A 57,671-nucleotide genomic window follows, 5' to 3' on the forward strand; every position below is an offset into this window, starting at 1 on the left:
GTTTTACCCATTTAATAAATAGTTTATATTCGCTAACCAATTTAACTTTAAATGTCATAATAAGACTGGTTACTAGAATAATCCAGAAGGTAATCCCAGTTGCATACCCTGCACCTATTCCACCTAACTTTGGCATACCGAATTGACCAAAAATTAAACTGTAATTTAAAAGAATATTAAAAGGAACTGCTAATACAGTAATAAACATAGTAATACGAGTGTACCCTTGTCCGTCAAAGAAATTACGAATCACATTTGATAGGAATAAAGGAATAATTCCAATAGAAAGACCGACTAAGTAATGGAAGGCAATATGTTGAACACTTTTCTCTAAATCCATAAAAGTTAAGATAGGATCTAGCACAATAGAACCAAGTAAAATAATACTTGCACCAATTACAATAGCTAGATACACTGCTTGATTCACAGTATAGTGAATTTTATGACGTTCATTTGCTCCCATCATTTGTGCGATAATGGGCGTAATGGCAAGCATGATTCCGTTCATTCCTGTAAATATTGGAGCCCAAAGACTAGACCCAATGGCTACGCCTGCTAAGTCATCTGTCCCTACACGACCTGCCATCATTGTATCAACAAGATTCATTGCAGATAAACTAATTTGTGTAATCATTATTGGCCATAGTATGGTTAAAAATAAATGAATCTTTTCTTTTAAAGTGTGTGCATGATACAAAGATATCCCCCCTAGTTGTTAGATGTTTCATTTGGATTAGAAATACCTACCCAAAAAATTTGCCAAGAGGCATATAATTTTTGACTAGCACGCATATCCCCGCCATAAACCATTTCTACCCCAATCGCATCTAATAAAGCGGAAAAAGCCATTGACGCAATACCAGGAGATTGTTTCATCTCTCCTTGATCAAATGCGTGTTGGAAACGTTTCAGGTATAGCTGTTCTACTTGATCAATGTAATCATATAAAGAAGCAATTACTTCTTTATACAAATGACTAGGTGGCAGAAAAGCATTGCGTAACCACAAATTTAAGCGATTATCATGATGAAAACGATACATATAACTCTGCAATGCATCCCATAAAAAAACGTTTAACGGTTTATCAAAATTTGTTCTCAAATAAGTGTCTTCCCTTTTTAATTCAATCGAGAAGGTTTCTTTTAATACTTGTAAAAATAAATCATCTTTGCCTTTAAAATGAGCGTAGATGGATTGTTTTTTTATACCGACTTCTTTGGCAATATCCGCTAGAGATGTTCCTTCATACCCATACGTGGCAAATAAATCAAGTGCAGCATCTTTAATTAATTGATAAGACATAAAACCTCTCCCTTACGAACGTTCGTCAACATATCATAGCAAACTATCTAACTAGTAGCAATAAATTTCACACAAAAAAAGTTACCATGTAGGTAACTTTAATTGAATGCTAGATTAATTGCTAAACATATCATAGTTCTTTGACTAAATGAATAACTTTACTTAAATGGTTAATTTCATAGGTTGGATTTACATCTGTTTTCTTTTTATCTTCTCTATTAATCCAAATATTGCGGATACCAGCACGATTAGATCCTAATATATCTGTCATGAGATTGTCACCGATCATAATAGCTTCCTCTTTCTCTACTTCTGCTAATTCGATGGCATAATCAAAAATGCTAGGATCAGGTTTTCCTTTGCCAAATGCACCAGATATAATGATATGATCAAAATAAGCTCGTAGCTCAGGTGTAATATTTAATTTTTTTTCTTGTAAAGACGGTGCGCCATTTGTTAATAGGATAAGTTGATAATTTTGACGCAATTCATCTAATATCGTAAAGGTTTCTTCATATACAAAGGGATGTTTTTCTCTTTCTTTAACAAACCGTTCAGCTAAAGTAATTGCAAAGGTTTGATCATCTATCCCTAGCTTATTTAAACCAAGCTCCCAAGCTTTTTTACGATAAGTCGGAACAATGTCACGCATTCTTTGAAAATTATCTGTTTCATCATCAAAGGTACCCCATAACCCTTCAAAAGGATTAATCCCTATCAGTTTTGTGAATTCATATGTTTCATACGATGCATAAAGTTCACGTGCTGCTTCTCGTACAGCTTCTTCCAATTTTATTGGATCAATTGCATGCACTTCCTTTGCTACTGCACAGGTTTTTTGAAAAGCAGTTTCTACACTCTTCTTATCCCACAGTAACGTGTCATCAAGGTCAAATATTATTGTTTTGATCATGTTTTAACTCCCTTTGCAACAATTTTTTATCATTATCATAACAGGAGTTTTATTTATTTGCTATCCTCTTTAAGCTTTTGTCCGATAATTCAGATTATGATTTTTCAATGTCTTATCTTTACCGAATAAAAAGTGTTTTTCCATATCCGGTGAGTATGTGGAATTAACTGTTTCTACTCCAACAGCCTCTGCTACTGCTCGAAGCATAGCTGGAGAAGCACCGCAACATAACCCAATATAGTTAACCCCATTATGTTTCGCTTGTTTTGCCCATTCAGCAAGCTCATATCGATTATGATAAAGTGGGTCAAGTGCTGTTGGGAAAGATGTTTCTAATCCACCATGACAAGAACAACCAGCATCTGGTAAATTAAAAAACGTTGGGTGTTCTTCGGTCGTTCGGTAAGGAACTGGTAATCCGGCAACATAACCATCTACATTTGTACAAATTTTCTCTAAATAAGGTTGCATTGTATCTGGCCCTCTAAAGCAATTCATGCCTACAACAAGTGCACCTTTTTCTGAAAGGATACGACAAGATTCTTCTACAGTATAACCATCACGTAAGATATTTTCGCCCATTAGACCGAGTGTGATGACAGCAGGCAAATCCTTTCTTTTAATTTCTTCTAATGCAATTAATGCTTCTTCATGATAGTAGAAAGTTTCTCCATTAATATAGTCAACAGCTTCTTCCTTACACCAGCCAATCATCTCCGCAAACATTGCTCTCACTTTATCTTTTGATGCAGGATCTTCTGGATCAAAAATATTTGTATTTGAAATATTTCCTGCAACCAAAGCTTCTTCAGAAGGATGTTCTTTGGCTACTTCCTTAGCTAATCGAATGGCTTGTCGGTTAAGTGGTTCTAGTAGATCTTCTTTACCAATAATTCTCATTTTCTCGCGGTGCGCATTGTAAGTAAAAGCTAAAACGACATCTGACCCTGCTAACATAAAGTCGCGGTAGGTTTGTTTAAGTGCTTCAGGATTATCCAAAGCCACCTCTGGAACAAAGGATCCTGCCTGTAAATACCCTCTTCTTTCTAATTCAAATAAGTACCCTTCTCCTGCTATCACTGTACCATCTTGCAATCTTTCTGCTAAACTTCGCTTCATCCTATTCCCTCCTGTTAACTTATTCTCATTTATACAAACACGGTTACAGAATGATAACCATATTTCTAACAAAATCACTTTTCTTGAATATTATTAATACAAAGTAGCTACAAAACAAAAAAAACTCTCTTCTTATAAATAAGAAGAGAGGCTATAATCACGTTCTATACTCGCTCTTCTTATCTTCAGTACAAAACTCTGGAATTAGCACAGTACCAACGCGGGCCTGTTGCTGAGGTTTCAAAGGGCCTAGTCCCTCCACCTCTCTGGATAAGAAAATTATTATTAAATTAATAACAGTATATTATAAATGACAGAAAATTTCAACACCTTGTTAAAAAAGTAGCCAGTTTATCTTATGTTCGATTACAATAAAGAAAAGAAGTGCCATGTAAGGAGATAAAATAAATGAAAAGCAAATTAAATGGGAAAAGAATTTATATTCGAGCATTACAAAAGAATGATGCACCTGCATTATTAGAGATAAATAAGGAAAATAGAGAAATATTTAATTGTTATTCGCCTGTTGATAAAGAAGACACATTCTTTACACGCAAAAGTCATGAAGAAATGATAGAAGATCAACAACAGGCCTGGTTAAATGATAGACAGTATGGATTTGGTATTTTTACTAATCAAACAGACAAACTAATAGGTACAGTTAACCTTTTCTTTGTTGAACGTTATACAGCAGAGAAATGTATGATTGGATACGGACTTGATTATAGATATAAAGGAAACGGCTACATGACTGAAGCTGTTCAATTAGCCGTTAGATTTGCCTTTAAGGAAGCAGGTTTTCATCGCATTGAAGCAGGAGTAATGCCAAGAAACACTGGCTCCATTCGTGTTTTGGAAAATTGCGGATTCATGAAGGAAGGTACATTAAGAGATGAACTTAAAATTAATGGAAGATTTGAAGATCACCACATTTATTCTCGATTATCAACAGATATTTGATAAGGATTAGGATGAACAAATATTATTTGTCATGATTCCATCCAATGGTTTATACTAAAGGGTATAGGTAAAAAAGATAGCTATCAATTAATCATATAAAAAAGGGAAAAGCTAGTATGTAGGCACAGCGCAAGGTAGCTGTGCTTTTTCTAAGCTAGCAATTATAGAGGTGTAAAAGTGATGAAGGATGCACAAAAATTTAAAGAAGGAATAGGGTTTGGATTTCTGTATGGACTACTATTCCTTGTTATTATCCTAGTACCAGGAATCGAATTACTAACATTATTTGTATTACCTATACCATTTGTTTTGTACGCTTCACGTTATGGGTATCGCTCTACACTTTTTTTAGGTGGGGTTATCCTAGTTTTATCCGTATTTCTTTCCTTATTTCTGTTTATTGGTACATTACCATTAACATTATTAGCAGTAAGTACTGGAACACTTTTGGGACACGCAATATATCAAAAGCGCCATCCCTATGAAACATGGGCATTAGGATCGGTAGGAGTGACATTCGGTTTAGTTATTATATTTGTGATGATTCAGGTCTTTTCACAGGTAGATTTGATTGAACAATATCAATTAGTTGTTGATGAGTCAGTGAAAACAACCCAGTCAATGGCCGAGTCAACTGGAATCCAATTATCTAAAGATGACATGGAATTAATAGAAAAACAGATGAATCAGATTATTACGCTTTTACCATCTGTATTAGTCTTAGCTGCTATTGTCATAGCTTTTGTAACACAATGGACGAGTTATAAGGTGATTTCGTGGCGTGGTAACAAGCGCTTAGCTTTTCCACCCTTTCGTACCTTTCAATTACCAAAAAGTTTAATTTGGATTTTTTTTATTGCTATTCTTTTGGCATGGTTTCCTTTAGAGGAGACGGGTAGTTTAGCAACAGGTGTTTTAAATACAACGAATTTAATAGGGAATTTACTTTCCTTACAAGGGTTTTCTTTTATATTGTTTTATTGTCATCAAAAACGGCTATCCAATGCATACCCTATACTAATTATTATTTCGAGTGTTATTTTTCTCCCAATCGGTCTTTATATGACAAAAATCTTAGGTATAATTGATATAGGATTTGGTTTAAGGGGAAAAATGGAACAAACAAAGTGAGCTCAGGTCTGGGCGTAGGAGCTGAAAAATAATGCCAGATTTATTTAAGAAGCCAACCTTAAGTTTGCATTTATGGATTATTTATACCTTATCCTTTCTATTATTAGGATTTATTTGGTTTTTCCAGTGGATGATAGGAATTGTGATGACTGTGATCTTGGTGGCTTCACTGTATTATAGTGTACGATCAGAAAAGCATATCTTAAGTGAAACAGAAGAGTATATTTCTACCTTATCTTACCGTGTGAAAAAAGTAGGAGAAGAAGCGCTATTAGAAATGCCAATTGGAATTGTCCTATATAGTGAAGATTACCAGATAGAATGGACAAATCCATATATGAATAAGTTTTCTGAAAGTGAAACCTTTGTTGGTCAATCACTTGAACAATTCTCTGAAGATTTAATTCCAATGATTAAAGAGGGAAAGGAAGACATTTGGATTCACTTAGGTGAAATAGAATTCAAAGTGATAGTAAAAAGAGAAGAACGATTACTTTATTTATTTGATCGTACACAACAAACAGAAATCCAAAATTTATATCACAATGAACAGACTGTACTAGGTATTATTTTCTTGGATAATTATGAAGAAATTACACAAGCAATGGACGATGCATCTAGAAGTCAGATTAACTCAAATGTAACTTCTACACTTAATGATTGGTCTAATGCATATGGAATCTATTTAAAACGGATTTCACAAGAACGATTCTTAGCGGTTATGAACCAACAAATATTACAAAAATTAGAAAAATCAAAGTTTGAAATATTAGACGAAGTAAGAGAATTGGTTTCTGATAACAAGAATGTACCGTTAACCCTAAGCATAGGAATTGGACTCGGTGGCGCATCTTTACCCGATTTAGGTGAATTAGCACAATCAAGTGTTGATTTGGCACTAGGTCGAGGTGGTGACCAAGTAGTGGTAAAAGATGAATCTGGTAAGGTTCGTTTTTATGGTGGTAAAACAAATCCGATGGAAAAACGTACAAGAGTAAGGGCGCGTGTAATCTCTCATGCATTAAAACAACTTGTTCAAGAGAGTGATCAAGTATTAATTATGGGTCATAAATCACCAGATATGGATGCGATTGGGGCTGCAATTGGAATATTGAAAATTGCACAAGCTAACGATATAAGTGGCTCTGTAGTTGTTGATGAAAACGATATTGATACAGGTGTACAGCGGTTAATGGAGGAAATAAAAGAAGATGAAGAATTGTGGTCAAACTTTGTTTCTCCTAATGAAGCACATGATCTTGTAACGAAAAATACGTTGTTGGTCGTTGTTGATACACATAAACCTTCGCTCGTAGTGGATGAGAAATTATTGAGTAAAACAGAGTATGTGGTTGTTATTGATCACCACAGACGTGGCGAAGAATTTATTGCTCATCCAACTCTTGTATATATGGAGCCTTATGCTTCCTCAACGGCAGAGTTAGTAACTGAATTATTAGAATATCAACCAAGTTCTCTAAAATTAAATATGCTTGAATCAACTGCACTACTTGCAGGAATCATTGTAGATACGAAAAGTTTTACATTAAGAACCGGATCCCGTACATTTGATGCTGCATCCTACCTGCGTTCGAAAGGTGCAGATACTATTTTGGTTCAACGCTTTATGAAAGAAGATTTAGATATATATATTAGAAGGAGTCATTTAATAGAGAATACAACCATCTATCGTGATAATATTGCTATTGCACTTGGTGAAAGAGGTCAAACATTCGGACCAGTTATCATCGCACAAGCAGCCGATACATTGCTAACAATGAGCGGAATAAGTGCCTCATTTGTCATATCAGAAAGAGAAGATGGAAGAATCGGGATTAGTGCTCGTTCATTAGGAGATGTTAATGTTCAATTAGTTATGGAAAGCATGAATGGTGGTGGCCATTTAACGAATGCAGCCACACAACTAGATGATACCTCAATAGAAGAGGCCTATGAGCAACTGAAGGAAATCATTGATAATTATCTTGAAGGAGGAGAATAAATATGAAAGTTATTTTTCAAAAAGATGTGAAAGGCAAAGGAAAAAAAGGGGAAGTAAAAAATGTTTCTGATGGTTATGCAAGAAACTATTTATTGAAAAACAATTTAGCAATAGAAGCTACACCAGGAAATATGAAAGCATTAGAAGCAAAAAAGAACAAACAGGAACAATTAGAGCAAGAGGAAATAGATGAAGCAAAGCAATTAAAAGAAAAGTTAGCAAATATGGAAGTTGAATTAAAAGCAAAGTCAGGTGAAAATGGCAGACTTTTTGGTTCCATTACAAGTAAACAGATTGCCGAAGAATTGAAGAAAACACATAAAATTAAAATGGATAAGCGTAAAATTGAATTAGACAATCCAATTCGTGCATTGGGCTATACAAACGTACCGGTAAAATTACATCCAGAAGTGACAGGTACAATTAAAGTTCACGTAACAGAAGTATAATTATACTTCTGTTACGTGGTATGTGAAGGGGGGAATACGTATGAGTGAGTCTTGGGATGAACAACGAACACCACCACATAATATTGAAGCAGAACAAGCTGTATTAGGTGCGATATTTTTAGAGCCAGATGCCATGTCAACTGCTTCAGAATTATTATTACCAACTGATTTTTATCGTGCGAGTCATCAACGTATTTTCCAAGTTATGATGCAGTTATCGGACAAAGGGGAACCCATTGATTTAGTAACGGTAACAACGTCTCTATCTAATGCGAAACAGTTAGATGATGTTGGAGGGGTTTCTTATCTTAGTGATCTAGCTAGTGCTGTTCCAACAGCTGCCAATATTAGTTATTATACAAAAATTGTTGAAGAAAAGGCTTTGTTGCGTCGATTAATTCGTACAGCTACTGATATTGTTACAGAAAGCTTCTCTAAAGAAGATGATGTAGAAGAAGTATTAAGTGAAGCAGAAAGAAACATTTTAGAGGTATCTAATCGCAAGAACAGTGGTGCCTTTAAGAATATTAAAGATGTCCTAATTGAAGTATATGATAATATTGAACAACTTCATCAAAATGATGCAGACATAACAGGTATTCCAACTGGTTTTCGTGATTTAGATAAAATAACTTCAGGATTTCAGCGAAATGATTTAATTATTGTAGCTGCCCGTCCATCTGTTGGTAAGACAGCCTTTGCCTTGAACATAGCACAAAATGTCGCTATTAAAACAGATGAGAATGTTGCCATTTTCAGCTTGGAGATGGGAGCGGAGCAATTAGTAAATCGTATGCTTTGTGCGGAAGGAAATATTGATGCCCAACGGTTACGAACAGGTCATCTGGAAACGGAAGACTGGGGAAAGCTCACGATGGCCATGGGTAGTTTATCAAATGCAGGAATTTTTATAGATGATACACCAGGCATACGTGTGAATGAAATTCGTTCTAAATGTCGTCGATTAAAACAAGAACATGGCTTGGGAATGATCTTGATTGATTATTTACAATTGATTCAAGGTAGTGCTAATTCAAGAGAAAATAGACAGCAAGAGGTTTCTGAGATATCTCGATCCTTAAAAGGTCTTGCAAGAGAATTAAATGTGCCATTAATTGCGTTATCCCAGTTATCCCGTGGAGTAGAATCAAGGCAAGATAAACGACCAATGATGTCTGATTTACGTGAATCAGGAAGTATTGAACAAGATGCCGATATTGTTGGGTTTTTATATCGTGATGATTATTATGACAAAGAATCCGAGAAGCAGAATATTATTGAGATTATTTTAGCAAAACAACGTAATGGTCCAGTAGGTACAGTGGAATTAGCTTTTGTAAAAGAATATAATAAATTCGTTGATTTAGATCATCGTTATCAAGAATCAGATATTCCTCCAGCTGGTGTAGGAGGGTGAAAAACCATCTTGAGTGCATACTCTAGATGGTTTTTTATATTGAGCGTTCTTTAAATAGGCTCTATTATATATGTTGGGGTATGAAAAAAATTAAGCAAAATAAAACACGCAAGCTCCTATATCCTTTACACTTGAATTGACGAAAAACAAACCAAAGGGATAGGAGATGCGTGTATATGCAGTTTAACATGAAATTACCTGGATTAGAAAGTGTCATTGTAACAAAGATGGAGGAGTTGGAGGGAAACTTTTACTTACACGTAAAGTTACCCGTCAGGAAGCACCGTTGTCCAGCTTGTGGGAAGAGGACAAGCCGTATCCATGATTATAGAATACAAAAAGTGCAGCATTTAAAGCTCTTTGAGCGAACCTCTTATTTATTTTATCGAAAGCGTAGATATGTCTGTTCTTGTGGAAAGAGATTTCCTGAGAAGAACCACGTTGTAGAGCGATATCAAAGGCATTCCATCGAATGGAATCAAGCCCTAGGGCTTCGCGTTATTCAGGGAAAAAACTTTAAAGATACTGCGGGGCAGTTCCGAACATCGCAAGCAACAGCGATACGTAGATTTGACCAACTGGCAGCTGCTAGATTAAAAGAGGTGGATACGTTGCCACCAGTAATAGCTATCGATGAATATAAAGGCGATACATCAGAAGGGAAGTACCAAGTGATCGTCGCAAATGGAGAAACAGGCGTCCCCCTTGATATTTTGCCAAACCGTTCGGTACGTACAGTTAAAAAGTACTTAGCGAAAAAGGGATCTCAAGTGAAGATGGTTGTCATGGATATGAGCTACAGCTTTAAAGCAGCCGTAAAAAAAGCCTTAGGAAATCCAATCATTATCGCAGATCGCTTTCACTTTTGTCGGTACATTTATTGGGCATTAGAACGGGTACGAAGACGTGTTCAGAAGGACTTTCATGATTATGATCGTAAGAAGTGTAAACGAATGAAGCATGTTTTCTACAAACGATATGAGGATCTTACGGATAAGCAACATTGGTATTTAGAAAGGTATTTAAGTTTATCAGAGGATTTACGAACAGCCTATGGTTTAAAAGAGGCATTTCGTTCTTGGTTTGATGAAGCGAAGACTGGAACGAAAGATTTAGGTGAGATTAAACAAGGCTTATATCGCTTTTACACCCAAGTAGAAAAGTCAGGCATGGAAGCGTTTATCCAAGCTATTGGTACGATTAAAAATTGGCAACCAGAAGTGCTAAATAGTTTTGCCTTTGGTTATAACAATGGGTTTGTCGAAGGCTTAAATAATCAAACCAAGGTTATTAAACGTAATGCATTCGGCTTTAAACGATATGATCGATTAAGGTTACGTGTATTATTGCATCATCAATATAAAGATTTAGATTTTCAAGTAGGTTAAGGGATAGGAGCAAGTACTCCTACCCCAACATTTGACGTAGAACCTTTAAATAGTAGTAAGCAACCATAAACTCACTAAAAGTCGAACGAATAACAAAAGAAACGTAATAAACGTTCGTTTTATTTGTTGACATATATGCCCCCACTTGGTACACTTAGTTTGGTATTTCATGTGTAAATTAGTATAAAATAATTTATAGATAGTATGTAAGTAAGATAAACGGAGGTAACAAATATGTCATCAGTAGTAGTGGTTGGAACACAATGGGGCGACGAAGGAAAAGGGAAAATAACCGACTTCTTATCGCAAAACGCTGAAGTAGTTGCGCGTTATCAAGGAGGAAACAATGCAGGTCATACAATAAAGTTTGATGGCGTGACCTACAAGCTACATTTAATCCCATCCGGTATCTTTTTTCAAGAAAAAACAAGTGTATTAGGCAACGGTATGGTGATTGATCCAAAAGCAATGGTAGAGGAGCTACAATACCTACATGATAAAGGCGTAAATACGGATAATCTCCGTGTGAGTAATCGCGCACATGTCATTTTACCTTATCATATTAAATTAGATTTATTACAAGAAGAAGATAAAGGAATAAACAAGATTGGTACAACCAAAAAAGGGATCGGTCCTGCATATATGGATAAAGCAGCAAGAACGGGAATTCGTATTGCTGATTTGTTAGATAAAGAAGTATTTCGAGAAAAGCTCGAACAAAATCTTGCAGAGAAAAATCGTCTTTTCACAAAAGTATATGAAACGGAAGAACTAAATGTAGACGATATTCTAGAGGAATATTACCAATATGGTCAAGAAATAGCTAAATATGTAACAGACACATCCGTTGTATTAAATGATGCACTTGATCAAGGTCGTCGTGTTTTATTTGAAGGTGCACAAGGGGTTATGCTTGATATTGATCAAGGAACGTATCCTTTTGTCACATCTTCTAATCCAATCGCAGGAGGAGTTACGATTGGCTCTGGTGTTGGCCCTTCAAAAATTGACCACGTTGTAGGTGTATCAAAAGCGTACACAACACGTGTTGGTGATGGTCCATTCCCTACAGAATTACAAGATGAAGTAGGCGACCAAATTCGCGAAGTTGGTAAGGAATATGGAACAACGACTGGACGCCCACGTCGCGTCGGTTGGTTTGATAGTGTCGTGGTTCGTCATGCGCGTCGCGTAAGTGGGATAACCGATTTGTCTCTTAATTCGATTGATGTGTTAACTGGTATTAAAACCTTAAAAATCTGTGTCGCTTATAAATATAAAGGAAAGATAATGGAAGAGTTCCCTGCTAGTCTAAAAGTCCTTGCAGATTGTGAACCAGTCTATGAAGAGTTGCCAGGTTGGACAGAGGATATTACCGGTGTGACAAACTTAAGTGAATTACCGGAGAATGCACGCCATTATATCGAACGTATTTCCCAACTTACGCAAATACCTTTATCCATCTTTTCCGTTGGTCCAGATCGAACACAAACAAACGAGATAAGAAGCGTGTATAGCTAATCTAATTGTATATCTAACAAAAGGCCTACTATTTAGTAGGCCTTTTGTTATGTTTGCAACTACAATATAAATTGTAATATAACAGGTGATTTGTGGTAAAAGGCTTGGGTAATAGTGACGAAAATCACGGAAATAGGCCTAAATTAGTATATTTTTGGAAGTAATGATACAGTTTTATTACAGTATATTTAAAAGGGTTTAAAAGTATGTATAATCTATGATAGCCTATAATAGGTTTAAATTTAATAGAATGAAAGAGATTTCGTTGTAGGAGGACTAGGGACGATGCGGAAGAAAGAAATAGTAGCAAATGGTGAAGGATTAAAATCAATGAGTCTACTAAAAAAGACAGCTATTACAACTATACTTGGTGTGGGTTTAACACTTAATGTAGCAAGTGCAGACATCGGTCTAGATACTATTTATCATGTTTATCTAGATGGAGAGCACGTTGGAACGGTTGATAACAAAGATATTATTACTTCCTATATAGATGATCGAATTGTAGAAAAAGAAAACGCAAATGATTCGTATTCCTATGCTGTGAAACAGGAAATCTCTTACATACCAGAGCGTGTGTTTAATCCAAACTCAAACAATGAAAAAGTGCTAGATATAGTCCAAGATGATATTTCAATTCAAGTCAATGCATATGAATTACAAATTGGTGGCGATTCAGCGGGCTATTTTAAGGACGAAGAAACAGCCAGACAAGCACTTTATGAATATAAAGCAAAATATGTTGATAAAAAAATTCTAGATCAATTCAAACAACAAGAACAAAAGAATGAAAAAGAGTCAAGTGATAAAGAGAAAGAGCAATCAGGTGAACAAGAACAAACACTTGCTGTAGGAGACTCTACTACATTAGACGTAACTCTATCAGAAAAAGTTTCATTTGAAAGAGAAATAGTAAAAGAAAAAGAAGTTTTAACAGTAGACAAAGGTGTTGAGTTACTTGAAAAAGGAACATTAGAGGATAAGTTACATGAGGTAGAAGAAGGAGATGTCCTCGGTACAATTGCTCAGCAATATGATTTAGACACAGATCAATTATTAGAATTAAATCCTGATCTTTCGGAAGATTCGATTTTACAAATTGGTCAAAAAATTAATGTCACAGCTTATGCTCCTTTTGTAGATGTTATTGTGAAAAAAGAAAAAATGGTCGAAGAAAAGATTTCCTACAAAAAAGAAGTGCAAGAGTCAGATCGGCTGTACAAAGGTGATTCTAAGATAAAACAAGAAGGACAAGAAGGTAAAAAAGAAGTACATTATGCATTAGAAATAATTAATGGAAAAGTAAACAAGAAAAAAGTAGTGTCTGAGGAAGTTACAAAGGATCCAGTAAAAGAAATTGTAGTCAAAGGTACAAAGGTAATTCCTTCTAGAGGTACAGGGAACTTTACATGGCCAACCGTAGGTGGATATGTTTCAAGTCATATGGGACCTCGTTGGGGCTCTTACCACAAAGGAATGGATATTGCGGGTCCAAGCAATCGAGCTATTTTGGCAGCTGATAATGGCACTGTAGTATCTGCTGGTTGGGACAATGGCGGATATGGAAATAAAATTGTCATCAATCATAATAATGGATATAAAACGATTTATGCGCACTTGTCTTCCATTAGTGTTAGACCAGGTCAAACAGTAGTAAAAGGCTCAAAGATTGGAGTTATGGGTACTACTGGAAATTCAACCGGTGTACATTTACACATAGAAGTGTACAAAAATGGCGCGCGTATCAATCCAGCAAGTATATTTTAATTAAATAAATAATTATAAAAAAGAAGACCCTTGTTGTAGAAAAAGCAACAAGGGTCTTACGCATATAGCTAACAGTAATAAAATATGCTAAGCTCCAATAATCAATGTAATGAAAAGACATTTTTGTTAAAGTACGATAGAATATAACTAACGTATGTATGTCAAAGGAGGCTACAACAAATGAGTCAAAAAATATTAGTGATCGATGATGAAAAACCAATTGCAGATATATTAAAGTTTAATTTAGAAAAAGAAGGCTATGAAGTGATTTGTGCTTATGATGGAGATGAAGCCATACGCTTAACAGATCAAGAGAAGCCTGACTTACTTCTACTAGATATAATGTTACCTAATCGTGATGGCAATGAAGTATGCCGAGAGGTGCGCAAAGAGCATAACATGCCAATTATCATGCTGACAGCAAAAGATTCTGAAATTGATAAAGTGCTTGGATTAGAATTAGGTGCAGATGACTACGTGACAAAACCGTTTAGTAATCGAGAAGTCATTGCACGAGTAAAAGCTAATTTAAGAAGACAGCAGCAAATACCAACTGATCATGCAAAATCAAACAAAGATATTCAGATTGGTTCACTGGTAATACATCCAGATGCTTATACCGTAACAAGAGAAGGAACGTATGTTGAATTAACGCATAGGGAATTTGAATTATTACATTATTTGGCGCGACATATTGGCCAAGTAATGACTCGTGAGCATTTATTAGAAACAGTTTGGGGATACGACTACTATGGTGACGTCCGAACCGTTGATGTAACCGTAAGGCGTTTACGAGAGAAAATTGAAGATAACCCAAGTAATCCATTGTGGATTGTTACTAGAAGAGGTGTTGGTTATTATTTACGTAACCCTGAACAGGAGTAGTAAGTAACTATGAAAAAGGTTAAAATTACACAATCAATTCAGTGGAAGATAATTATGATTATGATTTTATTACTTCTACTAGCATTCCAAGTGATTGGTGCATACTTTGCTAAACGATTGCAGCATGAATTAGAAACAAACTTCATCAATAATATCGATGATCGTTTAGAGGTATTAACCTACAATGTCAAAGAAGCATTGCAAGAAGAGAGATCGGAAGATGAAGATGGTAGTGACTTACAGCAAGATATACAAAATATTGTTGATTTGTATGGGAGAAGTGATTCCTATTCCACATTACAAGTAATTGATCGTCAATTTCGAATTATTGGAGCAAACACACAGCAAGAAGATATTGGGAAGATAATAACAAGTGAGAACACCCTTATTCGTAATGCCATTTTGTATAATGTTGATACAGAGACAGTGCAACGTGATGCACACACAGGGGATCGGCAGCTAATTCGAGTGGTTCCTATCTATGATAGAGACCAGTCTTTAGGGGTTATCTATTTAAAGGCTTCCATGGAAGAGGAAGTTTATTCCCAACTAGATAATATCAATAACATTTTTTTAAATGGGGCATTGATCGCCATTGTTATTACTGCTATCTTGGGGGTGCTTGTTGCTAGATCAATTACTAAGCCAATTACTGAAATGCGTAGACAAGCAATGATCATGTCGCAAGGTGACTTTAGCAGAACCGTAAATGTATATGGCAACGATGAAATTGGACAGCTAGCTACTACCTTTAATGATATGAGCAGTAAAATTAGACTAGCAAATCATAAGACGGAAGAGGAACGTAGAAAATTAAGTACGGTCCTATCGAATATGTCTGATGGAGTGATTGCTACAAATGAACATGGCAAGATAACATTAATGAATGAACCAGCTTCCATTTTGATTGATCGATCATTCGAAGAGGTGAAAGGTGAATCAATCATTGATGTATTACAATTAGAAGAGAACACAGTTGATTTATTAGAATTTCAAGATGCTGGTTCAATAACCATTGATTTTAGTGATGATGAACAATTCTTTTTAATTAAAGCAAACTTCTCTGTGGTACTAGATGAACAAGAACAATTTACAGGTCTAATTACTGTTATAAGTGACGTAACAGAACAGGAAAAAGTAGAAAAAGAACGTCGAGAATTTGTTTCTAATGTATCACATGAACTTCGCACACCATTAACCACGTTGCGAAGTTATTTAGAGGCGTTAACGGATGGTGCCTGGGAAGATAAAACCATTGCACCACAATTTCTAGAAGTAACACAAAAGGAAACAGAACGTATGATTCGATTGGTAAATGATCTTTTACAATTGTCAAAAATGGATTACAAAGAACAGTCCATGCATAAAGAGCGTGTCAACGTTATTCCATTTTTCCATCATGTATTAGATCGCTTCGAAATGAATAAACAGGAATCTATTTTAATAGAGCGACATATTCCAAAAGATAGTCTGTTTTTATGGATGGACAAGGATAAAATTATCCAAGTAATAGATAATGTTATTTCAAATGCTATTAAGTATTCGCCAATGAATGGGACGATTGTTTTTCGAGTCATGAAAGAAAGACAACGCATGAAGGTAAGTATAACCGATCAAGGTCCCGGTATTGCACGTGATAAGCTCGATCGTATCTTTGACCGTTTTTATCGGGCGGACAAAGCACGATCTAGACAGCTTGGTGGTACAGGATTAGGACTTGCGATTGCAAAGGAAATTATTACTGCTCACCACGGCCAGATATGGGCTGACAGTGTGGAGGGAAAAGGGACAACGATTGTATTTACGTTACCGCTTATTAATCGAAAGCGGGGTGGAAAGAATGAAGTTTAAATCATGGACAACAATTATTTTAACCTTTTTAGTCGGATTAAGTTTATTATTAACTGCAGCTATTTGGAACTATCAGCCGAGTTATGATCAACTAACTAATGAGGAAGATGTGATTGAAGCACAACTGAATGGAGAGACCCAATCAAAAAAGCAAACCATTCAACCTTCTCAAATCATTTATCATGTAGAAGGACAACCATTACGTTTAGAGTATAAGGAAGACGAAAAAGAATTGTATAATAAAATGCAAACCTGGTCCATATTTGACTTTAGTGCTACGACGATGGAATATCACTCAATTGATAAAATACAAAATTTAGTAGAGGTTATTTTTCCTACAGAACTACCGAATGAAATACTAAAGGATTTGTTTGTGGTAGATGATGAAATCATTCCAAATGGTAGTTTTGATCGAATGTACATTAAATTATCAAACAAACAGGAGGATACACAATTATTATTTGCAAAGGCTGATACTGGTATGGCCATTCGTGCTAGTATTCAGAATTATGGTCAAATAGTAACGTATTTAAATAATTATAGAGACAACAATACAACAAGCAACTATGTGATTTTTGAAAATAGTAATAATGAAAATGTTTATTTGCCAGAAACAGTGAATTTATCATCTTACTTATCTTCTTATAAAGAGATAGAAGTTGATCCGTTTATCAACCTATTATTCAAAACACCTTCTTCAGTGAAAAGTTCTTTTCTTAAAGGAGGCGCAATGATTTATACAGATGGAACAAGAGAGTTAACACGCGACGCCAATCGTATCAGCTTTACTGATCCATCTAATGCGACCAAAATAGATGATAAATCCATTAGTGTTTATCAATTATTAGATCAAGTGCACAATAATTTTATGAATACGCATTTGGGCTTTACTGCAACAGAGCCATTTCGCTTTGTTTTATCAGATTTATCTACAACAGCAAATACGAATATGGTTAATTACACGTTGAGTTTTAAAGGATATCCAGTATATCAAATAGACTCGCTTACGAAGATTTCAGTTCAATGGCATGATCAAAAAATTCACAAGTATACACACCCAACCATTCAATTGTTGGATATTCGAGGACCAGGTCAGCAATCTAGTGTACTGAATGCTTCTAACGTGATATCTATTTTACAAGGTGAAAATTACAAAAATCGCATGATATATGATGTTGCAATTGGCTATAAGCTTGAACAGCAAACTGGTAAACAATTGTACAAATTAACGCCGACTTGGTATGTGCAAGGAATAAGTGGTTGGGAACAACTAGAAGTCCCGGAGCAATGGATGGGGGGAGAAAATAATGCAGTGGGATCAAACTAAATTATTGTTTATTATTTGCTTCCTTGTCCTAGATATATTTCTTATTCAACAATTGCTAACCAAAGAAGATTATAAATATAGTGAAGAATCATCAACAGAAGAAGAAATTGCTTCTAATATTGAGGGGCTAAAGGAAAATGTTTCAGATGAATCATTTGAAGCCCCGTTGATCTATGCGATGAATAAATCATATTCAGAAAGTGATATTACTAGTCTAGAAAAACTCAATAATCAGCAACAAGTAATTGTAAACAACTATTTATTAATTGGACGATTTAAAGAGCCAGTACCGATTAATTTGGAAGATGAATCTTATCAAGAAAAATTAAATGGTTTGATTTTCAATAGCCAGTCTTACACCTTTTGGGGAAAAGATACAAGTAAAGACATTTTAATTTTCTTCCAACAAATCGAGTATCCCATTTTTTATAATAAAAATGCTTTATTATTAATTCAATTAAATGATAATGGAGAAATGATTCAATATGTGCAAACAATGATGGAGAAGGAAAAAGATGATCAACAAGATCCAGAAAAATTAAATTCGCAAATGAATGCAATTTCGACGTTATTTCTAAAAGAAAATTTAATAGAGACTGGCGATAAAGTAACAGACGTTAATTTAGGCTATCACAATTTAATTTCTCTTCCAAATGGAGAGCAAGTATTAAATCCAACTTGGAATGTAGAGGTAAATGAAACAGAAGACTATTTTGTCAATGCTATTGAAGGACACAATTATCCACGTAACAATGATTTTATAGATACAACATATCATGAGTTTATTGACGAAATGCAAGCATCAGAACAAAGTAGCTTATTGTTTCTTCAAACCGAGGATGAGGATGAAGAAGAGGAATTGTATGAAACCATAAAACAAGGTTTATTAAACATCGGGAATACAATAATTGGAGTGGGGAATGAATGACGTTACGTTTTTCAGTATTAGCATCAGGAAGTACCGGAAATGCATTTTATATTGGAACAGATAAAGAAAATATTTTAGTCGATGCAGGATTAAGTGGGAAGCAGATGGATCGTTTATTAACAGAAGCGGGTATTAATCCAGAAACGCTCTCTAAGATACTTGTCACACATGAACACAGTGACCACATTAAAGGATTAGGTATTATGGCAAGAAAGTACAATTTGCCGATCTATGCCAATGAAAAGACATGGAAAGCAATGGGGGACTCAATAGGTAAGCTAACACTAGACCAAAAATTTATTTTTAACATGGAAGAGACAAAGATTTTTGGTGATATCGATGTTACATCATTTGGTGTATCTCATGATGCCGCTGAACCAATGTTCTATACATTCCATCATAATGGAAGAAAAGTTGCTATCGTCACGGATCTTGGCTATGTATCTGAACGAATTAAAAAGACTGTGGAAGACGCCAATGCGCTTATTTTTGAGGCGAATCATGATGTTTCTATGTTACAAATGGGGCGTTATCCATGGAATGTGAAGCGTCGAATTCTTGGTGATACGGGACATGTTTCTAATGATGATTCCGCCTTGGCATTAACAGACATCATCGGTGATCATACGAAGCGAATTTATTTAGCTCATTTAAGTAAAGATAATAATATGAAGGAATTAGCTCGAATGTCTGTAGAAAATCATTTAACGGAGCAAGGTTTTCCGATAGGCGATCAAATTGAAATTCATGATACTGATCCTAATAATCCAACACCTTTGTTTGAAGTCGTTTAAAATTCTCTCAATGAGGCACACTATCGATAAACAAGATAGTATAGAGAGGAAGCGTTATGCGTGGTATACGATGATCAGTATCAACCGAAAAATACCGATCAAAGGAAACAAAAAAGAAAATCGTGGGTTATGCCAAGTTTATTAGGTGCGCTAATAGGGGTCGTATTATTTGTTGCTTTCTTACCTAGTTTGATTCGACACGATATTTTGCCATACCAAATCATTTTACCTGAACCAACCTATCAACGTGAACATACAACGAACACAGATGATACGATATCATCGATAGTAAAACCAATGAGTGTGGATATTTCCACACAGATTACAGAAATCGTTGAAAAGGTGGCCCCAACCGTAGTAGGTATTGAAAATATTCAATCGGCTTCGATCTTTTCAGAAGGAGCTGGAAGAGAAGCGGGCACTGGTTCAGGAGTAATTTATAAGATTCAAGACGATAAAGTGTTTGTTGTAACTAATTATCATGTAGTAGATGGAGCAGATCAAATCGAAGTTATTCTATCTGATGATTCGCGTTTACCAGCAAAATTACGTGGTAGTGATCTTTTTATGGATTTAGCTGTACTTGAAATGGATAGAGGATCAATTGAACATGTAGCAACATTAGGTGATTCTGACCATGTAAAGGTTGGAGAACCAGCAATTGCAATTGGTAATCCACTAGGGCTAGATTTATCAGGTTCTGTTACACAGGGAATTATAAGTGGCAAGCGACGAGCCATTCCCCAAGATTTTAATGGAGATGGACGAGCAGACTGGCAAGCAGAAGTTATTCAAACCGATGCTGCCATTAATCCTGGTAATAGTGGTGGTGCATTAATTAATATGGACGGGCAATTAATTGGAATTAATTCGATGAAAATAGCCCAATCATCTGTGGAAGGAATTGGATTTTCTATCCCGATTAATGATGCGATCCCTGTAATAAAGGAATTAGAGAAGAATGGTCGAATGTCACGTGCTTTCCTAGGAGTGGAAGCATATTCGCTTGAGGATATTGCGCAAGTAGAATGGAGTCGAAGCTTAAAGCTACCTAGCGATGTAACTAGTGGAATCTATCTACAAAGTATTGAAGCAAGATCTCCCGCATCAGAAGCTGGTTTAACAACCTATGATGTCATTACCGCATTAGACGGTGAACCGATTAGGAACATCATTGATTTGCGAAAACATCTATATCAGAAAAAAGAACCAGGCGATAATATGGTGGTTACGTTTTATCGTAATGGAAATAAACAGGAAGTAACAGTGAAACTAGCTGCACAAAAACAATAATAAAACGAGCGGTAAAAAAAGCCGCTCGTTTTATTATTGTTTTTACATATATTAACATAATTAAAAAATTAACCCTTTAATTTACACAGTAAATCTAATAATAATTCACTATTTAAAGTAAGCGAGGAATTTTATAATGAATGAAAGGGCTTTCAAATATCAAACCTTTAGAAAGGAAGGATAATATGAGGAGAAAACGAAATAAGTTTTACAACCGTATGTTATCTGTATTAGCCACTTTCATGTTAGTTAGTTTATTGGGAGTGAGTCAAGTAAAAGCCGAAGTAAATGGAGATGGAACAGATGTCGTAAATGAGAACTATGCGGACCAACTTAGTCTTAAGCCATTAGCACCGGCCTTTAATGTGGAAACATTGCTGAAATGGTCACCTGAAAATGACCCTGATGCAGAATTAAACCGGGCTAGTGTCCCTTTAAATCAAAATCGTTTTAAAGGGTCGCAGGTTAATCCACTAGCCAATCCGAAAGCTGGTATTACTTCTGCTTCCATTACAACATGGAATCATGATAAGGCAAGCTCTGTAGGAAGTAATGAATTCAATGTATACGCCTTTGATAACTGGCAATTACTAGATTCATACATTTATTGGTCAGGTACAAATGAAGGGATTTTTGCCATTCCAACACCGGATATCGTTGATGCCGCACATCGAAACGGTGTGCCAGTCTATGCAACGCTTGGTTTCCCATGGGGGAGCTCTCCTGAAGGGGTTGCAGAAATAGAAGCATTTACACAGCAGAAAGCAGATGGAAGTTTTCCTGTAGCAGACAAAATGATTGAAGTAGCGCAATATTTTGGATTTGATGGCTACTTTTTTAATCAGGAAACATACGGTGTTAGCAAGGAGACAGCAGTACGCATGAATGAAATGATGCGTTATATAAAGCGAAACGCACAACTTAATGTAAGCTGGTATGATGCACAAGATAACAATGGTGTTATTAACTACCAGAATGCTATTAATAGTAAGAACGACATGTATGTAAAACCAGCGGAAGATGGAGTATATGCCGTTGATGAATTCTTTTTGAACTATAACTGGACAACAAGCAAAATTAAAACCACCGTTGATACAATGAACGGTCATCAACGTAATCCTTTTGATGCCTATGCAGGTTTTGAATTACAACAGAATGCTTATAATACAAAAGTGAACACGGATGCACTATTGGATGAGAACAAGCAGGCTAAGGTATCCATTGCACTTTATACACCAAACTCAACCATGGGGATCGCAAAAGATCCAGCTGATTTCCATGAGAAAGAAAAAATTCTGTGGACTGGGCCTCAAGGTGACCCTACACTAGCTGATGATTCTGCCGATTGGAAGGGGATGGCACGCTTTGTGACCGACTCGTCCGTTATTAAGGAGAAGCCGTTTACAACTAATTTTAATAGTGGACACGGAAAACAATATTTTATAAATGGGAAAATAGCCAGTGAACGAGAATGGAATAACCGCTCCATTCAGGATATTATGCCTACTTGGCGCTGGTGGGTTCGCAATGAAGGAAGTAGAATCAATGTTTCTTATGATTTTGATAAGGCCTATAATGGTGGTAATTCATTAGCATTCAGTGGTCCACTTGATCCTGGTTCTATCAATGACACCATGCTTTATAGCACGAAATTGTCTGTAACTGATGCTACAAAGGTCCGTGTTGTTTATCAAAATTCAACAGGCACAGACGTATCACTTGGTGTGGCGTATAGTGAGGACTATGCACAGGATAAGATGAAATATTATTCTTTACCTCATTCAGACTCCGATTGGAAGACAACGGTTGTTGATCTTGGAAAAGATGCTGGTAAAACAGCCTATGCGTTAAGTTTAAAAGTAAGTAATGCTGAAAAAATAGATGACTATTCGATCCATTTAGGTCAGTTGTCCGTCTATGATGAAAAAGCAGCAGCTTTAACAAAGCCTGCAGATGTAAAAATTATAAAGAAGATGCCTAGGACAGCGTTTGAGGCAGAAGCACGCTTGAGCTGGGCTGACAATGAAAATGACAACGACTTATACTATGAAGTTTACCAAGAAAATGCTGATGGAGTAGAAACACTTTTAGGTGTAACACCGAATAACTATTTCTACACGCCGAATATTACACGTACCACTAAAAATGCTACAGCTAATAATATTACCTTGCTAAAGGTGGTACCGGTCAATCGTGATTATGTGCGTGGAGAAGCCGCTGCAGTTCCGTTTAATTGGGGTATGGATACAGATGCAACAGAAATAGAGCAAAACCCTACTTCACCTAATGTTGCTCTTGATGCTAAAGTAACTGATGTGTCAGCGGAAAACGATGCAGAGCCTGCTGTTAAAGCATTAGACGGGACAGCAATTGGTAACAGTAAGTGGTGTGCAACCCATATGGAAAGTGGTTATATGAGCATTGATATTGGTGAAAAGAAAACGATTCGTCGCTGGCGCGTAGAACACGCAGAACATGGCGGGGAAGCAAGTAACATGAATACCGTTGATTTTGAACTCCTTTATAAAGATGATAGCGGGGAGTGGGTTAGTGCTAAAAGGATTACGGATAATACAAAAGCTGTAACCGACATTATTTTAGACCAGCCTATTACAGCAAGAGAATTCAAACTACAGATTCATGATAGCGGGAATTCTCCTTGGGGTGCTATCCGTATTTATGAGTGGCAGATGTTTGAAAATGCTGCTCTTCCTAGAACAGAAAATATTATGATGCATTTTGTCACAGCAGAAAATAATGCTGGAGCCCAAGATCAAGTTAGCATTGATAGAGTTAAAAAGGATGAAACGGTTCGTTTATATAACTCCCTAGATGCAGCGGATGTTTTAGCAGAAACAACAGCTGAACAAGATGGTACTATTACCTTTGATCAGATCGATTTTGGCAATGCTGAATCTGGAAGGATTTACTATACGGTTCAAACTGAAGGTCAAAGAGAAAGCCTAAGATTTAGTGTGGCTTATCTAAGTGAAGAGGTAACAAAGGTCGTTCATCAAATTAACAATTTGCCGAATGTGAACGACTTAACCATTAATGATAAGCATATGGTTAAAGATTGCAAAGTGGCCTATAATAAGCTTCATCCTACACAAAGAAAACAAGTCACCAACCATGACCGTTTAGAGCAGGCTATGGAGCGTATGCAGCAGTTGAAAAAGGAATCATAGAATTTCCCAAAGCTTTATTTTTTTAAGAGAGGTTAGTCCTACGTAGCAGTTATACAAGAAAGGACTAACCTCCTTGCTTACATAAAATCAATGAACTAATTTAATATCGAGTGTAATAACTTTATGACTTACTGTTATTCTATTGCTAGTCAATACAGTTTTTTTTATTGTAGTAATAAAGAAATGAAAGGAAGAAATAAAAGGTATAAAAAAATGATAGCGTTTTCTTATTTCGTATAAATGATTAAAGGAGGGAAAGTATCATGAAAAAAACAGCCCATATTATTTCCCATTCTCATTGGGATAGGGAATGGTATTTACCTTTTGAGCAGCACCGGTATTACTTTATTAAACTGATGAACCATTTAATTGAACAATTTAACCAGAAAGGTAATGCATTTAAATCTTTTCATCTTGATGGTCAAACGGTTCTATTAGAGGATTATTTCGCTGTTCACCCAGAAAATAGAGATATTGTAAAACAATTAATTGAAGAGAAGAAGCTCTACATAGGTCCATGGTACATCTTACAAGATGCTTTTTTAACTAGTTCTGAAGCAAATATCCGGAACTTGCAGATTGGTCTCAGTGATACAAAGACCTATGGCCATGCATCAAAAATTGGTTATTTCCCTGATACATTTGGTATATATGGTCAGGCACCTCAAATTCTAAAACAAGCAAACATTGATACAGCAGCTTTTGGTCGAGGTGTTAAACCTACTGGTTTTAATAATACTGTATCAGATACAACAAATTTCGAATCGCCATACTCAGAGATGGATTGGCAATCTCCTGACGGTTCAAAAGTGTTAGGAATTCTTTTTGCTAATTGGTATTCCAATGGGAATGAAATACCAGCTGATAAACAAGAAGCAAAAGCATTTTGGGATAAAAAGTTACAAGATGCGGAGAAATATGCATCGACCAATCAATTATTATTTATGAATGGCTGCGACCATCAGCCGCTACAAAAAAACATTCCAGATGCAATAGAAACAGCGTCAGCGCTTTATCCAGATTATAGGTTTAAGCATTCAAGTTTTGACGAGTATATAGAGGCATTACAAGACTCCCTTCCCGATCGACTTCAAGTCATTGAAGGGGAGTTACGAAATCAGCGGACAGATGGTTGGTCTACCCTTGTTAATACGGCATCAAGTCGAATTTACTTAAAACAATGGAATAATTATTGTCAAAGCTTACTAGAAAAAGTTGCAGAACCACTTGCAGCGATGAACTTTTTGGCTGGCAATGCCTATCCACACAAATACATTCAATTTATGTGGAAATCATTGATGAAGAATCATCCACATGACAGTATTTGTGGTTGTAGTGTTGATGCGGTGCACCGAGAAATGGTTACTCGTTTTGAAACGGTAGCACAAATGGGAGATGTGTTTATAAAGGAAAAAGCTAAGGAGCTTTCCAGAAATATTGACACGTCTAATACACCAGAAGGCGGTATTCCTCTTATTGTTATCAATACAACTGGATGGAAGAAAAATGATGTCATTACAAAGACAGTTGATTTAGATAAAGTGTATTTCTCACAAATGCCGTTTGAAGAAATACCAGTTTATCTCCAGAATAAAACAACACCAGGATATAAACTTGTCGATAGTGAAGGTAAAATAATAGATTATCAACTAGACGACCCTACTATTGCATTTGGTTATGATTTACCAGATGATCAGTTCCGCCAACCCTATTATGCTAAACGAGCTGAACTGTCATTTTTTACAGAAGATATCCCGGCTTTTGGCTACAAAACATTCTACCTTGTGCCATCAGAGGATCCGATGCAACGGCCAAGACAAAATAAAATGGTAACAGAAAATCATGATACGGAGATGGAGAATGATTATGTACATGTAAGTTTTCATGCGGACGGTAGTTATGATCTAATGAACAAAGTAACGGGTGAGTCCTTCCATCATCTCGGCATATATGAGGATACTGGAGACATTGGTAATGAATATATGTACAAAGAGACTGAGAGGCATCCCGCAATCACAACAAAAGGTGTGAAGGCTGAATTTAAGTTTTTGGAACGAAGTACACTTAGATCAAAACTGGAGGTTACACAAACATTAACTATTCCAGTTTCTGCGGATGATCAATTAGCCACCGAACGAAATTATTTAATTTGGCATAAAGAAAGAGAAGCGGGCAGATCAGAAGAAGTGACAACACTAACACTTCGAACCGTTGTTACCCTTACAAAAGGGATGAAAGGCCCATCCTTTAAGCTAATGGTTGATAATCAAGCAACAGACCATCGTTTACGTGTGTTATTTCCTACAGGTATAGAGACAGAAACACATAAAGCAGATAGTATTTTTGAAATTGTTTCTCGTCCAAATACACCCGAAAAAGAATGGGAAAATCCAAGTTTTTGTCATCACCAACAACGATTTAGTAGTTTAGCAGATAATCAAAAAGGATTGACAGTCGCAACAGATGGCCTACATGAATATGAAATCCTAAAAGAAGATGGCACCATTGCATTAACCGTCCTTCGCTCGGTTGCTGAGCTTGGAGATTGGGGAGACTTCCCAACACCTGAGGCACAATGTCAGGGATTACAAACAGCAGAATGGCAAGTGCTTCCGCATGAAAAAGATGTCATACAGTCACAAGCTTTTGTTGATGCGTATCAGTTCAAAGTTCCACTAGTGCCGGTTCAGGAAGGTATACATGAAGGCGTATGGCCAGAGAACCATCAATTTGTAAAAACGGAAGCAGATGGGCTTGCATGGTCATCCATGAAAGTAGAAGAAGAACGAGAAGATGTAATGATACGTTGGTTTAATCCAGTAGAGAAGAAGTTACCTTTACATGCTACTATCAAAAACTATCAATCTTTTAAAAGTTCCATTCTAGAAGAAAAAACAAATCAAGAAGATGAGCTATATGAAGTAGGAAAACATGAAATTATTACACTCGGTTTTCATAATAAACACTAGGAGTGAGGGAAATGACAGGAAACATTCCAGCATCCATGCAAAAAATTATCAATCATGTGAAAGACTTTTTTCCGGGCGATGAGAAATTGCATCAGATGTTTGAACAATGCTTTGTTAACACATATACTACGACATTAAAAAAGCAGGAGGATGGTAAGACCTTTGTCATTACAGGAGATATTCCAGCAATGTGGCTTCGAGATTCGGCTGCACAGGTTCGACCTTATTTATTAGCGGCAGAAGAGGATAAAGAAATAGCGGATTTGCTCGAGGGTGTGATTCGTCAACAGTTTGATTTTATATTACATGATCCATATGCAAATGCATTTAACGAGAGTGCAAACGGTAAAGGGCATCAAGCCGATCAAACAGAAATGACACCACATATTTGGGAGCGAAAGTATGAAATTGATTCATTATGCTATCCGATCCAACTGGCATATCTATTTTGGAAATCAACAGGACGAACTGCTTTTATAGAAGAAACGCTTAAACAAGTAATGGAAAATATTCTACATGTGTGGAGAACAGAGCAGGACCATGAAAATCTATCTGCGTATCGCTTTTCGCGTACTGATGTTCGTCAGTCTGACACCTTAATTCGGGATGGGAAAGGTGGGCATGTTGTATCAACTGGTATGACTTGGAGTGCTTTTCGTCCAAGTGATGATGCCTGTACCTATGGTTATCTCGTCCCGGCAAATATGTTTGCAGTTGTTGTATTGGGCTATGCTGCAGAAATGGTTGACCAAGTACTAAATAATGAATCATTGAAAGAACAGTGTTTGGAAATCCGTGATGAAATGAAGCAAGGGATCGAGACATATGGCAAGCTCCATCATCCCATTCAAGGAGATATGTATGTATATGAAACGGACGGAAATGGTCGTTTCAATTTAATGGATGACGCTAATGTTCCGAGTCTTCTAGCTGCTCCTTACTTAGGCTATCTTACTTATGATGATACGGTTTATAACAATACACGTCAGTTTCTATTAAGTAGAGAGAATCCGTATTATTATGAAGGGAAAGATGCCAATGGTATTGGAAGTCCCCACACACCTGACCATTATATTTGGCATATTGCACTTGCAATTCAAGGAATGACAACAACAGATGAAGCTGAAAAACAACGTATATTAGCTTATTTTAAGAAGACAGATGGTGGAACTGGCTATATGCATGAAGGCTTTAACGCTGATAGCCCAGAAGAATTTACTAGGGATTGGTTTGCATGGGCAAATAGCATGTTTAGTGAATTCGTATTAAGTTTAACTGGAAAAGCTGTAAAAGGAAGTCCACTCGATCAACAATTAATAAGAAATAATAGCAACTAGACATAAAGCAAGCCATTCAGACTTGCTGTTAAAAAAGGGGAGAATACAATGAAAAAAGTACCTTGGATGATCGTCGTTTGTGAATGGATATGGAAAGGAATATTGGCTAATTGGTACTGGTTTGCTTTTACAATCTTAGGATTGGGGGTTTTTGGCTTTTTCCCTGCGTCAATTGCCTTATTTTCTGTTGTACGGAAATGGATGAGAAACCATACAGATGTACCCGTGTTCCAGGAATTTAAGCGTGTTTACTTTAAGGAATGGAAAAGAAGTAATAAAATTGGCTTCGTTTTCTATGGAATCGCCCTTTTCCTTTATGTTGATATCCAAATTGTAGATCAGTTAATGACAGGCTTTTTAGCAAGTTTCCTTTTCATTTTTCTATGTATTCTCTTGTTTATATTATTATTGGCTGTTGGTTATTTCTTTGCAATTTATGCACATTATGAACTATCAAATAAAGCTTATATTAAGCAATCCTTTTTGTTTGCACTAACTAGTCTACCTACTAGCCTTTTAATTATAATGGGTCTTTCACTGATTGGTTATATGATCAATGAGAATCCAGGTCTGATACCGTTTATTTCTGCAGTTGTACCTGCGTTTTGGATGATGCGAGTTTGTTTAAGTCGATTTACCGCTTTTGAAAAACGAACACAACAACCTGAATAACACTGTAATTTAAAACACATAACTGGAGTAATATGTAATTATACATTATTCAAGTGTATGTCATATTTCGATGGAAATGAATAAAGTTCATATCGAGTTACCTTGAGCGCATGGCGACGACTCCTGCGGGAAAAGCATGCGTCTTGAGACCCCACAGGAAGTGGGTTTCTTCCGAGGAGGCTCAAGCCATGCCCGCGGAAAGCGTCCGCCAGCAGTGAAAGGTAACGGAATTATCAAGCAATGAATTTGCAAGTGAGCAATAACCATATCAATAGGCTGAAAAAAATTAAAATATATTATAAAAGGAGGAATGAGGATGAAACTGAACATAAAAGGAGATATATCTTCTGTAATAGAAGGCTTGCAGATTATAGCTAATGAGCTAAATATTGAACTTTCAACAGAAGGTCACCCCATTCAAGTTAATAATAAAAAAGATTGCTTAAGCGTTGCTAATCAAGATGATCAAGGAGCAATCACTTTTGATAAGCCAATTCACTTTTTTCGAGCATTAGGCATATGGTTAGAGCAATTTAAGGAAAAAGGTCAATTCTCTCTATCAGAAGAGGTACAGTTTCATATGTCTGGTGTGATGCTAGATGCATCACGTAATGCAGTTCCGACTGTTTCAGATATTAAAAAGTTGCTACAAAAAATGGCTATTATGGGATTAGACAGTCTAATGCTATATACCGAAGATACATACGAAGTAAAGGAACATCCCTATTTTGGATATATGCGAGGACGTTATACAACAGAGGAGTTAAAAACGTGTGATCATTATGCTAGCCAGTTAGGAATTGAAATGATTCCATGTATTCAAACATTAGGTCATTTACGCGAAGCAATAAAATGGAATTACGCATCTAACTTTAAAGATACAGACGATATATTATTAGTAGATGAACCGGAAACATATACGTTTTTGGAAAACTGTATAAAGGCGACTGCTGAAGCGTTTAAAACAAATCGTATTCATATTGGCATGGATGAAACCTTTCAACTTGGGCTTGGTAAATATTTAGAAAAACACGGATTTGAGAACCATATTACTATTATGAACCGCCATCTACAAAAGGTAGTTGCACTTACAGAAAAGTACGGTTATAAACCAATGATTTGGAGCGATATGTATTCCCCGTTATTTTCAAAAGATAGTAACTACCGTGATGAAAACGGCCAAATTCGATCGGATATTCTTGCTGGCATTCCAGATGTAGAACTTGTTTATTGGAATTACTATGATAACGAACAAAAAGTCTATGAAAATAATTTTAAGCATCACAAGGAACTAGGCCGTACGCCTATTTTTGCCGGTGGAGCATGGACTTGGAATGGTATTGCACCGAACTATGGCAAGGCTGTTGCTACCACGGAAGCTTCTATGAGAGCTTCTAAAAAAGAAGGGATTAATGAGGTTTTTGTGACGCTTTGGGGGGATAATGGAGCAGAAACACCGTTTTCTACTGCGTATCCAATACTTCAATTGTTTGCTGAACACACCTACAATAAGGAGGTTTCATCTGAACAAATAGATAGACGTTTTGCCTTTTGTTGTGATGGAAAATTTGATGATTTTATGATTTTAAAACAATTGGATGAAACACCAGGTGTGATGAAAGATAATATGAATATATCTATGACGTCTAAAGTGACATTATATCAGGATATTTTAATAGGTTTATATGATGAAAATATTCGCGGACTAGAACTTGGAGAACATTATAGAAATCTAGTACCAGCAATTGAAAAAGCAAAACAGAATAACCACAAATGGAAGCGCTTATTTGAATTTTATGAGCAATTAGCACGTGTTTTGAGTGTTAAGGTGGAAATTGGTCTTCAATTAAAAGAAGCTTATGATAAAAAAGATTATGAACAAGTTAAATCATTTCTATCTAAATTGGACTGGATTCAAACCAATGTGGATATACTTCGCAGATTGCACCGTGACATCTGGTTTGAAGCGTATAAGCCATTCGGCTGGGAAGTAATTGATATTCGTTATGGTGGCATCATAACAAGGATTGATTCTGTGAAATATCGTATAAATCACTGGCTAGAAGGAAAAATTGAGCGTTTGGAAGAGCTAGAGGAAAAACGTTTGCCTCATGATGGTCCATGGGAAATTGTAGACGGATTAGTCGGAGGTAATATTTACCATAGAATTGTAACAGCTGGTAATTTCTCTTTATAAATAAAAGGAACTGGGGTGAAATCGTGTTTTTAACCCAAAGAAAATTTGAAGCACGAATTAACGAATTAGAAGGATATCGCTATCGTGATTGTTTTCATATTAATTATTTTTATACACACGATGATGAAGGTGACATTGGCAAATATCCACCCAAAAGTTACGATGAAAAAAATCGTATGGAAGTAGGTGACTATTGGAAAGGACGGGATCGATATCTATGGTTACGAGCTGATATAGATAGTCACTTACAATTTAAAGACAAACAAATCGTTGGACTTTTCTCATTTGGTAAGACCGGCGGAGGAAACAATGCTGGTTTTGAATCATTGTTATTTGTGAACGGCAAACCATATCAAGGTGTTGATTCCAATCATGAAGAAGTTCTCTTTAATAAAGAAATCAATACAACCCCACTTCAATTAGATTTTAGACTGTGGTCTGGTCTTGAAGGTGGAGGTGTTCCAATTGAAAATGAATTTAAATTGCAAATGGCGAAAATCGGCTGGTTAGATAAACAGGTAGACCAGCTTTATTACACGCTACTAGCTGCTTATGAAGTATTAACGGAAAGTAATGAAAGTGATGCGCATTATTCTATTTTAAAGAATATGATTCAAGATGCACTGCAGATTATTAATTGGACTGATCCAGGTAGTAATGCATTTTATACTTCGTGTTATAAAGCAGAAGCTAATTTAAGTCAAGCGGTTCAAGCCATCGAGAAGCAATCAGATATTACCATTCACGCGGTCGGACATACCCATATTGATGTGGCTTGGTTATGGCGATTAAGAAATACAAGGGAAAAATCAGCCCGTTCCTTCTCAACAGTATTACATTTAATGAAACAATTTCCTGACTACTTATTCTTGCAAACACAGCCGCAGCTTTATCAGTATATAAAAACTGATTATCCTGAAATTTATCAACAAATAAAAGAAAAAGTTGCGGAAGGTCAATGGGAAGTGGGTGGGGCGATGTGGCTAGAAGCTGACTGTAATATCCCAAGTGGAGAGTCACTTGTCCGACAAATCGTGCACGGGAAAAACTTTTTCAAAGAGGAGTTTGGTGTCGACTGCCAATATTTATGGTTACCAGATGTTTTCGGTTATAGTTGGGCATTGCCACAGATTTTGCAAAAAGCAGGCATTAAGACAATGATGACCACAAAAATTAGCTGGAATCAATATAATCGCATGCCTCATGATACCTTTTACTGGAAAGGGATGGATGGCACAGAGATCTTAACCCATTTTATCACTACACCAGAACCTTGGAATGATTCCGACTCTTGGTTTTATACGTATAACGGTTTTATTACAGCAAAAACAGTAAAAGGGGCCTGGAATGGTTACCGTGATAAGGATCTATCTAAAGATCAACTGCTTTCTTACGGATATGGTGATGGCGGCGGTGGTGTGAATCGTCATATGCTTGAAATGCGTCGTAGGTTTGATCAATTACCAGGTATGCCAAATGTTAAGACATCAACAGCAGGTCGTTTTTTCGACAAACTACATGATAATGTAGAACAATCAACAGGTTATATTCATAAATGGGATGGTGAACTTTATTTAGAATATCATCGTGGTACATACACAAGTCAGGCGTTTATTAAAAAAATGAATCGCAGACTTGAACTTTTGTATCGTAGGGTAGAGTTCTTAACATCCTGGCTATCAGAGGATAAAATTTTAGAAAGTAATAAACAGCTGAAAAATGGGTGGGAAATAATATTACGGAATCAATTCCATGACATTATCCCAGGTTCATCGATTCGTGAAGTGTATGAAGATGCAAAAGAAGAGTATGTGGAAGCGCTCCGATTGGTAAAGGATCTGGAGTCAAACATTATTGAAAGCGAAATGGAAGAGGCAGACGATTCGGTTGTTATCTTTAATACAACACATCAAACAGGGAAAAGAAATGTGTTCATTTCGGAGTTTACCAATGTCGATGCTGGCGTGTGGAAGGATGATAATGGCAATGTATTGCATCATCAAAAGCAAGAGAATGGCTGGCTCGTTGAAGTTGATCATTTACCGTCTTTTGGTGTAAAACAATTGTATTTTGAACCATTGCATACGGCAAAAGAGTCACCAGTTAGCTTTACCTATTGTGATAGAAAACTAGAGACACCGTATTATCTGGTCAAATGGAACAAAAGTGGTCAAATTACAGAGATTTATGATAAAGAGGCACAGCGCCAAGTGTTAGCTGATGGGTGTAAAGGAAATGTGCTACAAATTTTTGAAGATAAACCGCTAGCTCACGACGCGTGGGACATAGATATTTTTTATCAAGAAAAAATGGAGGAAGTTAGTGATATTGCTTCGTTTGAAGTGGTAGAAGCTGGACCACTGACCTTTAGTGTACTTGTCACTTGGACATATCATCGCTCTACTATTTCTCAGGAAATAATTTTTTATCATAATGACCGTCGCATTGATTTTAAAACAGCTATTGATTGGAGAGAAAAAAGAAAATTGCTGAAAGCTGCATTCCCGGTTGATATTCGAGCAACAGAGGCTACGTATGATATTCAATATGGTAATGTGAAGCGTCCTACGCATTGGAATACAAGTTGGGAGATGGCTAAGTTTGAGACTGTTGGGCATCAGTGGGCTGATTTATCAGAACCAGATTACGGTATTAGCTTGCTGAATGATGGTAAATATGGATATGATATAAAAGAGAATATGATGCGACTAACTTTATTAAAAGCTGCGATGCATCCAGACCCAGAAGCTGATCAAGGACAGCACTCCTTTACTTATTCTCTATATCCTCATGTAGGCGATTGGCGTAAAGCAAAGACTGTAGTAAAGGCTTGGGATTTAAATGACCCTGTATTAACTGTGAAAGGAAAATGGGCGGGTAATCAATCCTTTATTGAAACAGATGCAGATCATGTTTGGATTGATGCAGTTAAACCCGCATACGATGGTAATGGTGTGATTGTTCGTCTGCATGAATATGAAGGACGTAGAGGTAATGTACCTATTTCCGTTCGGAAAGATTTCACATCATGGGTGGAAACGGATTTAATGGAAACACCAACAGCAGAAGCATCCGACTCACCTATTGAGATAGAAGTAAAACCTTATGAGATTAAGACAATTAAAATATTCCTTTAAAAAGTAATATACTCCCCTTAAGGTGGCAGATTAAAAAATAAAAATCTGTCGCTATAATAAGGGGAGTTTTTTGTGTGAAAGAGATTGTTTAAATACATGAGTAAACGTAAAATTTAGTGGCATATTTTTAAAAATGGAAAAATGATAGATCAAAATTTTTCATTTCTAAGATTTTTGCAGCTAATCCTAAATTAATCAACTATAAAATAGCGCTTACAAGGTTTAAAATATAAATATGAAGGCGCTTACATACCAATTAACTACTTTATCTACTTGTTGAGTGAAAAACGATTATATCCTAATGATTACTGGTAATTATGATTGGATTAATGGAAACATGGATATGTTGAAATCAATCTAATGTAGCAGTGAATAGTTTGTTACATTTAAATAATCAAAATGCCGAAATTCTATCAGATGTGAAGGAGGAGAAACATGAAAAAAATTGCACGCGATATATACACAAATCGAACATGGCTTCTTATGGTTTTACCGGGAACGATTTGGCTACTTATATTTGCCTATCTACCAATGTTTGGGCAAGTATTAGCTTTTAAAAAATTCCGGATAGATCCAGACGGCTTCTTTGCAAGTGTTATTAATAGTGAATGGGTGGGTTTTGAGAACTTTAAATATCTATTTAGTACAAATGACGCTTGGATTATTACGAGAAATACACTTGTGTATAATACTATCTTTATTGTATTAGGGCTTGTATTTGCAGTAGCAACAGCTATTTTACTTAGTGAGATGTTGAATAAAAGGTTGTCCAAATTTTATCAGACTTCCATTCTATTCCCTCACTTCATCTCTTGGGTTATTGGAAGTTACTTTGTTTTCACTTTTTTAAGTGCAGATTATGGGTTGTTAAATTATGTACTAGGATGGTTCAACATTGATCCTGTCTCATGGTATAGCGAACCAACATATTGGCCATTTATTATCGTATTTATGAGTCTGTGGAAGGGTGTCGGTTATGGAAGTATCGTTTATTTAGCATCTATCGTTGGAATTGATCGAACGTATTATGAGGCAGCCATGATTGATGGTGCATCCAAATGGAATCAAATTAAGAACATTACGATCCCAATGCTAAAACCGTTAATGATTATCTTAACAATTATGAATATAGGTAAAATATTTAATTCGGATTTTGGTTTATTTTATCAAGTACCAAGGGATTCAGGCGCATTATACTCCGTCACAAATGTAATTGATACATTCGTTTATCGAGGGTTAATGAATTTAGGTGATATTGGCATGAGTACAGCGGCAGGTCTTTATCAGTCAGTTGTTGGCTTTATTCTTGTTATTATCACGAACTATATTGTAAGAAAAATTGATGAAGAAAGTGCCCTGTTTTAATTGGCACTATGCTTTCTAAGAAGGGGGGAACGGCCACCTGGCCTTTCATATGTCAAAACTTGCTAACGACCAAACACCGATTGAACATTCACATTCATCAGCAATAAAGAAAGGAGGTCGGACCAAGACCATGAGGAAAAAATATCGAGATCCTCAACATCTACACCCATTCGTAAATAAAATTATTACTGTATTGTTAGGTATTTTGGCAATTGCATGTATATTCCCGTTCATTTATGTTGTTATTATCTCTTTAACTAGTGAAGAAACTATTGTGAAAAATGGATTCCAGCTCATACCAGAGGCTTGGAGTGGTGAGGCATATCAATACTTATGGAGTATGAAAGGGCAGTTGTTTCGGTCTTATGGTGTAACAATTTTTGTTACTGTTGTCGGAACAGCCATTAGTGTATTAATGATTACTTTTTATGCATATGCCATTTCAAGGCCGCAATTTAAGTACCGACGATTTTTTACCATGTTTGCTTTCTTTACCATGCTTTTCAGTGGTGGTTTAGTACCAATGTATATTGTCGTAACCCAGTTCCTTGAATTAAAAGATACGGTGTGGGCATTGATTCTACCACTGACGATGAATGCTTTCTATATTATTATTATGAGGACATTCTTTATGAAATCTGTATCTGAGTCGATTCTAGAATCAGCCCGCATTGATGGCGCTAGTGAGTGGCGAATCTTCTTCCAGATTATATTCCCACTTTCATTACCAGGGATTGCGACAATTGCATTATTTAGTACACTTGGCTATTGGAATGATTGGTTTCAAGCGCTACTTTATATCAATGATCCTGATTTAGTACCGCTTCAATCGTTACTAATGAAAATAGAATCAAATCTCGAGTTTATGAGAGAAAATATGGACGTAGCTAACATGCAACAAAGTTTGTTTAGCACGATCCCACAAGAATCAGCAAAAATGGCTATGGTTGTAATTGCCACCTTACCAATTGCGGTATCGTATCCGTTTTTCCAAAAGTACTTTATAAGCGGACTTACTATTGGTGGCGTTAAAGAATAAACAACAAAAAAGAGGAGTGAGGAAATGAAGAAGAAGTTGGGGGTTTTATTAGCGTTATTCGTATTAATTGGTATGGTACTTACTGCGTGTGGTGATGAGAAAAGCACAGCAAAAAATGGAGAAGACGGGGAAACATATGAAATTAAATGGTATACCGTTGGAACGCCACAACCAGATACAGAGAAAGTATTTGAAGAAGTGAATACGTATATAAAAGATAAAATTAACGCTACAGTAGAAATGACACAAATTGACTGGGGTGATTGGGATCAAAAATCTCAAGTAATGATCAACTCAGGTGAACCATTCGATATTATTTTTACAAATGGAACAGACTATATTCAAAACGCACAAAAAGGTGCATTTATAGCAATTGATGATATGTTAGATGATGAAGGAAAGGATCTTAAAGATACCATTAATCCAACGCTTTTAGAAGGGATTAAAGTTAACGGTAAAATATACGGTGTTCCTTCTAATAAAGAGGCAGCAAGACAAACCGTCTATACATTTAATAAACGTCTAGTAGAAAAGTATGATTTCGATATTTCAAAGGTTAGTAAGTTAGAAGATCTTGAACCAATGTTGAAAGTGATTAAAGAAAATGAGCCTAGTATTACACCGATGGCAACATTTAATGCTTATCTACCATATGATTATATCTTTAATCATGAAATGCCGTTTGCAATCCCATTCGAAGGGGACACAGATAAAGTAATTAATCATTTTGAATCTGATTTAACGATGGAAACATATAAAACGATGCATGAATATTTTAACGCTGGATACTTGAAACAAGATGCAGCGACAAGTAAAGATAGTTGGCCAATGGATGTAGAAAACTGGTTTGTTCGTATGGGAGATTCTCAGCCATATGCTGATCTACTATGGAGCCGTGCAGCTAAGTATGATGTTGTTTCCGTTCCTGCTGAACAACCTGTTACTATTAATGACTCTGTATCTGGTGCCATTCAAGCGATCTCGGCAACTTCAGACAACCCAGAAAAAGCAATGGAATTCTTAAATCTACTTAACACAGATCCATACCTTCGTAACCTTGTCGATAAGGGAATCGAGGATGTGCACTATACAAAGAATGAAGATGATGTCATTCAAGATCTACCAGCACGAATTGAACGTTATAACGTACCAACGTATTCTTTAGGAAATCACTTTATCTTGTATCTATATGAAAATGATCCTAAAGATAAGTGGGATAAATTCCAAGACTTTAATGAATCTGCTACAGAAGCACCAACACTTGGGTTCCATTTTAACAGTGATCCGGTTAGAACAGAGCTTGCAGCCATTACTAATATTTCTAATGAGTTTTACCCAGCATTGGCAACAGGTTCTGTAGATCCAGAAGAATATCTCCCTAAGTACAATGAAAAGTTAAAAGACGCAGGGCTTGATAAAGTGTTACAAGAAATCCAAAAGCAATTTGATGAGTGGAAAAGTAAGCAATAACAATAGATGAAAATCAGGCTGGGTGAAATATACCAGCTTGATTTTATTTCAAGTTTATTTGTAGTAAATGGTAACCCAGGCTCATATGTTATTTAAATGTATTATGCTATGATTAAAAAAAATAATGTTGAATTTGAGGATATCAATATGAAAATGTGGAGAATGGGGCTAGGACGCTTTACGCATAATGTGTTTAATCGATTATTTTTAATATCTTCTATTACGATCGTTTTAACTGTCATTATATTAATTGTTACAATAACAAACTATTATTCAGACATTATCATTCAGAAGGAAGTTAATATCAATACTCGAACAATAGAAAGAGTAGAAGATTATTTGTCAGATAAAGATTTAGACATAAAAAAGTCGATAAGGGGTTTGTACATGAAAGAGGGGATGATTGATCACATTTCCTTTGCTCTTCATAATGGTTATGTTAAATATTTAGAATATCGTCTTGATCAATTCTCAAAAGATAACTCTTTTGTACCCGATAATATTGAAACGTATTTTAATAGCTATTTTAGCCAAGATAGTGATTTAAATGCTATTAGTCTACATTCCTTAGAGGACCCTACCATTGAATATTTATTAGTTAATAATAACATTCGCTGGCATAACAGTATTGTTGGTAACGATATGATTTTAGACACATTAATTGCAAAGGCCATGCCAGAGCCTAAAAAGGACAGCCCATTAAATCAACGTAAATTAAAAAATACAATTACGATAAAAAGAGAAATTAACAATCCAGTTACCCTTCAACGAATTGGTGAAATTTCGTTTTATTTTTCAACCAATCGTATAGACAGAATTTTAGAAAAGCGTCAAGGGATATCGACCTCTTTCTTTTTGCTTGATGCAAATGATGAAATCGCTTATTCCCTTAATAAAGGGGTACCTTTGGGTATTCTGAATCAAATAAAACATGAAACAAATGAAACGGAATTAAAGTGGAAAAACGAAAATTATTATATCAATACAATTGCAAACAAGGGAGATTATACGTACATAAGTGTGATCCCTGATAAAGGTTGGGCAAAGTTATCGATCATAAGAGGAACCATGTGGCTTGTTATTATCTTGCTGATTATTATTGCCATTTTAATCTCCTATTCCATTACATTTAACTATTCTAGGCGAATCCAAACAATTGTGTCTGTTATTCGCCAAGTCGAAGAGAGAAATCTAGATGCAAGAATCCCTGAATCAAAACATAAAGATGAATTATCAGAAATAGCCGTTAACATTAATTCGATGTTAAATGAATTAAATAATTATATTGATCAATTTTATTTACTTCATATGAAGCAGCAACAGGCAGAATTAAAAGCACTTCAGGCACAAATCGATCCGCATTTTTTATTTAACACACTGGAAGCAATACGAATGGTTGCCATTGTTGAGGGATCACAGACATCTAGCAAAATGATTTTCCATTTATCAAAATTATTCCGCTATTCGTTAGAACCAAGAGATACCGTTCCATTATACACGGAAATCGAAAATGTGAGCCAGTACTTAAAATTAATGCAATTTAAATATCCTAATAAATTAGACGTACACTTTGATGTTCCTAGTGATGCAAAACAAACACTCGTGCAGAAGTTGATTTTACAGCCAATTATTGAAAATTATTTTGTTCATGGTTTTAAGAAGGATCGATCGGATAATGCGTTGGTCATACGTGTGGATAACTTTGATGATATGATAAAAATTATTGTTGAAGATAATGGTAAAGGAATAACAGAAGAGCAACTTGAAAAAATTGTTCAATATATTGAATCTGAAGAAAAAGAAGAAGTGAGATCCATCGGCTTAAGAAACATCCACCAACGATTAAAGCTGAAATATGGGGATCTATTTGGTCTTACGTTGCAAAGTAAAGAAGATAATGGAATGGTTGTGACACTATCAATACCTAAAAGAGGTGATAGCCATGTATAAAGTACTTATTGTCGATGATGAATCAATGATTACAATGGGAATGCAAGCATTATTAAATTGGGAAGACTATGGATTTGAAATTGTAGCAACTGCAGAAAGTGGAGAACAGGCGCTAGATTTTTTAATGGATAACACCATTGATCTACTTATTACCGATATCTTAATGGATGAAATGACTGGTTTAGAGTTGATTAAAGAAGCAGCAAAAGTTCAGCCACATATTAAAAGTATTGTATTAACCGGTTACCAAGAATTTAAATATATTAAACAGAGCTTGTTATTAGGTGTTGAAAACTATTTGGTAAAACCCGTAGATGAAAATGAATTGGTTACGACGATTCAAAATATCGGACAAAAAATGAATGCTATAAATAGTAAGAATCAGTCAGAGCAGTCCTTTACATTAAAAGATAATACACTATGGCAATTTTTAAATGGAGAAATTGATAAACATGATTGCCTGGAAAGATTGTCTTTATATAACGTTCAGTTTGAATATCCTTTTTTTAATGTGTCCATTTTAAGCTTTGAAAATTATCACCATACACAAACAACGAAAGACATAAGAAATTATATTGAATCTAACTATACAGCTGCTTGTCTTTATAGTCCAAACCAAGAATTATTAATTATTTTTGAAGGTTCCAGCGAAGAACAATTATTTTATTATAATCAAGCATTAGTGGATTATTTAAAAACAGAACAAAATAATACAGGCTTCTTTTATTTATCGATGGGAAAGTCAGTGAACACAATGGAAGGAATTGAGGATAGTTTTACAAATGCAATAGAGTGTAGTTTGCTTGAATTGTATTCACATCCCAATGTCCTTATTTCAGAGCGTTTCGTAGTAGACAAACAGGATGAATTGAAGAAGCAACAAGCCTTCAAGGATGATATCGTTAAGCAACTGTTGCAACCAGATGGTGATTCGATAAAGGTGATCGACGATTTCTTTCAAGATTTAATTAAGCATTCCAAGTATATCTCTCCACAAGTAGCCAGGAGATATACATTTGATTTTATTTCCTGTATTCATTATTCACTTAAAACGGATGATCTTTCCTATTATACAGCTTCTGTGGAAAAAATAGCTTATAGTCAAGACGTCGGTCAACTAAAAGAGATTTTAAAAGAATACTGTCATGAATTAATGCTATCTATTCATCAGCAAACGAGTGAACGAAGTCCAATTGTTCAAAATGTGCTGGATTATATTCATACACATTATAATAAGGGGATTTCGTTAAAAACATTAGGTCAACAATTTCATGTGAATGCAATTTATTTAGGGCAGTTGTTTCAAAAAGAATTGGGTGTTGTCTTTTCTGAATATTTAAATCGTTATCGATTAGAAAAGGCAAAGGAATTATTGAAAACAACGCATTATCGAGCTGGTGAAATTGGAATCATTGTTGGTTATTCGGATACGACTTATTTTTATAAACAATTTAAGAAAAATGTAGGGGCAACACCAAGTAAATGGCGAAAGATATGAATAGATATAAGCATGATTAGGAAAAGAAAAAGGGAAGTTATTCACAGGTGAATAACTAAAAATACGGATATAATAAGGGATTTGATAAGAAATGGTGGATAACCCCTTAAAGTTATTCACACCCTGTGCATAAACTTGAGGATAACTTTCTATATTTAGTAGCGAACAATTGATCTTATACAAAATAGCCAGCTAGCTGTCTGTTAATATAACTAAAAATAGTGGAAATCCTGTTAATAACCTGTTTACATCTGTTGATAACCCCTTGTGCAGGATTGCTGTGAACAAAACTGTGGACAATTGTTATGCATAAACAACTAATTTGTTCATCGTGCATTTGTAGTATGCTGTGATAGAATATAGAGGTAAAAGATATAAAGGAGGATACGTATTATGTATCAAGAACCGTTATTCCTACAACCTGTTTTTAAAGAACGCATTTGGGGTGGTCAAAAGTTAAAAACAGCGTTTAACTATGATATCCCATATGAACATACAGGAGAAGCATGGGTAATATCTGCACACCCAAATGGCCCAAGTCAAATAAAAAATGGTGAGTTAGCTGGCAAAACACTATTAGATGCATGGGAACAATATGGAGAGCTTTTTAATAAATCAGTGGATAACAATGAAGCTTACCCATTATTAATAAAAATATTAGATGCAGATGCTGATCTATCCGTTCAAGTACATCCCGACGATACATATGCACGTGAAGTAGAAGATCAGCCTTATGGAAAAACAGAATGTTGGTATGTACTATCAGCTGATGAAGATGCAGAGATGATTTGTGGACATCATGCACAAACAAGAGATGAATTGAAACAAATGATTGCAGATGGAAATTGGGATCACCTCTTACGTCGCGTTCCAGTACAGGCTGGTGATTTTATTTATGTTCCTAGTGGTACTATTCATGCAATAGGAAAAGGTTTGGTCGTTCTAGAAACACAACAAAGTTCAGATATTACATACCGAGTGTATGATTATGACCGAACAGATGCAGAAGGAAACACACGTGAATTACACTTAGATGCTGCGATTGAAGTAACATCTATCCCACATGAAACACCAGATTATGATCAAAAGGTAGAAGAAATAGAAGGGCTGACTGCAAAACGTCTAGTAACAGAAAAGTATTTCACAGTATATCATTGGGACCTAGATGGTGAAGTAAATCAAACACGCACAGTTGATTTCTTACAAGTAAGTTTAGTCGAAGGACAAGCTACCCTTACAATGAATGAGAAGACCTTTGATATTAAAAAAGGAGATCATTTTGTTATTCCTGCAACGATCAATGATTTTCATTTAAGTGGAAAAGCAGAATTTCTTGTATCCCATCCAACAACATAAACAGATTAAAACTACGTCCTGTACTAGGCGTAGTTTTTTTGTTAGGTAGGAAATGTATCATCGTGACTCATGTGGATAACTTGTGATGATATGATGTAATTGATTAATCAATTATAAAAATGAAGATGTGGGTGCCAAAATGGTTTAATCGTTCACTGGAGTTAGAAAAAAAGTGTGAGTGTACGAAAAAGTGGATATATCGAACACTCGGGCAAGGAAAAAAAGTACGTGTGTATGAAAAAGTGGATATATCGAACACTTGGGCAAGGAAAAAAAGTACGTGTGTACGAAAAAGTGGATATATCGAACATTTGGGCAAGGAAAAAAAGTACGTGTGTACGAAAAAGTAGATATATCGAACGCTCGGGCAAGGAAAAAAAGTACATGTGTACGAAAAAGTGGATATATCGAACACTCGGGTAAGAAAATAAGGCACGCGTGTACGAAAAACAAAATTTATCGTTCATTCATGTTGAAAAGTATCTTACATCTGGACGAAACCATAACTATTTGTACGAAATAATATATGTAGCTCCTTATATAATCTAACAATGAAAATTTTTTAACCCAATCACGCTAGAAACTGCTACAATCTAGATGCACTGTGATTAAGCTCATTGTATAACATACGATTTTTATTAATAATGGCACCAATAGTTTTTACTATAGTCAATGCACAACAACTGTAAGCGTTCTCCTTTATAAATTAATATGTTAAACTGTATTTCTAGATAACCCAAGGACATACAAGTAGCTTAACAAGACGTACATAATAGTCATAATAGATCAAAATGCAAAGGTGTGGCATCATGACTCAAGAAAAATTACACGGCATAGTAATGGAAGTAAATAAAAAACAGTATATTATTTTAACCGATGAGGGTGATTTTAAAAAGATAAAACGAACAAATGAATATGTCCCTCAAATTGGTGAAAAAATTACTGTTTCGACATTAGATGTGCCAACAAAAAAACAACGAATCATTTATATGCCTCGTATCGTTGCACTAATAGCGATCATTTTTCTTATAGTAACTGCGGTTACCTTTTTTACTGCTCGTCCAACAGAAGCCTCATATGCAATTATGTTAAAAATTAATCCAAGTGTTGAGGTAGTCGTTGACAGCAATTTAGATGTGCTAGAAGTACACCCTTTAAATCAGGAAGCAGAACAATTATTACAAACGATAGGTAAAGACTATACAACATTATATGATTTTTCACACCAATTTATCCAACAGAGTATTGTATCTGGATTTTTGAATAAAAATGGAAACATTGCTAGTTCAATTGTCTCGCTAAATGAAAAAGAAATTGCGTTTGAACAACACTTACAGGATGAGCTTGCTAGTCAGGTAGAGACTGAGTCCGTTCAAGCAAATATAGAAATAAAAGAATTATCAAAAGATGCGTATGATGCGTTAAAGGAAAACGTTGAACAAGTCAATGGATGGCAAAAGAATGGTAAGGAAAAGAAACCAAAGGAAAATCCAAGTACATCGAAAAAAACAGAAAATAATAAAGCGAAAGAAAAAGATAAACATAACTCAATTGACAAGAAGCAAAAGCAAAACAAAGATAATCCATCCAATCAACGCGCTATCGATAAAAAGGATAAAAACAATAAATTAAATAAAAATAAACCAGATCAATCAAAAAAATCTGCCAAGCCAAATAAAGAAAAACGTAAAAATCAAGAAAATTAATAAACTAGCACACCATATGTTTTATCATATTGTTAATCTATCTAAATAAATAACCGAGTGATAATTAGATGATCCCTTTATCACTCGGCTTTTATTTTTTAATTGATTACTTTAACCCAAAATTTGATTAATTAGCGACAATTCATCTTTAGTAAAAGAAGTATTGTCTAGTGCTTTTACATTCTCTTCAATTTGACTTACACGACTAGCGCCGATCAGTGCAGATACAACCGTTTTTTCTTGTAGTACCCATGCAAGTGCCATTTGAGCAAGGGATTGTCCACGATCTTTTGCTACCGCATCTAATTTCTTTACTTTTTCTATGACATCCATCGAGATGTCTTTTTCATTAAGAAAAGGAATATGCGCTTTTGCTGCACGAGAATCATCTGGAATGCCTTTTATATACTTGCTCGTTAGCAATCCTTGTGCTAATGGTACAAACGCAATACATCCAGCCCCTCCTTTTTCTAACACATCCGTTAATCCATCTTCAACCCAACGATTTAGCATGGAATAGGCAGCTTGATGAATAATAAACGGTGTACCTTGCCGTTGTAAAATCTCAATTGCTTTTTCTGTTTCGCCTGCAGAATAGTTAGATATGCCAACATATAATGCCTTACCTTGACGAACGACCAGGTCAAGTGCAGCCATTGTTTCCTCTAACGGTGTATCCGGATCAGGACGATGATGATAGAAGATATCAACATAGTCTAATTGTAAACGCTTTAAACTTTGGTCTAAACTAGAGATTAAATATTTCTTTGAGCCCCAATCGCCATAGGGACCATCCCACATTTTATAACCTGCTTTGGTTGATATGATTAATTCATCACGGTAAGGTTGAAAATCTTTTTTTAAAATATTGCCGAAATTTTCTTCAGCTGATCCTGGTGGAGGTCCGTAATTATTTGCTAAGTCAAAATGTGTGATGCCCAAATCAAATGCCCGTTGAAGCATGGCACGTTGATTTTCAACCGCATCAGTTCCACCGAAATTGTTCCATAATCCAAGAGAAATAGCTGGGAGTTTTAATCCAGAATGACCAACACGATGATATGGAACCTGTTCGTATCGATCTGTTGCTGCAATATATGTCATGTGATCCATCTCCTTTTTAAAGGTGTACTACATTATTAATTCAATAAAAAAATAGAATCTCCTTTATTTCATCTAAAATAAAGAAGATTCCATGACGAAAGATTAATAGCCAACTTCAACGGCAGCATTAACAATATACATGAGATCATTTTTATCATCTTGTTCTTCTAATATAATCCCACTAGTCGTTGCCATACCACCATCCACAATTTCGACTGTAACTGTTCCGTATGGAATTTCTTTACGAATTGTTTCTATATCAACGTTTTCTTTATCCGCAGGAACAGCTAGCTTAACATTCACTTTCATATTGTCTAGCGACTTACCAGGTAAATAATCTTTTAACCCAGGCATGGAATTATAGTGAATCGCATTTTCTACTGCACGGACGGACGCCTTAGTCACATTTTGTCCATGTGTATCAATCCCGACACCAGTTTCTACAAAAATAATATGTTCCATGTGAATCCTCCTTCGTTTATGAGTATGTTTGTCCTCTATTATACTATTGTTCAAAAGTGATTTAAAATATCATACTTCTGTTAAACACACTAAGCAAAATCAATTTTTATTTCCTAGGAAATACCCTAAATCGTTTTTCGGTTCATTTTTGCTTATCTTATGATTTAGTAGAAAGACATCTACTCCATTCACAAATCCTTCTTAAACACATAGCTAACCGAATCATACCCCATCTTTTCCTCATAAAAACGATGTGCATCTGTTCGTTGTAATCCAGATGATAGTGCCACTGCTTGATAATGACGTTCCTTTGCCCAATCTTCCACATAACTTAGTAGCATATCACCAAAACCCTTAGATCGCTCATCGGTCGTGGTAACTAAATCGCATATCCAAACAAACCGACCATAGTAGAGCGTAATCATCGGTTTAAAACCAATGACAGCTGCAATCTTTCCTTTATAATATAGTGCAAGCATTTGATATTGATGTTTCACTTGTGACTCTTGCACCAACGCTAAAAACTGTTGTTCATCCAAATGCCCTCGAAGCTCTTGTACAATCGGAAATGCCTCTTTAAGCTCTTCTTCCGTTTCCAATACTTCTATCGTTATTTGTTTAATAAACAATCACCTTCCCGTTGTTTTGTTAGTGCCTATTTTACCATATATTGTTTGATGGACATATAAAAAACGCACACAACATAGCGGTGCTACATTGTGTGCGTTCTAAAATGATCATCAACCCTGATATGCTTTATTTTCCTGCAATCATTAATCCGAATTGTGCTAATAAGGCACTTCCAACATACGTACCAACAAAGACAAATACGGCAACAATCGCAACTTTCCAAGAAGTTTTTCGTAAATCAACTAAACGATCCGCCACGGAAATACCAGCAAAAGTTAAGATAGGCGTTGTAATTGAAAGGAAATCAACTGCTTGAATCGCTGTAACGAAAAAGTCAAAAAGCAAACACATAATTAATGAAGTAATCGATACCCAACCAAGAATAGGGAAATTTCGAATAAAGCTAATTTTTGATTTACTTAACAGATTAGAAATACCGATACCAATCATGGAAAATAACCATAGACTTGCAAGCCCGGCAATGGTCATGCCAGTAATTGGTGTACTATTTGGATATTTTAATACTTTGAGTTCTTGTGTGAATAAAATTAATCCGACACTGAGTAGTAGTACAAGTGCATATTTAACGTATTGGTTTAAGCCCTTCTCCATTATCGATCACCTCTTACCAAAAGTTTATACATGAATTGTTGCAACGGTACCGCTAAGAAAATCATGGTGAAGGTACCTAAAAAGCTTGTTAATAATTGACTTGCAGCAGCATAGGATAAAATGGTACTTTCCATTTCAGGTAATCGAGCGACTAGTGTAGAAGAAGCACCAGTCATCATACTACTTGATCCCACACCAGCAGCCATTGCTAAAGCTTCTGGACGTAGACCCATGTCAAGTAAGATTGGCGCAAAAATACTGAAAAATAATGCACCAAATAATGTTCCAATAATATATAAAGACAGTATACCGCGTCCCTCTTTCGATTCAAGGGTGTATTTTTCAGAGATATAAGCCAATTCACCTTCACGGCCAATTCCAAGTGTCGCACCAATTGCTTCACGACGTAGTCCAATCCAAACGGCAATTGGTAGACCAATCAAGACAGTACCTAAATTACCAAGTTCTTGAATGATAAATACCCAACCAACTTGCAAAATGTCTTTAATTTGTGGCGCAACATCTGCACCGTATCTTGCCATAAGTGGAAGCATAATAAAAATAAGATACTTACTAGCAAAGCCAACATTCTCTTTACTGTAGATTTTTTTCATAAATCCAACACGAAACACTTTAATAGCTAAAAACATGGTAATTAAAATGGCAAAAACTAACGGAAGCAAAGTAATGGAAATTGATCCAATCGAAATCGTTTGAAAACCAATCCATTCAGCAGCCGTAATAACAAGTACAGCATAGACTAATAATAAAATAAAATTCCCCTTCATTCTCTTATCCCCCTAATTCTCTTGTTGGTTTGTAATTGATGTAATTAAATCTACATACTCTTGATACGTTCTTCGATATAGCTTTTCTTTGTCTATCTTTCCATTCATTTCATCTAAAACCTCTGCTAGAAATGCTGGAAACAGACTATAAATAAATGTCGGATCCACATCAATGAAATCATCGCCATGAATCGTACCAGTAAAACCACTATAACCAATTTGAATACAAGGCATCATATAAGATAAGTCACCGATATCTCCAGCTGCACTGATTGCATTGTTATTCATCATCTCATCAATCGTGTTGTTCTTTTCAAAAGCAGCTGCCACAAATGTGGATAAATAATGATCTTGTTTGAAAGGTAAATATCCCATTTGAGTATCAATCGCAACCTCACCCATTAATGCTTGGGCAGATCCAGTTGCAGCGGCATCCAATCGTTTCGCTACTTCCTTCATATAACCAACGGACTGTGTGCGAAGATCTGTCCCAACGGTAATATGATTTGGAATCACATTGGTAGACATATCTGAATCCATCACAATCGGGTTAATGCGCACTTGTTCTTTTTCATCCAGTTGTTGACGAGATAGTCCTACTGCTGTATTAAACAAAGTAGAGATATTGTACGCATTCACAGAAGAAAATGGATCAAAACCGGCATGTGTTGCTTTCCCTTTAAAATGATACTTTTTATATAAGAAACCAGCCAAATCACAATTGATTTCAATGGTTCGCTTATCGAATTCTCCACCAATGGCATGTACACAAATAGCCAAATCAATGTCATCGAACACACCTAGTCGCATTGCCTCAGGTTTACCACCATAATATTCAATGGTTCCTTCCTTACGAAGCTGTTCTCTATACGGTAAATCTAAATATTCCTCCGCTGGAACAAAAATAAAGGACAGGTTGTAATCAAAGTTTTCATATTCCTTACTTTCAAACAGTTGTTGATACAATGCCAGTGCAATAGCAACCTGTGTGTAATGGCCACAGTTATGTGCAGCACCATTCTCAGGATCTGCTCGGAAATGAGACGGTGCATATACCGCATCAAGCTCTGCAATGAACGCAATGTGGAGTGCTTTTTTTTCATTTCCTAAAGTCGTTCTGAAACCCGTCGTACTAAAATCACTTAGTTCGATATTGGGATTTACTTGCTTTAGATAATGGATAATTTGTTCTCTTGTTTTTGTTTCTTTATAACCTAATTCAGGATTCGCATAGATCTGATCTGCTATTTTTTTGATTGTGTCATATTGCTTTGTGAAATCCATTAGCGTCACCTCGTTTTATTTAAAAGATAATTGCTAAACTAATAGTACTATTTATATCATCACTCGACAAAGATCGTCAACCCATTTTCGAACTTTGAATTAAAAAAATCAATATAATGTTCGGATTTTAATAATTTTGTCACTTGTTTAATTGAAAAATTAGGAAGAATATACGGTATAAGGAACATTTAGACAAGTTATTCAATTAGTGGATCTTCAGCTCGTCTTTCACATCCGTTTATCTTATATTAAAATAAGTGGCATATATTAGAATATACAAAAAGATAATTGTTAATCATGCTAATTTCTACAAAAACAATGAGTAAGTGAGGGGAAAGAGATGAAACGTTTAGCGGTATATTGTGGGTCTAGTGAAGGAAATGATCCGATATATATGAAGGAAGCGCGTAAATTAGGAAATTGCTTAGCTGATGCAAACATTGGGCTAGTATATGGCGGTTCTAATGTTGGTTGCATGGGTGCTGTAGCAGATGGTGTGCTAGAAAATGGCGGAAAAGTTATTGGCGTAATCCCTGAAAAACTAAAGAGTGTAGAGATTGCCCATGAAAAGCTGACAGAACTACATGTTGTTGAAACGATGCATCAACGAAAAGCAATGATGGCTGAATATGCAGATGGCTTTATTGCCCTACCTGGAGGAACAGGTACATTAGAAGAGTGGTTTGAAGTATTCACTTGGGCACAAATTGGCTATCATCAGAAGCCATGTGCGCTACTTAACATCAATCAGTATTATCAACCAATCATGACATTGTTTGATCATATGGTCGAACAAGGTTTTGTCAAACAAGCTTATCGAGAGTTAATTGTGATGGAAAATAACCCGGAACAATTGATTGATCGGTTAAAAAATTATCAAGGTAAGTACATTGATAAGTGGTCATAAACAATTAAAATATTATTCACAAAAACGTCTCATGTGCTTGGATTGCACGATGGGATGTTTTTTAGTTGATCTATTTCTCTAGCAAAAAAAGAAATGATTCCAATAAGTTGTGGGAATCATTTCTTGTGTTCGTTCATTTTCTTATTTTTTATATCAAATTTAAATAGCGGTTGCGCTAATTTCTACATCAATATTACCACGGGTTGCTCTGGAATATGGGCAAACCTGATGAGCAGCTTTCACTAACTCAACTGCTTCCTCTTGAGATACACCTTCAATCGTAGCATGAATTTTTGCAGCTAAGCCTAATCCATCATCATCTTTCCCAATACTTATTTCAGCAGTCACATGAGAAGTGATTTTTTTGTTTTGTTCGTCAGCAACCAAATGTAAGGCACCATCAAAACAAGCCGCATACCCAGCTGAGAATAATTGTTCCGGATTGGTCGTACCCGCAGCTTCTGTCCCCCCAAGCCCTTTTGGCATAGAAAGAGCTAAATCTAACTCCTGATCTGAAGATTTAACTGTACCTTGGCGACCACCTTCAGCCGTTGATTTTGCAGTATAAAGCGTATTAAACAAGTAAATAACCTCCTGTAACTATTTTAATTTTACACAATTAGATTGTACACAATTTAATTGCTAAAGTCAAACGATCTTTTTTTTGTTATAATAACGAAAGGAGTGATGAACGATGACAGACCAACTATTAAAATTAGAAGATCAATTATGCTTTTCGCTTTATGCGACAACACGTGAAATAACCAAACGCTACCGCCCGCTATTAGAAGAACTGCAAGTGACTTACCCGCAATATCTTGTGTTATTAGTGCTGTGGGAAAAAGACGGGATTACCGTAAAAGAGCTAGGCAAACGGCTATATTTAGATTCAGGCACACTAACACCTATGCTGAAGCGGATGGAGGAAAATCAGTTAATTGTTCGAAAACGATCCGCGGCTGATGAACGAAGCGTGGTTGTTACATTAACTATCAAAGGGAAAGAAGCAAAAGAACAAGCAGCCTGCATCCCTGCTCGTTTATTAGAAAATGTTGACGCCGAACCAGAAGAAATGGAACAAGTAAAACAAACCTTAATGAAAATGCTACATTCCTTACACGAATTAAACGAAAAAGGACAATAAGTACAGGGGGAAATGTGCAGGAATCACCGGAGGACAAGCCTATGAATATTACCATTATAAGTGTCGGAAAATTGAAAGAAAAGTATTTGAAACAAGGCATTGAGGAATATGTCAAACGACTACGGAGCTATGCAACGATTCAACTAGTTGAAGTACCTGATGAAAAAGCACCAGAAAATCTAAGCGAAGCACAAATGACAGAAGTAATGGATAAAGAAGGAGAACGCATCCTGGCCAAAATCAATGCCGATAGCCATGTAATAACATTAGAGATTCAAGGTAAACAACTCACATCAGAAGGACTGGCACAACAACTGGATCAATTAGCTACACACGGAAAAAGTAAGGTAACATTTGTAATTGGTGGATCACTTGGATTAAGTGAAGCCGTACGGAAACGAAGCGACTTTGCCTTGTCTTTTTCTAAGATGACCTTGCCGCATCAGTTAATGCGGTTGGTGTTGGTGGAGCAGGTGTATCGGAGTTTTCGGATAAATCGGGGAGAACCGTACCACAAGTGATGGTAAACAAGAAGGTTGAGGTAACTGTGCAAGATGTTCAATGGTCTAAGTATTTATCAAACAATGGACAATAAACATTTAATCAAAACTAGGGGGGATCTAATGGAGAAACTATACAAAACAGTTCTTTACTTGTTGAAATGTAATTATGAAAGAGGTAATTGGAGTAGTGGCTTAGAAGATAAAGAAACAAATAAAGTTATAACTTCGATAGCTAAACACCCGGAATTCTCAGAGATAATAAACATTGAAGACGCAGAGGAATGGTTAGTACAAATATTTAGTTGGTTAGAGTTTCATAAGAAAGAAGATTTTAGCATAGATGATTCAAAGCAAGTTCTTGATTTACTCAAAGATAATCTTCAATTGAATGTTAAGGAGTATTGGGTTGTCTTTCCATTAGTAAATGCAACTTTGAATGATACTATTCGCTTAAGTGAAGATATATACATCATAGGAGGGGAAGATAAGGTATATCAATTGCATGATATAACCAAATTGTCCTTTTATGAGCTTGAATCAAGGTTTGAACATACAATGAATTCTAGATCACCTATCTTTCTATCACATCCATTACTTGCTATAAAAATTACACATCAATATTCTAGTGTTAATCATATTGCTTCTGACCGTGCTTTTTATGCAATTAGCGTGTTAAATATACTCTATAGAGCTTATATTTACCCAGAATATGAAAACTCCAGAATGCATTTAGCAATAAAAAAATTTGGTGAAAATAAAAGCATGTCAAAAAACATAGACACATTAAACTACCATATAGCAGTCCATGGCGAGCAAAACTGGAGACATATACCTCTTAATTTTAGTTACCACTGTAGGTTTAGTTTAGAATGGCTAAAGAACCCAAAATATGTGGAACGGTTTGTGAAACTTTATCATTGGACAAGAGAAAGTGATAATTTAGATGAGTTAGACTTTCGCTTCTTAAGAGCGCTAAAATTTTTCATGAAGTCAATCAACAATGGGAAAAAAATAAATTCGTTAGACAGTGAGTCCGATGCAGTTTTATATCTCAATATTGCTGCTGAAGTATTATTCTTGAAGAAACACGAGTCGGATAAGAAAAAGAAGTTGAAATTTCACTTGAATCACTTGGTAAGTTTAACTGATAAAGACCAAACAAGTGCTATTGAAAAGATATGTAAATCTAGAAACGATTTTGTACATGAAGGGCTAGAATATAGAGAAGATTATTTTTCTAGAAATGAAGTAGATCCTTTTCTTACTGATGCTAAGGGTGATACCGACTTAGATGTATTTAATAAAATAATCTCTGTCATTATCAGTAAAGCTGACCTTTACGTTGAGTATGCGAATGATAATAAAAAGCATAGTAACTATACCACTAAGCAATCATGGTTTAACTTGTTAAAGGATAGCTATGAAGGTTCACAATATCTTATTAAAGGTATTTAAAAGAAATCATTTCTAGCTGTCAGCGCTAAGAAACAGTGGGAGTTGAGAGGGTTTCCAGGGCAGTTAAGGGAGATGAACGGTACCATAAGTCATGGCAAAACAAAAATGTTAAGTTGTTTTAAGCTGTTACGCTAAACCAATTCGTTAGTAGTAAAGGAGATAAAATGAGTAAAACAATCAATATATTACAACGAGACGAAAGTGTAGCTTATTTATGTGAAAGGGATCCAAATCTATGTAAATTAATAAAAGTAGTTGGTGATCTTTCAATAACTCTTAAACAAAATTATTTTGAAGCACTAGTAAAACAGGTTATAGGTCAACAATTATCTATAAAGGCAGCTAGAACTATATTTGGTAGGGTTAAGACTCTTTGTGAAACTATAGAACCAAAGACTTTAGAGTCTATTAACGATGAGCAGTTGAGGGCTTGTGGTGTATCCTATAAAAAAATAGCGTATATAAGAGATTTGAGTAGACAAATTTTGGAAGGGAAGATAGATTTATATAGTTTGGTTAATCAAACTAGTGAAACTATAATTAAAGAACTGACAAATATTAAGGGAATCGGTAGATGGACAGTTGAAATGTTTTTAATTTTTTCATTAGGTAAAGAAAATGTTTTTTCATATGGTGATATTGGATTAAAGAGGGCTATAAATTGGTTATATCAAGATAGTAAAAATATAGATAAGATGGTAGAGAAATGGGCACCTTACAAAACAGTCGCTTCATTGTACTTATGGGAAATTGTAAATAGAAATTATATTAATGAGTTTGAGGATATTGATTCATTATATAATTTCAATATTAATGAAAAAGAGTTATAATACGGCGGCTCCAGATATTAGGATATCTAGGTAGAAAAAATTCTTATGTATCTTAGAGTTGAAAGTAGGCATGAGTTGGATTAGGCCATTTACTTGTCCTATCTTTTATAAAAAAGCTAAACTCAAATATAGTAAGTAATGAAACTTCATTTAGATAAATCGTAGAATTAATCATACCACGGGTGATGAATAAAACGTAAAATTAGCATAAGCAGAGATTTAGAAAATTGATCTAAAACCAAATATTGGATTTCGCTATTAATAAATGGTATATTTAACCTGATAAGTATTTACTAGAATAATTATAGGTTAGAAGGTGACTGAATATTAGTACTTCCATACCAGTGTTAGAAAAAGCAATTTTAAAGGAACTAAAAAATAATAATTTAGCTGTTTTTGCAGGGGCAGGATTATCAAGAGGTTCCGGCTTTGTAGATTGGAAAGAATTATTGAGGGATATTGCAGATGAATTAGAACTTGATGTTGATAAAGAAATGGATTTAGTTTCTGTTGCTCAATACCACTATAATGCTAATGGTAGGCAGACAATTAACGAAGCAATTATTGAAGAGTTCCAAAGAACATCTGAAAAAAATAAAAATATGGATATATTGTCCAGGTTGCCTATTAATACTTATTGGACGACTAATTATGACTCAATTATTGAGGATACATTAAGTAGCGTTAAGAAAGTAACTGACGTGAAAATAAGCCAAAGTCAAATGAAAAATTATAAGCCTGATAGAGATGCTGTAGTTTACAAAATGCATGGAGATAAGGAATTTCCAGATGAGACTGTCATTACAAGAGATGATTATGAAAGATACGATAGTGACAGACGAATGTTTACCACACAACTAAAAGGTGAACTAATTTCAAAGACCTTTTTATTTATTGGTTTCAGTTTTGAAGATCCTAATTTAGAGCAAATATTAAGTCGGATTAGGGTTGAATTGCTTGGTAAAAGCCCAAAAAACCATTATTGTTTCTTTAGAAAAGTTAACCAATCAGATGAACGGTATAAGAATAGTGATGGATCTTTTAATGAAGAAGAATTTAAGTATGACAAGGTCAAACAGGATCTAAAGGTTAAAGACTTAAAAAGATACGGTATTAATTCAGTACTTATAGATGAATATGTAGAAATAACTAGAATACTTGAGAATATAGAAAAAAAGTTCAAGATAAATAAAGTTTTCATATCGGGAAGTGCAAAAGAATATGGGAAATATTCAAATGAAGAGGCAAAAAACCTATTGCACAACCTCTCCAAATCATTAATTTCTAGGAATCACCATGTTATATCTGGATTTGGTCTTGGAGTTGGGAGTTATGTAATAAATGGCTCTTTAGAAGAAATATTTAATAATAAAAATAAAAGAACAAATGATTATTTAACTCTTCGACCATTTCCACAAAATGAATCAGGCGGGAAAACACTTAAAGAATTATGGACCGAGTATAGAAAAGACATGATTAATGATGCGGGTGTTATGTTGTTCTTGTTTGGTAACAAGGAAAGTGATGGAAAAACTGTTGAAGCAAATGGTATGATTGAAGAATTTCAAATAGCAAAAGAGCTAAACAAATTTATCATACCTATAGGGTCTACAGGTTATGCTACTGAGAAAATTTTTAATGAAGTAAAGAAAGACTTAAAAAAGTATTGGTACTTGAAAGAATCTATTAATATATTAGAAGTTGAAAAAGATGAGAGTAGAATAATCGACGAAATTCACAAAATATTTGAAAAAATAAGGAGGAGTTTATAATGGCGAGAAAAGTATTCTTTAGCTTTCATTATGAAAAAGATGCTTGGAGAGCAGGTCAAGTGAGAAATTCAAACATAACTCAGGAAGTAAAAGGGTACCTTGATGCTGCTGAGTGGGAAGAAGTTAAGAAAAAAGGTAACAAATCAATAAAAGACTGGATAGACGGACAACTAAAGGGTACTTCTGTAACTGTGGTACTTATTGGTCAAGAGACTTCACAAAGAAAATGGGTTCAATATGAAATTGAGCAGAGCTTAGAAAAAGGTAATAAACTGTTGGGAATTTATATACACAGGCTCAAAAACCAAAAAGGTGAAAAAGCAACTCGGGGAGATAATCCACTTGATAATTATACTGTAGAAGTTGATGGAAAAATAAAGAAGGCTTCTAATGTATTTAAAACTTATTTCTGGGATCTAGATAACGGCTATGAGAATTTTTCAGATTGGATTGAAGAGGCTGCAAAGATTTCTTACAAGTAAATTATTATTCAAACACCATTATGTATAATGGTGTTTTTTTAGGTGTAACTTATTGGTACTTCCACATTACATAAAATGACTTTTAAGATTTCGCAAGCTGTATGCTATAATGTTTTAAGTTACATTTAGGAGGTGTCGTTTTGGCGACTGGAGTAACTAGTAAGAATAAACCTAATAATAATGACATAGATACTAGCTTTACCATTCAATATAATGGAAAGAAAGATATAAATGAGATTTTAGGAGATGCAAAGTCACCCGAATACAACAGTAGGCTGAAGATAGAAAGAAACAACCAAGAATCAGCTTGGACAAACCAACTATTCTTCGGAGATAACCTTGAAGTTCTTTATGATTTATTATATCAGAAGAATATGGCAGGGAAAGTGAAACTTATCTATATTGATCCCCCATATGGGACTAACTCTTCTTTTCAGTCTAGAAATTTAGATGACGCTTACGATGACATTTTAGTAGGTGCTCAATATTTAGAGTTTATGAGAGAAAGGTTAATACTTCTTAGAGAATTACTCTCACCGGATGGGTCTATTTATGTACACTTGGATGAGAATATGGCATTTCCAATAAAACTAATAATGGATGAAGTTTTCGGAGGTAAGAATTTCCGGAATTGGATCACACGTAAAAAGTGTAATAGAAAAAATTACACTAGAAAAAAATATGGAAATATCTCTGATTATATATTATTCTATTCAAAAAGTGATAAATACACTTGGAATAGGGCTTATGAGCCTTGGACAGAAGAA

Annotated in this window: 46 protein-coding genes and 1 riboswitch (2 of these 47 cut by a window edge); of the genes, 35 read left to right on the forward strand and 11 right to left on the reverse strand. The window is 35.4% G+C overall.

The window, feature by feature from the left end; genetic code table 11:
* From BN1058_RS00295 to BN1058_RS00310, 4 genes are all read right to left on the reverse strand, one after another.
* Positions 1 to 697: the 5' portion of an MATE family efflux transporter gene (locus BN1058_RS00295; protein WP_090851178.1), read on the reverse strand. The gene continues 674 nt to the left of window position 1, outside the view; only the first 697 of its 1,371 coding nucleotides appear in the window; the start codon lies at positions 695 to 697; its stop codon lies off the left edge, out of view.
* Between the two features lie 11 nt (positions 698 to 708).
* Complete coding sequence (locus BN1058_RS00300; RefSeq protein WP_090851181.1) at positions 709 to 1,302, reverse strand: TetR/AcrR family transcriptional regulator; 594 nt, start codon at positions 1,300 to 1,302, stop codon at positions 709 to 711.
* 130 nt (positions 1,303 to 1,432) lie between these two features.
* Positions 1,433 to 2,215 carry an HAD family hydrolase gene (locus BN1058_RS00305; RefSeq protein ID WP_090851184.1) on the reverse strand — a complete coding sequence of 261 codons (783 nt, stop codon included), beginning with the start codon at positions 2,213 to 2,215 and terminating at the stop codon, positions 1,433 to 1,435.
* Positions 2,216 to 2,284: 69 nt separating this feature from the next.
* Positions 2,285 to 3,334 carry a homocysteine S-methyltransferase family protein gene (locus BN1058_RS00310; RefSeq protein ID WP_090851187.1) on the reverse strand — a complete coding sequence of 350 codons (1,050 nt, stop codon included), beginning with the start codon at positions 3,332 to 3,334 and terminating at the stop codon, positions 2,285 to 2,287.
* 176 nt (positions 3,335 to 3,510) lie between these two features.
* A riboswitch (SAM riboswitch) is annotated at positions 3,511 to 3,611 on the reverse strand.
* Positions 3,612 to 3,742: 131 nt separating this feature from the next.
* Here BN1058_RS00310 and BN1058_RS00315 point away from each other — a divergent pair.
* From BN1058_RS00315 to BN1058_RS00450, 27 genes are all read left to right on the forward strand, one after another.
* Positions 3,743 to 4,294, forward strand: coding sequence for a GNAT family N-acetyltransferase (locus tag BN1058_RS00315; RefSeq protein WP_090851190.1), 552 nt, complete (start codon positions 3,743 to 3,745; stop codon positions 4,292 to 4,294).
* A 180-nt stretch (positions 4,295 to 4,474) separates the two neighbouring features.
* The gene (locus BN1058_RS00320) at positions 4,475 to 5,425 is read left to right on the forward strand and encodes a YybS family protein (protein WP_090851195.1); all 951 of its coding nucleotides are present in this window, start codon (positions 4,475 to 4,477) and stop codon (positions 5,423 to 5,425) included.
* Between the two features lie 31 nt (positions 5,426 to 5,456).
* Positions 5,457 to 7,427 carry a DHH family phosphoesterase gene (locus BN1058_RS00325; protein WP_090851198.1) on the forward strand — a complete coding sequence of 657 codons (1,971 nt, stop codon included), beginning with the start codon at positions 5,457 to 5,459 and terminating at the stop codon, positions 7,425 to 7,427.
* Between the two features lie 2 nt (positions 7,428 to 7,429).
* Complete coding sequence (gene rplI / locus BN1058_RS00330; RefSeq protein ID WP_090851201.1) at positions 7,430 to 7,876, forward strand: 50S ribosomal protein L9; 447 nt, start codon at positions 7,430 to 7,432, stop codon at positions 7,874 to 7,876.
* Between the two features lie 40 nt (positions 7,877 to 7,916).
* Positions 7,917 to 9,293, forward strand: a complete 1,377-nt coding sequence (gene dnaB, locus BN1058_RS00335) for a replicative DNA helicase (protein ID WP_090851204.1) — start codon at positions 7,917 to 7,919, stop codon at positions 9,291 to 9,293.
* Between the two features lie 170 nt (positions 9,294 to 9,463).
* Positions 9,464 to 10,681, forward strand: a complete 1,218-nt coding sequence (locus BN1058_RS00340) for an ISL3 family transposase (RefSeq protein WP_090851207.1) — start codon at positions 9,464 to 9,466, stop codon at positions 10,679 to 10,681.
* Between the two features lie 234 nt (positions 10,682 to 10,915).
* Entirely contained in the window at positions 10,916 to 12,202 is a 1,287-nt protein-coding gene (locus BN1058_RS00345) for an adenylosuccinate synthase (RefSeq protein WP_090851211.1), read from the forward strand.
* A 285-nt stretch (positions 12,203 to 12,487) separates the two neighbouring features.
* On the forward strand, positions 12,488 to 13,969 hold the full coding sequence (locus BN1058_RS00350) for a M23 family metallopeptidase (protein ID WP_090851215.1): 1,482 nt from the start codon (positions 12,488 to 12,490) through the stop codon (positions 13,967 to 13,969).
* A 180-nt stretch (positions 13,970 to 14,149) separates the two neighbouring features.
* The gene (gene yycF / locus BN1058_RS00355; protein ID WP_090851218.1) at positions 14,150 to 14,854 is read left to right on the forward strand and encodes a response regulator YycF; all 705 of its coding nucleotides are present in this window, start codon (positions 14,150 to 14,152) and stop codon (positions 14,852 to 14,854) included.
* A gap of 9 nt (positions 14,855 to 14,863) precedes the next feature.
* Positions 14,864 to 16,705 carry a cell wall metabolism sensor histidine kinase WalK gene (gene walK / locus BN1058_RS00360; protein ID WP_090851221.1) on the forward strand — a complete coding sequence of 614 codons (1,842 nt, stop codon included), beginning with the start codon at positions 14,864 to 14,866 and terminating at the stop codon, positions 16,703 to 16,705.
* Complete coding sequence (locus BN1058_RS00365; protein ID WP_090851225.1) at positions 16,695 to 18,032, forward strand: YycH family regulatory protein; 1,338 nt, start codon at positions 16,695 to 16,697, stop codon at positions 18,030 to 18,032. Before walK ends, BN1058_RS00365 begins: the two co-directional genes overlap by 11 nt.
* Positions 18,013 to 18,960, forward strand: coding sequence for a two-component system regulatory protein YycI (locus BN1058_RS00370; protein ID WP_090851228.1), 948 nt, complete (start codon positions 18,013 to 18,015; stop codon positions 18,958 to 18,960). Before BN1058_RS00365 ends, BN1058_RS00370 begins: the two co-directional genes overlap by 20 nt.
* A complete protein-coding gene (locus BN1058_RS00375; protein WP_090851231.1) occupies positions 18,957 to 19,754 on the forward strand; it encodes an MBL fold metallo-hydrolase in 798 nt (265 codons plus the stop codon). The genes BN1058_RS00370 and BN1058_RS00375 overlap by 4 nt, the downstream gene beginning before the upstream one ends.
* 60 nt (positions 19,755 to 19,814) lie before the next feature.
* Complete coding sequence (locus tag BN1058_RS00380; RefSeq protein ID WP_369688237.1) at positions 19,815 to 21,047, forward strand: S1C family serine protease; 1,233 nt, start codon at positions 19,815 to 19,817, stop codon at positions 21,045 to 21,047.
* A gap of 185 nt (positions 21,048 to 21,232) precedes the next feature.
* On the forward strand, positions 21,233 to 24,235 hold the full coding sequence (locus BN1058_RS00385) for an endo-beta-N-acetylglucosaminidase (RefSeq protein ID WP_176694399.1): 3,003 nt from the start codon (positions 21,233 to 21,235) through the stop codon (positions 24,233 to 24,235).
* A 263-nt stretch (positions 24,236 to 24,498) separates the two neighbouring features.
* Positions 24,499 to 27,204 carry an alpha-mannosidase gene (locus tag BN1058_RS00390; protein ID WP_090851236.1) on the forward strand — a complete coding sequence of 902 codons (2,706 nt, stop codon included), beginning with the start codon at positions 24,499 to 24,501 and terminating at the stop codon, positions 27,202 to 27,204.
* An 11-nt stretch (positions 27,205 to 27,215) separates the two neighbouring features.
* Complete coding sequence (locus tag BN1058_RS00395) at positions 27,216 to 28,541, forward strand: glycoside hydrolase family 125 protein (RefSeq protein WP_090851239.1); 1,326 nt, start codon at positions 27,216 to 27,218, stop codon at positions 28,539 to 28,541.
* A 48-nt stretch (positions 28,542 to 28,589) separates the two neighbouring features.
* A complete protein-coding gene (locus BN1058_RS00400; RefSeq protein ID WP_090851242.1) occupies positions 28,590 to 29,213 on the forward strand; it encodes a YesL family protein in 624 nt (207 codons plus the stop codon).
* A gap of 316 nt (positions 29,214 to 29,529) precedes the next feature.
* Positions 29,530 to 31,410, forward strand: coding sequence for a beta-N-acetylhexosaminidase (locus BN1058_RS00405; RefSeq protein ID WP_090851245.1), 1,881 nt, complete (start codon positions 29,530 to 29,532; stop codon positions 31,408 to 31,410).
* 23 nt (positions 31,411 to 31,433) lie between these two features.
* A complete protein-coding gene (locus BN1058_RS00410) occupies positions 31,434 to 34,547 on the forward strand; it encodes an alpha-mannosidase (protein WP_090851248.1) in 3,114 nt (1,037 codons plus the stop codon).
* A 435-nt stretch (positions 34,548 to 34,982) separates the two neighbouring features.
* Positions 34,983 to 35,912, forward strand: a complete 930-nt coding sequence (locus BN1058_RS00415; protein WP_090851251.1) for an ABC transporter permease — start codon at positions 34,983 to 34,985, stop codon at positions 35,910 to 35,912.
* A 130-nt stretch (positions 35,913 to 36,042) separates the two neighbouring features.
* Positions 36,043 to 36,951, forward strand: coding sequence for a carbohydrate ABC transporter permease (locus BN1058_RS00420; protein WP_090855818.1), 909 nt, complete (start codon positions 36,043 to 36,045; stop codon positions 36,949 to 36,951).
* 24 nt (positions 36,952 to 36,975) lie between these two features.
* Positions 36,976 to 38,421, forward strand: a complete 1,446-nt coding sequence (locus BN1058_RS00425; RefSeq protein WP_090851254.1) for an ABC transporter substrate-binding protein — start codon at positions 36,976 to 36,978, stop codon at positions 38,419 to 38,421.
* Between the two features lie 147 nt (positions 38,422 to 38,568).
* Positions 38,569 to 40,371, forward strand: coding sequence for a sensor histidine kinase (locus BN1058_RS00430; RefSeq protein ID WP_176694400.1), 1,803 nt, complete (start codon positions 38,569 to 38,571; stop codon positions 40,369 to 40,371).
* On the forward strand, positions 40,364 to 41,869 hold the full coding sequence (locus BN1058_RS00435) for a response regulator transcription factor (protein ID WP_090851260.1): 1,506 nt from the start codon (positions 40,364 to 40,366) through the stop codon (positions 41,867 to 41,869). Before BN1058_RS00430 ends, BN1058_RS00435 begins: the two co-directional genes overlap by 8 nt.
* 393 nt (positions 41,870 to 42,262) lie before the next feature.
* Entirely contained in the window at positions 42,263 to 43,225 is a 963-nt protein-coding gene (manA, locus tag BN1058_RS00440) for a mannose-6-phosphate isomerase, class I (protein ID WP_090851263.1), read from the forward strand.
* A gap of 809 nt (positions 43,226 to 44,034) precedes the next feature.
* Positions 44,035 to 44,931, forward strand: a complete 897-nt coding sequence (locus tag BN1058_RS00450) for an anti-sigma factor domain-containing protein (protein ID WP_176694401.1) — start codon at positions 44,035 to 44,037, stop codon at positions 44,929 to 44,931.
* 111 nt (positions 44,932 to 45,042) lie between these two features.
* Here the strand turns inward: BN1058_RS00450 and mgrA are convergent, their stop codons facing one another.
* The 6 genes from mgrA to BN1058_RS00480 all read right to left on the reverse strand — a co-directional run bounded on the left by mgrA (position 45,043) and on the right by BN1058_RS00480 (position 49,811).
* Entirely contained in the window at positions 45,043 to 46,035 is a 993-nt protein-coding gene (mgrA, locus tag BN1058_RS00455; protein WP_090851272.1) for an L-glyceraldehyde 3-phosphate reductase, read from the reverse strand.
* Between the two features lie 102 nt (positions 46,036 to 46,137).
* A complete protein-coding gene (locus tag BN1058_RS00460) occupies positions 46,138 to 46,497 on the reverse strand; it encodes a Lin0512 family protein (RefSeq protein WP_090851275.1) in 360 nt (119 codons plus the stop codon).
* A gap of 188 nt (positions 46,498 to 46,685) precedes the next feature.
* Positions 46,686 to 47,120, reverse strand: a complete 435-nt coding sequence (locus BN1058_RS00465) for a GNAT family N-acetyltransferase (RefSeq protein ID WP_090855821.1) — start codon at positions 47,118 to 47,120, stop codon at positions 46,686 to 46,688.
* 133 nt (positions 47,121 to 47,253) lie between these two features.
* Positions 47,254 to 47,739: a hypothetical protein gene (locus BN1058_RS00470; protein WP_090851277.1), complete on the reverse strand. Its 486-nt coding sequence runs from the start codon at positions 47,737 to 47,739 to the stop codon at positions 47,254 to 47,256.
* Positions 47,739 to 48,527, reverse strand: a complete 789-nt coding sequence (locus BN1058_RS00475; RefSeq protein WP_090851280.1) for a DUF3100 domain-containing protein — start codon at positions 48,525 to 48,527, stop codon at positions 47,739 to 47,741. Before BN1058_RS00475 ends, BN1058_RS00470 begins: the two co-directional genes overlap by 1 nt.
* 12 nt (positions 48,528 to 48,539) lie before the next feature.
* Complete coding sequence (locus BN1058_RS00480; protein ID WP_090851283.1) at positions 48,540 to 49,811, reverse strand: M20/M25/M40 family metallo-hydrolase; 1,272 nt, start codon at positions 49,809 to 49,811, stop codon at positions 48,540 to 48,542.
* Positions 49,812 to 50,151: 340 nt separating this feature from the next.
* Here BN1058_RS00480 and BN1058_RS00485 point away from each other — a divergent pair, with 340 nt between their 5' ends.
* Positions 50,152 to 50,718, forward strand: a complete 567-nt coding sequence (locus BN1058_RS00485) for an LOG family protein (protein ID WP_090851285.1) — start codon at positions 50,152 to 50,154, stop codon at positions 50,716 to 50,718.
* A 159-nt stretch (positions 50,719 to 50,877) separates the two neighbouring features.
* On the opposite strand, the gene BN1058_RS00490 is transcribed toward BN1058_RS00485, so the two are convergent.
* On the reverse strand, positions 50,878 to 51,300 hold the full coding sequence (locus BN1058_RS00490) for an organic hydroperoxide resistance protein (protein ID WP_090851288.1): 423 nt from the start codon (positions 51,298 to 51,300) through the stop codon (positions 50,878 to 50,880).
* Positions 51,301 to 51,412: 112 nt separating this feature from the next.
* Between BN1058_RS00490 and BN1058_RS00495 the strand changes: the two genes are divergently transcribed.
* From BN1058_RS00495 to BN1058_RS00525, 7 genes are all read left to right on the forward strand, one after another.
* Positions 51,413 to 51,862: a MarR family winged helix-turn-helix transcriptional regulator gene (locus tag BN1058_RS00495; protein ID WP_090851291.1), complete on the forward strand. Its 450-nt coding sequence runs from the start codon at positions 51,413 to 51,415 to the stop codon at positions 51,860 to 51,862.
* Positions 51,863 to 51,903: 41 nt separating this feature from the next.
* Positions 51,904 to 52,383: a 23S rRNA (pseudouridine(1915)-N(3))-methyltransferase RlmH gene (gene rlmH, locus BN1058_RS00500; protein ID WP_090855823.1), complete on the forward strand. Its 480-nt coding sequence runs from the start codon at positions 51,904 to 51,906 to the stop codon at positions 52,381 to 52,383.
* Between the two features lie 102 nt (positions 52,384 to 52,485).
* Complete coding sequence (locus BN1058_RS00505; RefSeq protein ID WP_090851295.1) at positions 52,486 to 53,820, forward strand: HEPN domain-containing protein; 1,335 nt, start codon at positions 52,486 to 52,488, stop codon at positions 53,818 to 53,820.
* 164 nt (positions 53,821 to 53,984) lie between these two features.
* Entirely contained in the window at positions 53,985 to 54,650 is a 666-nt protein-coding gene (locus BN1058_RS00510; protein WP_090851298.1) for a DNA-3-methyladenine glycosylase family protein, read from the forward strand.
* Between the two features lie 344 nt (positions 54,651 to 54,994).
* A complete protein-coding gene (locus tag BN1058_RS00515) occupies positions 54,995 to 56,422 on the forward strand; it encodes an SIR2 family protein (RefSeq protein WP_218054206.1) in 1,428 nt (475 codons plus the stop codon).
* The gene (locus BN1058_RS00520; protein WP_090851304.1) at positions 56,422 to 56,904 is read left to right on the forward strand and encodes a TIR domain-containing protein; all 483 of its coding nucleotides are present in this window, start codon (positions 56,422 to 56,424) and stop codon (positions 56,902 to 56,904) included. The genes BN1058_RS00515 and BN1058_RS00520 overlap by 1 nt, the downstream gene beginning before the upstream one ends.
* A 140-nt stretch (positions 56,905 to 57,044) precedes the next feature.
* Positions 57,045 to 57,671, forward strand: the beginning of a protein-coding gene (locus tag BN1058_RS00525; protein ID WP_090851307.1) for a site-specific DNA-methyltransferase. It continues 681 nt past the right edge of the window; only the first 627 of its 1,308 coding nucleotides appear in the window; its start codon is at positions 57,045 to 57,047; its stop codon lies beyond the right edge, outside the window.

This window comes from Paraliobacillus sp. PM-2 (assembly GCF_001368815.1).
Lineage (GTDB): Bacteria > Bacillota > Bacilli > Bacillales > Amphibacillaceae > Paraliobacillus.

Excerpts from the sequence above, each read along its gene's own strand:
- BN1058_RS00375 (WP_090851231.1), top strand. The coding sequence starts at position 18,957 with ATGACGTTACGTTTTTCAGTATTAGCATCAGGAAGTACCGGAAATGCA.
- BN1058_RS00470 (WP_090851277.1), bottom strand. The coding sequence starts at position 47,739 with ATGGAGAAGGGCTTAAACCAATACGTTAAATATGCACTTGTACTACTA.
- manA (WP_090851263.1), top strand. The coding sequence starts at position 42,263 with ATGTATCAAGAACCGTTATTCCTACAACCTGTTTTTAAAGAACGCATT.
- BN1058_RS00370 (WP_090851228.1), top strand. The coding sequence starts at position 18,013 with ATGCAGTGGGATCAAACTAAATTATTGTTTATTATTTGCTTCCTTGTC.
- BN1058_RS00310 (WP_090851187.1), bottom strand. The coding sequence starts at position 3,334 with ATGAAGCGAAGTTTAGCAGAAAGATTGCAAGATGGTACAGTGATAGCA.
- dnaB (WP_090851204.1), top strand. The coding sequence starts at position 7,917 with ATGAGTGAGTCTTGGGATGAACAACGAACACCACCACATAATATTGAA.
- mgrA (WP_090851272.1), bottom strand. The coding sequence starts at position 46,035 with ATGACATATATTGCAGCAACAGATCGATACGAACAGGTTCCATATCAT.
- BN1058_RS00365 (WP_090851225.1), top strand. The coding sequence starts at position 16,695 with ATGAAGTTTAAATCATGGACAACAATTATTTTAACCTTTTTAGTCGGA.
- BN1058_RS00350 (WP_090851215.1), top strand. The coding sequence starts at position 12,488 with ATGCGGAAGAAAGAAATAGTAGCAAATGGTGAAGGATTAAAATCAATG.
- BN1058_RS00520 (WP_090851304.1), top strand. The coding sequence starts at position 56,422 with ATGGCGAGAAAAGTATTCTTTAGCTTTCATTATGAAAAAGATGCTTGG.
- rlmH (WP_090855823.1), top strand. The coding sequence starts at position 51,904 with ATGAATATTACCATTATAAGTGTCGGAAAATTGAAAGAAAAGTATTTG.
- BN1058_RS00475 (WP_090851280.1), bottom strand. The coding sequence starts at position 48,527 with ATGAAGGGGAATTTTATTTTATTATTAGTCTATGCTGTACTTGTTATT.
- BN1058_RS00435 (WP_090851260.1), top strand. The coding sequence starts at position 40,364 with ATGTATAAAGTACTTATTGTCGATGATGAATCAATGATTACAATGGGA.
- BN1058_RS00300 (WP_090851181.1), bottom strand. The coding sequence starts at position 1,302 with ATGTCTTATCAATTAATTAAAGATGCTGCACTTGATTTATTTGCCACG.
- BN1058_RS00510 (WP_090851298.1), top strand. The coding sequence starts at position 53,985 with ATGAGTAAAACAATCAATATATTACAACGAGACGAAAGTGTAGCTTAT.
- BN1058_RS00495 (WP_090851291.1), top strand. The coding sequence starts at position 51,413 with ATGACAGACCAACTATTAAAATTAGAAGATCAATTATGCTTTTCGCTT.
- BN1058_RS00345 (WP_090851211.1), top strand. The coding sequence starts at position 10,916 with ATGTCATCAGTAGTAGTGGTTGGAACACAATGGGGCGACGAAGGAAAA.
- BN1058_RS00320 (WP_090851195.1), top strand. The coding sequence starts at position 4,475 with ATGAAGGATGCACAAAAATTTAAAGAAGGAATAGGGTTTGGATTTCTG.
- BN1058_RS00425 (WP_090851254.1), top strand. The coding sequence starts at position 36,976 with ATGAAGAAGAAGTTGGGGGTTTTATTAGCGTTATTCGTATTAATTGGT.
- BN1058_RS00405 (WP_090851245.1), top strand. The coding sequence starts at position 29,530 with ATGAAACTGAACATAAAAGGAGATATATCTTCTGTAATAGAAGGCTTG.
- BN1058_RS00450 (WP_176694401.1), top strand. The coding sequence starts at position 44,035 with ATGACTCAAGAAAAATTACACGGCATAGTAATGGAAGTAAATAAAAAA.
- rplI (WP_090851201.1), top strand. The coding sequence starts at position 7,430 with ATGAAAGTTATTTTTCAAAAAGATGTGAAAGGCAAAGGAAAAAAAGGG.
- BN1058_RS00325 (WP_090851198.1), top strand. The coding sequence starts at position 5,457 with ATGCCAGATTTATTTAAGAAGCCAACCTTAAGTTTGCATTTATGGATT.
- yycF (WP_090851218.1), top strand. The coding sequence starts at position 14,150 with ATGAGTCAAAAAATATTAGTGATCGATGATGAAAAACCAATTGCAGAT.
- BN1058_RS00460 (WP_090851275.1), bottom strand. The coding sequence starts at position 46,497 with ATGGAACATATTATTTTTGTAGAAACTGGTGTCGGGATTGATACACAT.
- BN1058_RS00420 (WP_090855818.1), top strand. The coding sequence starts at position 36,043 with ATGAGGAAAAAATATCGAGATCCTCAACATCTACACCCATTCGTAAAT.
- BN1058_RS00505 (WP_090851295.1), top strand. The coding sequence starts at position 52,486 with ATGGAGAAACTATACAAAACAGTTCTTTACTTGTTGAAATGTAATTAT.
- BN1058_RS00430 (WP_176694400.1), top strand. The coding sequence starts at position 38,569 with ATGAAAATGTGGAGAATGGGGCTAGGACGCTTTACGCATAATGTGTTT.
- BN1058_RS00480 (WP_090851283.1), bottom strand. The coding sequence starts at position 49,811 with ATGGATTTCACAAAGCAATATGACACAATCAAAAAAATAGCAGATCAG.
- BN1058_RS00395 (WP_090851239.1), top strand. The coding sequence starts at position 27,216 with ATGACAGGAAACATTCCAGCATCCATGCAAAAAATTATCAATCATGTG.
- BN1058_RS00415 (WP_090851251.1), top strand. The coding sequence starts at position 34,983 with ATGAAAAAAATTGCACGCGATATATACACAAATCGAACATGGCTTCTT.
- BN1058_RS00390 (WP_090851236.1), top strand. The coding sequence starts at position 24,499 with ATGAAAAAAACAGCCCATATTATTTCCCATTCTCATTGGGATAGGGAA.
- BN1058_RS00400 (WP_090851242.1), top strand. The coding sequence starts at position 28,590 with ATGAAAAAAGTACCTTGGATGATCGTCGTTTGTGAATGGATATGGAAA.
- BN1058_RS00315 (WP_090851190.1), top strand. The coding sequence starts at position 3,743 with ATGAAAAGCAAATTAAATGGGAAAAGAATTTATATTCGAGCATTACAA.
- BN1058_RS00385 (WP_176694399.1), top strand. The coding sequence starts at position 21,233 with ATGAGGAGAAAACGAAATAAGTTTTACAACCGTATGTTATCTGTATTA.
- BN1058_RS00305 (WP_090851184.1), bottom strand. The coding sequence starts at position 2,215 with ATGATCAAAACAATAATATTTGACCTTGATGACACGTTACTGTGGGAT.
- BN1058_RS00485 (WP_090851285.1), top strand. The coding sequence starts at position 50,152 with ATGAAACGTTTAGCGGTATATTGTGGGTCTAGTGAAGGAAATGATCCG.
- walK (WP_090851221.1), top strand. The coding sequence starts at position 14,864 with ATGAAAAAGGTTAAAATTACACAATCAATTCAGTGGAAGATAATTATG.